Origin of the sequence: Phyllobacterium lublinensis (assembly GCF_020164435.1) — a bacterium.
Taxonomy (GTDB): Bacteria; Pseudomonadota; Alphaproteobacteria; order Rhizobiales; family Rhizobiaceae; genus Phyllobacterium; species Phyllobacterium lublinensis.
Genome location: NZ_JAIUDQ010000015.1, coordinates 55,848 through 110,803, shown reverse-complemented (window position 1 = coordinate 110,803; position 54,956 = coordinate 55,848). Strand labels below are relative to the sequence as shown.

Below are 54,956 nucleotides of genomic sequence, written 5' to 3'. Positions count from 1 at the left end.
TGGACCGGCGGCAGGCGATCGCCCGCATCGCGGAGAACTACCGCGTCATGATCATCGAGGACGATCCCTATGCAGAGCTACTCGACGAACCATTGCCGGCGATTGCGACGCTGGCGCCGGCCATCACCTGGCATATGGCCACGCTGTCCAAATGCGTGACACCCGCACTCCGGATCGCCTACGTCGCCTGCCCCACGCCGCTTGACGTCCTGAAGCTTGCCTCCCGCCTGCGCGCCAGCAATCCAGTCGCTTCGCCGCTGCTGGCGGCGTTGGCCACACGCTGGGTCGAAGCCGGCACCCTGCAGGAGATCGCCGTCGCGATCCGGTCCGAAAGCCAGGCGCGCCAATCCCTGGCTTCCGCGATTCTGAGAAACTGGAACTATGCGGCCGAACCCGGCGGACACCATCTCTGGCTCACGCTGCCCCCGCAATGGCAGGCAGCCGAATTTTCCGGCCTGGCACGGCGCTCGGGCCTCGGCATTGTTCCGTCATCAGTCTTCAGTATTGGCACTCCACCTGGCTCGGCTGTCCGGGTGTCCCTGGGCGCAGCACCGGACCGGGAAACGCTCGAACAGGGACTGCTCCTGCTCGACCGCCTGCTGCACGAACAGCAGTTCTCGACACGCCTGATTGTCTAGTCGCACGGATTGGAAAAACTACTCTAGAACAGGCTTCCCTGCGCGGTAATCGGATGAAACACCGGACGTTTTGCCATTCCAGCGAAAACCCGGTGCTCAAGATCGAGCAGGAAACGTTTCCGACGCTGACCGCCACCATAGCCGGTCAGCGAGCCATCCGCACCTATGACCCGGTGACACGGAACCATGATCGCCACCCGGTTCTGTCCGTTGGCCGCACCGACTGCGCGGGTGGCGGCGGGTTTGCCGATGGCCCTTGCCAACGCGCCGTAGGTAGACGTAGCGCCATAGGCAATTTGCTGCAACCTTGACCAGATCTCCCGCTGAAACGCCATTCCCGGCAAAACCAGCGGGGTTTCGAACTGCGTCAGGCTTCCGGCGAAGTATTGATTCAGCTCGTCCTGCAACTGATCGATAATGGCATTGCGACCGGAAACGATCGTATAACCATAGCGCCTTTCCAATTCCTCGATTTCGGACGGCAGGGCGGGGCGGTCTTCGAACTCAAGCAAGGACAGGCCTTCGTCACCGGCCAAGGCAACCATCTGGCCGATAGGTGTCCGGATTATTCCGTGCAGCAACAGTTTGGACAAAGTCATCTCCCGTTTGAATCGGGTGATCCTACCAGTTTGATCCTGGGGGCCAATCCGTTTCTGTCAGGAGTGTACAGGCCGCCGGGACGCGACAGTTACTCTGGTGCCGGCGGCCTGCAGCGCCTGGAGAATATCATCCGGGGGTTCCTGGTCAGTCACAAGTTCACCGATGCCTCCGAAATCGCAGACCTTCACCAGACCGCGCTTCCCAAATTTCGTCGCATCGGTGATCGCGATGGTCCGGGCACCGCGCGACAGCACTGTCCGCGCAAATTCCGCCTCCTCCAGGTCAAAGTCCGTGATACCGCCTGCGGCATCAATCGCGCCAACGGAAATCACGGCATGCGAAACGCTGAAGCGACTGACAAAATCATTCGCTGAAACACCAAAGGCAGCGCCGCTGTCGCTGCGCAATTCACCACCGGCCATGAAAACCTTGTTGCCGTTGACAGTCGCCAGCGTGCGGGCGATGTCCGATGAATTGGTCACGACGGTAAGGTTGCGATGATGCAGGAGTTCGCGAGCCAGGAAGCTTGTCGTCGTACCCGTATCCAGCATTATGGATTCTCCATTCTGGATCGTCCGCGCGACAAATTCGGCAATCGTGCGCTTGGCGCCTGCATTCTCGCGCATACGCAACTCGAACGGCGCCTCACCCAGGTGCTGCGGTACACCGATGGCGCCGTGCACACGCGTGATGACGCCTGCATCCGTCATTGGCTTGACGTCACGCCGGATTGTTTCGAGTGATACTCCCAGCTTCTGCGCCAGCTCGGCGATCGAAATCGTGCCCTCTTCCTGCAGGAGCCGGCGGATTTCGCCGCGCCGCTTGGAACTCATGCCCGAAACTCCATGATAAATGCGCTAATATACTAGATATATCACAGAACTTTCAAAAATCAGACATCAAAACCACAAATTACCACAAAATCCTGTTGACAGGTGGCCGGCAATAAGGGACCCTCAGCATCGGAATTGATGGTAGTGCGTGGTTCGACAGGCTCACCATGAGGGGGCGTTTCCTTGCAGGTACCAACATACCTATGCGGGGATCCTAGAGTGAAAGTCTTTGCCATAGACGCATTTCCTGCAGATGGAGAGCCCACAACCCTCTTGATGCAGGCTATCCGCCTCATGGTGAGTCTATCGAACCGCGCACGGGTTTGCCCATGACCCTTTCTGAATCCACCCGGATGGATATCGCTGCATTGCCGCTCTGGCGCGGCGAGATCAAGGTTACCCTGCTCAAGGGCGGCATCAGCAATGAAAGCTATGTGGTCGAAGATGAGCAACGCAAATATGTGGTGCGCTTCGGCAAGGATTATCCGTTCCACCATGTCTTCCGCGATCGGGAGGCGATGACCGCACAGGCTGCGCATCGCGCCGGTTTCGCTCCAGAACTGTTCCATGCCGGCGACGGCGTGATGGTCACGGCCTTTCTTGGTGCGAAGACGTTTAACGCCGCTGATGTGCGCGCCAATATTCGCCGAATCGCTGAACTCATCCGGCAATTCCACACGACGATGCCCGAGCATATCCTCGGGCCGGGCTTCATGTTCTGGGTCTTCCACGTTATCCGCGACTATGCCCGCACCCTTCAGAAGGGCAGGAGCCGCCTGGCTTCAGAGCTGGACAGCTACCTTGCTATCGCTGCTGAAATGGAAGCTGTTCAACGGCCCCTGCCGATCATCTTCAGCCATAACGACCTTCTCCCTGCCAACATACTCGATGACGGCGACCGGTTGTGGCTGATCGACTTCGAATATGCCGGCTTCTCCACCGCCATGTTCGATCTGGCCGGCCTTGCTTCCAATGCCGGGCTTGATGCCGCGGAATCCGACGCATTGCTCGCAGCCTATTTCAAGGGCGCGCCTGACATTGAGCTCAAGCGCGCCCACGCCGCCATGCAATGCGCTTCGCTCCTGCGGGAAGCCATGTGGAGTATGGTTTCCGAGCTCTACCTGGACGCGCCCGGTGTCGACTACGTCGCCTACACCAATGAAAACCTGCAGCGCCTGGATCAGGCGCTCGACCGCTACCGAAGCACTTATGCATGAATTGTGAGACACTGATGCCGCGATCAACTGGAAGAATTGCAATATGACCATTCCTTCGAATGCCCAGGTCGTCGTCATTGGAGGTGGGATCATCGGCTGTTCGACAGCCTATCATCTCGCCAGGGACCACAAGGCCGATGTGGTTCTCCTGGAGATGGGGCAGTTGACCTCTGGGTCCACCTGGCACGCGGCCGGACTTGTCGGCCAACTGCGTTCATCCGCTTCGATTACCCGTGTGCTCAAATATTCCGTCGATCTCTACAAGCGTCTCGATGAGGAAACCGGCCTCGCAACGGGCTGGAAGATGACCGGATGCCTTCGCCTCGCGACCACGCAGGACCGCTGGACCGAGTTTCGTCGACTGGCGACAACTGCCGGGAGCTTCGGCATGGAGATGCATCTCCTGTCCCCAGCGGAGGTCAAGGCCATGTTCCCGCTGATGCAGGTAAGCGACCTCGTCGGTGCAAGCTGGCTGCCGACCGACGGACAGGCCAGCCCATCCGACATTACCCAGTCGCTGGCGCGCGGCGCCCGGATGAATGGCGCGACACTGATTGAAAATATCCGTGTCATCGGATTCGAGAAGAACGGCGACCGCATCGTAAAGGTCAAGACTGACCAGGGCGACATCAGCTGTGAGAAGGTGGTCAATTGTGCTGGCCAGTGGGCACGGCAGGTCGGCGAGATGGCGGGCATCAACGTGCCGTTGCAGCCTGTGAAGCATCAATACATCATCACGGAAAAGATCGACGGCCTTGCATCCGACGCACCGACCATCCGCGACCCGGATCGCCGCACCTATTTCAAGGAAGAGGTCGGCGGTCTGGTCATGGGCGGCTACGAGCCCAATCCGCAAAGCTGGATGACGGGCGATGTCCCGAATGACTGGCAGTTTCGCCTGTTTGACGACGATTTCGATCATTTCGAACAGCATATGCTGCAGGCCATCGAGCGAATCCCGGCGCTCGAAACCGTCGGCGTCAAGCAGATGATCAACGGGCCGGAAAGCTTTACGCCCGACGGAAACTTCATCCTCGGCGTCGCGCCGGAATGTTCCAACATGTTCGTCGGTGCCGGTTTTAATGCATTCGGCATAGCCTCGGGCGGCGGCGCGGGCTGGGTACTGGCGCAATGGGTCGTCGATGGCGAAGCGCCACTCGACCTGTGGACCGTCGACATCAGGCGGTTCTCCAACCTGCACCGAAGCCGCGACTGGGTCCGCGACAGGACGCTCGAGGCCTACGGCAAGCATTACACGGTCGGTTTCCCGCACGAGGAATATACGTCCGGACGTCCGGCCATTGTCTCGCCGCTCTATGAGCGCTTGACGAAACATCGCGCCGTGTTCGGTTCGAAACTGGGCTGGGAGCGCCCGAACTGGTTTGCACCGGAAGGCATGGCTGCCGAAGATGTCTACTCGATGGGACGCCAGAACTGGTTCGAGGCCGTGGGAGCCGAGCATCGTCAAGTGCGCGAGCATGTGGGAATTTTCGATCAATCCTCCTTCGCCAAGTTCGAACTCACAGGCAAGGATGCGGCCAGGGCTCTGGGCTATATTTGTGCCAATGACGTATCGAAAGCTCCCGGCCGCCTCACCTATACGCAACTGCTCAATACGCGGGGCGGCGTCGAATGTGACCTCACAGTCGCCCGCCTTGCCGACGACCGGTTCTATATTGTCACCGGCACCGGCTTTCGCACGCACGACTTCGCCTGGATCAGGGATCATCTCGGCAAGGGGCTCGACACGGAGCTGGCAGACGTTACCGAGGATTTCGGCACGCTCTCGTTGATGGGACCGCAGGCCCGCTCCGTTCTGGCTCGCGTCACTGGCGCCGATGTCAGCAATGGTGCCTTCCCCTTCGCACATGTTCGCGAAATCGAGATCGCCGGGACCGTGGTCCGGGCCTTGCGCATCACCTATGTCGGAGAACTCGGCTGGGAGTTGCATGTTCCAATAGGAGCAACCGGAGATGTCTTCGATGCGCTCATGCAGGCCGGCGAGGAATTCGGCATCCGACCGACTGGCTACCGCGCCATCGAGTCGCTACGGCTCGAGAAAGGGTACCGGGCATGGGGGTCCGACATCACGCCCAATGACTCGCCGATTGAGGCCGGACTTGGCTGGGCGGTCAAGCTCGGCAAGGATATCGACTTCATTGGTCGCAAGGCAATTGAAGCCCTTTGCGCTGCCCCACTGAAAAAGCGCCTCGCCTGCTTCACCGTAGCAGACAGGGACGTCGTTCTCCTCGGCCGCGAGACCATACTTCGCAATGGCGAGCCGGTCGGATATCTGACCAGCGGCGGATTTGGCTATACGGTCGACCGACCGATCGGTCTCGGTTATGTCCGTAAGGCCGAAGGCGTCAGCGACGCATTCCTGACCGACGGCAGCTACGAACTCGTGGTGGCCAATGAACGCTTCGCTGCCCGCTTTCATCCGGAGCCGCTTCATGACCCCGGCAACGGCCGGGTGCGAGGCTGACAATCTTTGCGACAAAACCACCCTGCCTGACTCCTGCCGGAAACGGGTTTGGGATGGTTTGAGCCCGGAGCCGGACAAGTTTTGCACGATCTCGTCGAATCCTGTCCGTGAATCACGGAAATCCACCCAAGATTTCTCGATTCTGGCCCAGAATTTTCAACCATGACGTGAAATATTGATGTGCCAAGTTGCCTTCGCCCGATATCCGCCGGGGTTGACTTTGGCATCTGACAGGACCAAATGACGCTATGCAGGAACGCGTGGCGCGCCCGCATATTTTCAACCGGAGTTAACCTCTAATGCCCAACGACGACAGTCATAGTCGATTGTTTGCGCCGTCGCACGGCGATCGTGGCCTGATTTAGAGATCAGCTCGCCTCGATCCCCTGTGACGGCGGATCGACGGAAAGGCGAGCTAAAATGAACGACCTTCACTTCGTAAGGGATGCGGTCCATGGCGGACCGGTCCCTGCACTGACCCTGCCCGAACAGCTTGCAACCATGCAGGCTGCCGATGCCGTCGAGCTCCTCAGCGAGCTCGAACTTGCTGATTCCATTGACATTATTGCCGGCATGTCGCGAGATCACGCCGTATTGATCCTCGATCAGCCGGAACTGCATTCAGCTGCCGCTATCATAAAGGCACTGCCCATCGCTGCCGCCCAGGAACTGCTCGACGCCATGTCGGCGGACCGCGTCACCGACATCTTCCAAGACCTCGATCCTGAGACCCGTGGCCGCATCATCCCCGGTCTTGCCAACGAAACGAAACTGGCGCTGAGCAAACTCCTGCGCTACCCGCCGCACACCGCAGGCAGCCTGATGACGACTGAATTCGTCAGCGTTCCGGCCGATTGGAGCGTTGCCCGCACGCTACAGCACATTCGCGACGTAGAGCGTTCGCGCGAAACCGTTTATGCGATCTATGTCATTGATCTTGCTACAAAAATCTTGCTGCGGGCGGTCACCTTGCGTAGGCTGATCACCGCCGATCCCGAGGCCTCGATCATGTGCGTCGGCCGCGATGTCGCCCCCGTGACAGTCGCACCTTCGACCGATCAGGAAGATGTTGCCAGGCTCTTCCGCAAGCATGACCTGCTCGCTGTTCCCGTGGTCAATGACGGCAACCAAATCATCGGCATTGTGACAGTCGATGATGTGATCGACGCCATGACCCAGGAAATGACCGAAGATACATTGAAGTTCGGCGGTATGGAAGCTTTGCACAAGCCCTACATGCAGATCGGATTCCTGCACATGCTCCGCAAGCGTGCCGGCTGGCTCGGTATCCTGTTCCTGAGCGAGATGCTGACCGCCAGCGCCATGCAGCACTTTGAAGGCGAACTGGAAAAGGCTGTCGTGCTGACACTGTTCATTCCGCTGATCATGAGTTCAGGCGGCAACTCCGGTTCGCAGGCCACCTCCCTGCTCATCCGTGCGCTCGCGCTCCAGGAATTGCGTTTGAAGGACTGGTGGCGTGTCGCCATGCGCGAAATACCGACGGGCCTGGTGCTTGGCTCATTCCTCGGGCTGATCGGCGTCATTCGCATCACCGCATGGCAAATGCTGGGACTCTACGACTACGGCGAGCATTGGGCGCTTGTCGCTGCTACCGTTGGTACGGCGCTTATAGGAATTGTGACCTTCGGGTCGCTCGCGGGTTCCATGCTGCCGTTCATATTGCAGAAGACAGGCTTCGATCCTGCGAGCGCGTCCGCGCCTTTTGTCGCCACCTTGGTCGATGTCACCGGATTGGTTATCTACTTCAGCATTGCGCTGGTGATCCTGTCTGGAACCTTGCTCTAGTGCCATTTCGACCGGGCTAGTAGGTGCTGCCGGCACTGGCCTGCATGGCTGCCATGCAGGCCATAACGCTTTGCCCCCTTTCGCAAATGCGAAAAAACATGTATGGAGCGCGCAAATGTAAAGCGGCGCATCATACGTGGCGTCCACAATCCTCCAAAAGAGATACTCATGAAACTGCGCAACATCGCGATCATCGCACACGTTGACCATGGCAAGACCACCCTTGTTGACGAACTATTGAAACAGTCCGGCAATTTCCGCGACAACCAGCGCGTTGCCGAGCGCATGATGGATTCCAACGACATCGAAAAGGAACGCGGGATCACCATTCTCGCGAAAGCCACATCAGTCGTCTGGAAAGACACACGCATCAATATTGTCGACACCCCCGGCCACGCCGACTTTGGTGGCGAAGTTGAGCGCATCCTCAGCATGGTTGACGGCGCGATCGTTCTCGTCGATGCCGCCGAGGGCCCGATGCCGCAGACCAAGTTCGTGGTCGGCAAGGCGCTCAAGGTGGGACTGCGTCCCATCGTCGCCATCAACAAGATCGATCGTCCTGATGCGCGCCACGAAGAAGTGGTGAACGAGGTCTTCGACCTTTTTGCAGCCCTTGACGCAACCGACGAGCAGCTTGATTTTCCCATCCTCTACGGTTCGGGCCGCAATGGCTGGATGGCGACGAACCCGGAAGGTCCTCAGGACCAGGGTCTTTCGGCGCTGTTCGACATGGTGACAGAACATGTGCCGGCCCCGACTGTCGGCGATGGCGCTTTCCGCATGATCGGCACGATCCTTGAAGCTGATCCGTTCCTCGGCCGTATCATCACCGGCCGTATTCATTCCGGCACGGTCAAGTCGAACCAGCAGGTAAAGGTCCTGCATGGCGATGGTACCCAACTCGAAACCGGCCGTATTTCCAAGATTCTCGCATTCCGCGGCTTGGAGCGTCAGCCGATCGAAGAAGCCCATGCCGGTGACATCGTCGCTATTGCCGGTCTGCAGAAGGGCACGGTTGCCGACACCTTCTGCGCGACTGAAGTGACAGAACCGCTGCATGCCCAGCCTATCGATCCGCCGACCGTCACCATGTCGTTCATCGTCAATGATTCCCCGCTGGCCGGTACCGAAGGCGACAAGGTTACAAGCCGCGTCATCCGTGACCGCCTGTTCAAGGAAGCCGAAGGTAATGTCGCGCTGAAGGTCGAAGAGTCCGGCGACAAGGACTCGTTCTTCGTTTCGGGCCGCGGCGAATTGCAGCTTGCCGTGCTCATCGAGAACATGCGCCGCGAAGGCTTCGAGCTCGGCGTATCGCGCCCGCGTGTCGTCATGCAGAAAGACGACGACGGCAACATGCTTGAGCCGATCGAGGAAGTGCTTATCGACGTCGATGAGGAGTATTCGGGCACCGTTGTGCAGAAGATGTCCGAACGCAAGGCCGAAATGGTCGAACTGCGTCCGTCCGGCGGCAATCGCGTGCGCATGGTGTTCTATGCGCCGACGCGCGGTTTGATCGGCTACCAGTCAGAACTGCTGACCGACACACGCGGCACGGCGATCATGAACCGTCTGTTCCGCGCGTACGAGCCCTACAAGGGCGAAATTGCCGGCCGCAATAACGGTGTCCTGATCTCGAATGACCAGGGTGAATCCGTAGCTTTCGCGATGTGGAACCTTGAGGATCGCGGTCCAATGGTCATTGATGCGGGCGTCAAGGTCTATGCCGGTATGATCATCGGTATCCACTCGCGTGACAATGATCTTGAGGTGAATGTCCTGAAGGGCAAGAAGCTGACAAACATTCGTGCTGCCGGCAAGGATGAAGCGGTCAAGCTGACGCCCCCGATCCGAATGACCCTCGAACGCGCACTGTCCTGGATTCAGGATGACGAGCTTGTGGAAGTCACGCCCAAATCAATCCGGCTGCGCAAACTCTATCTGGATTCGAACGAACGCAAGCGTTTCGAAAAGAGCAGCAAGACTGCTGGCGCTGCATAAGGCTCGCGCCTACACGGGAACTGGAAAAAGCGGCGATTTCGCCGCTTTTCTTTTTCGTGCACGAGACGAAGATTCATTTTCAGGCATAGTTGCGGAACCTCGGGCTGCGGGTTTATGGTTAAGGGACCATGAACACCCATGTGATTGAGATTAGACGGGCAGATATGGCCGACGCCGAGGCGATTTCGGCCATTCACTTTGCCGCATGGAAGGGTGCCTATGCCGGAATTATTCCGCACCGCGCCCTCAATACAATGCTGGAACGCCGTGGGGCAGCGTGGTGGACCCGCGCCATCCAGCGCTCGACGCAAGTCCTTGTGGCCGATGTGGGCGGTGTCGTCGCCGGTTACGCCACCCTCGGCCCCAATCGTGCGCGCCAGCTTTCGCAAAGGGGCGAAGTCTATGAACTCTACATCCGCCCTGAATACCAAGGCCTGGGACTTGGCACCCGGCTCCTGGGTGCGGCCCGTCGCAGCCTGGTCGACCAAGGCTTGAAGGGCCTGGTCGTTTGGGCGCTTGACGACAACGACATCGCGCTTTCCTTCTATCGAAATGCCGGTGGCCGTGATGTCGCCGAGGGTGTCGAGTGCTTTGAAGGCAAGACGCTCAAGAAGATTGCCTTCGTCTGGGACTGACCGCCAAAGCCAGTGCTATAGTTGCCTTTGACGCGGCCTTTTCTGCCGCGATTGTCGTCGATCCCCACCTCAAACCCCATCAAACGGCCTCTGAACGTCTAATAGGCACGCCAATTGTTGCGCTGCCTCGTAAAAATCAGTACAGCACTCCCAAACCAACAAGGACTCTTAAAACATGCGCATCGATGCCATTCCTGTCGGCAACAATCCTCCCGAAGATGTCAACGTAATCATCGAAGTTCCGGTTGGCGGTCAGCCAATCAAATACGAGCTCGACAAGGACTCCGGTGCCTTGTTCGTCGATCGCTTCCTGCACACGCCGATGACCTATCCGGGCAATTACGGCTTCGTACCGCATACGCTCTCCGATGACGGTGATCCCATCGATGTTCTGATCTGCAACACGCGCGCTCTTATGCCTACAAGCGTGATCAACGTGCGCCCGATTGGTGTCCTGGTCATGGAAGACAACAAGGGCCAGGATGAGAAGATCATTGCCGTCCCCTCGCCGCATCTGACCCTTCGTTATGAAAAAGTGCACAACTACACGGATCTTCCGGAAATCACCCTCAAGCAGATCCAGCATTTCTTTGAGCACTACAAGGATCTGGAACCCGGCAAATGGGTAAAGATCGGCGATTGGGGTGATGAAGATGCTGCGCGCCAGCTGATCACCGAGGCCATCGAGCGCCACAAGGCCAAGAACGGCTGATCAATTAACGATCGGGCGAGACGAGAGCGGAAAGCTTGATGGCCAAAGCTTCCGGATCGCCCGAAACTCTTATTTGCTTGAGCCGCGATGCCGCGCCGGCGGCTATTGTTACATCTCGCGCCGCCAATTCCAGCCACTTCGCCACCAGCTTCTCCAGCGCCGCATTGGCCTTTCCGTCTTCGGGAACCGCACGTACACGTGCCTTCAAATAAACCCGACCGTCGTCCATTGTTTCCTCACCCTCAATCGCATCCCGCGAAGATTTCGGCGTCAGCCGAACGAAGAGCGTGACGCCGAGATCGTCCGCGCGAAAGAAACCGGGGCGGTTCAAACCAGCATCGGGGCGATCGTGGTCCAAAGAAGCTGTCGAATGAAGAAGATGATCAGCAAGAGGACAATCGGTGAAATATCGATCCCGCCAAGATCGGGCAGAAAGCGGCGGATGGGCCGCAAGGCCGGTTCGGTCACACGGTAGAGGAAATCTCCAACTGAAGCGACGAAACGGTTGCTGGAATTGATCACGTTGAAAGCGAAAAGCCACGAAAAGATCGCACTGGCGATAATGATCCAGGTATAGATATCAAGTGCCAGATCGATGGTGCGGATAAGGGCGAGCATACATTTCTCCTAGAGCAATCACGCGACATGTAGCGATTGGCTGGTCTGCGAGCAAGGGGGCTCACGAATTCAGGCCGATATCGTCCATCTCGATCTTCACTGCGCAGTATTCATCACAAGTTGATCGGTGCAAGAGCGTTAGCCTAAGGTATTAAAGTTCGTTGCTATTGATTGATATTGTTGGATTCAAAAAACAATAATAACTTTGCGCTTGTGATGCGGGCTATACCAGCCTGTTCTCCATCCTTAGGGGGTTTCCATGCTCAATAAACTGTCGGCCGAATTCTTTGGCACGTTCTGGCTCGTCTTGGGCGGTTGTGGTAGCGCTGTAATTGCTGCTGCCTTTCCAGATGTCGGCATTGGTTTGCTTGGTGTTTCCTTAGCATTTGGTCTTACAGTACTGACAATGGCCTATGCTGTTGGCGGTATTTCCGGCGGACATTTCAACCCTGCTGTTTCCCTTGGTCTTGCGGTCGCGGGTCGATTTGACCCTAAAGATCTTGTTCCGTATTGGATTGCGCAGGTTGCAGGCGCAATGGTTGCAGCAGCCGTGCTCTATCTGATCGCTTCCGGTAAGGCTGACTTTGTGGCCGGCGGATTCGCGTCGAACGGCTACGGCGAGCTTTCACCCGGCAAATACGGGTTGACCTCGGCGCTTGTGGCAGAAATTGTGTTCACTGCCTTCTTCATCCTCATTATCCTTGGTGCTACTTCCGCCTCCGCTCCCGCCGGATTCGCACCCATGGCGATTGGACTTGGTCTGACGTTGATCCATCTGGTTTCAATTCCGGTAACGAACACGTCCGTCAATCCGGCCCGCTCCACAGGTGTTGCCCTGTTTGCTGAAACTGCCGCACTCAGCCAGCTCTGGCTTTTCTGGGTCGCCCCGCTCGTCGGAGCGGCACTTGGTGCTGTTATCTGGAAATCCCTGCTGGGCAAGGATACCGAAATGTCTGTGACCCAAGCCGTGGCCGCTTGACGATGGAAGGGGCCGGTCAAGCCGGCCCCTTTTGTCACCGAAACATTATTTCTGATTTTTCTTATCCCCATTCGTCATAAACTGGTCTAGAAGAATGGCTCCAGATTCCGGAGCCTTTCAACGAAATGTCAGTTCCCGAAATGAATGCGGCTCACGATCGCTACGCCGCCTTTCGCCATTCGTCGTTCACCCTTTATTGGTTTGCCCGCTTCTTTGGCTCCTTTGCCATACAGATCATCAGCGTATCTGTCGGCTGGCAAATCTACGATCTGACTCGGGATCCATTCTATCTGTGCATCGTCGGGCTGGTTCAGTTTGCTCCCTCATTGCTGCTGGTCCTCGTCACTGGCGCAGCATCCGACAGATTTGGGCGACGGCTTATCATGGGCCTGTCATTGTGCGCGGAAGTGCTTTGCGCCGCGCTGCTTCTTTTGCTGACTCTCACCCACCAGTTCACGCCTGGGCTCGTTTTCATCATTCTCGCCGGTTTTGGTATCGGACGCGCGTTCCTTGGGCCCGCCTCGGCATCCCTTGTGATCAATCTCGTGCCCACCGAAAGTTTCGCAAACGCCGTATCGTGGAATTCATCGGCATGGCAGATTGCAACGATCGTCGGTCCGGTCGTGGGCGGTCTGCTTTACGGCATCTCGCCTGTCGCCGCCTACGGTATTGCCAGTGTCATGCTGGTAATTGCGACCATCTGCACGTTCATCATCCCCAAGCCCACGCAGCACACTCTCTCCGAAAAGCGGTCGCTTCAGACGTTGCTCGCCGGTTTCCACTACATCTGGAAAGAGAAGGTCGTGCTGGGCGCCATCTCGCTCGATCTCTTTGCGGTATTGCTGGGCGGCGCAGTCGCGCTGCTTCCTGTCTATGCACGCGACATTCTTCAACTCGGCCCATGGGGCCTCGGCATGCTCCGGGCCGCCCCTGGCATCGGTGCTCTCCTGACGGCCGTCTGGCTGACCGGTCATCCGATCCGGGATCATGCGGGATTGATGATGTTTGGGTTTGTTGCCCTTTTCGGGTTGCTCACCATCATGTTTGGCGTATCGGACATTGCGTGGTTGTCCATTGTTGTGCTTGCACTGATGGGCGCTGCCGATATGGTCAGCGTCTATATTCGCGAGACGCTGCTGCAGCTTTGGACACCAGATCATGTGCGCGGCCGGGTCAATGCCGTCAACATGGTCTTTGTCGGCGCGTCCAACGAACTGGGAGAGTTCCGCGCCGGCATCATGGCCTCGCTGATCGGCACGATACCGGCCGTAGTATTCGGTGGAGTCGGAACCATGGCAGTGGCCTCTCTTTGGGCCTACTGGTTCCCGCAGTTGCGCAAGGCGCGCAACCTGCAGGGTAGAACCTGACGATACGCCGTCAGGCGAGGACGGCAGTCCCGAAAATCGTGCCAAGAAACTGGTGCAGCCACGCCTTGAGCACAGCATCATGGATCATCCTGCCCTCCAGATGATCCCTGCCGTGCTGTGCGCCGCAAAGCGCAAAGCGCTCAGAACCGCGCACAACCCAGCGCTGCATCATCGCTCGCGTTAATTCCGCGTGGAACTGCACGCCCCAGGCATTCCTGCCATATCGAAACGCCTGGTTGGGATAGTTTGCACCAGTCGCAAGCAGGGTTGCCGACCGGGGCAGCTCGAAACCCTCACGATGGAAATGATAGACCATGGAGGGCCAATCCATCAGTGCCTTCCCGGCTGCGGTCGCTTCCAGGGGATACCAGCCGATCTCGACGAGCCCATCGGGGTGCGGCGCGACCCTACCGCCGATATGGTTGGCAAGCATCTGCGCTCCAAGGCAGATACCGAGGAATGGCTTGTCTTCTTTTAAGGGAACCTCGAGCCATTCGGTTTCGCTGCGGACGAAATCCTCCGGATCATTGGCGCTCATGGGGCCGCCAAAAATGACAGCGCCCGCGTGATCTTCCAGTGTATCCGGGAGCGGATCGCCGAGAGGAGGCCGCCGGATATCGAGGGCAAAACCGGCTTCGACCAGCAGGTGCCCTACTCTCCCGGGACTGGACCTTTCCTGATGCAACACCGTCAGGATTTTCGGACGTCTCGGTTGGCGGCTTTCCATCCAGTCGGTCTGGAACATCCCTCTCGGTCCTATTCCTCTTGTACCGCTTGCTTGGCGCGAAGCGCGGCCTGCTGTTTCATTGTCACGCGATCACGCGTAGAGACACCAATCAATTCGGCGACTCGCCAGACGATGTTGTCCTCCAGTTCGTGCGCACTTCCATCGGCGTAAACGACATCCCACATGAGCTCGATGAATCGGATGCGTGCCGCCTCGTCAAGGTTGCGCTTGATGATGCTGGTGAAACTATAAAGGTCTACCGCCTCCTGATCTGCCTGCTCGCTATCGTCAAGCAGGCGTTTCAACGCTTCGCCCTTCAGGCCGTAAGCTTCCGAAATAAGCTTCGAAACGCGCTCGCGCTCAATCCCGAGGCGCTCGCCGTCCGCATCCATGACGTGGAACAGCAGTGCCGCCGCTGCAAGACGCGGATCATTTCTGGAAAAATGCCCCTTGTCGTTTTCTCCGGACGGCAGGGATTTGAAAAACGTCACAAGGCGGTCGAGCATATGGGAATGTCTTTCAGGTTTTACCACAGGCGGTGTTGATCAACAGATATCGCGACTGCACAGTTCCCGCCACTGTTCATCTTGCCGCAAAGCACCGTTGAACATCTCCGCAATCAGAACAGCCGGAATTTCTTGACCGATCGCTCCGCTTCGTCCTCGGGTCTGACGCCCGGATCGTCAGGTACGGGAAAGGCGAGGTCTTCGTCTTTTTCCAGTGAATCGCCTTTCTTTTCGGGCAATGGTGGCAAAACCGATGCGATTCTCTCGCCCCCGTCCGGTTCCGCAGGCGTCAAGCCGCTCTGCTTCCCCGCCTTCGCGCGCGGCTCGAGCAACACGACTTCGGCATCCACAATATCGTCCTTGTCGATGCGTACTTCCGAACGGGCCGGGTTGACCTCCGTTGCGATTGATTTTGCCGGGAACAGCGGTTTCAAATCTTCGCGTGGGTGTGCTGGCCGGACAGGCTCGGCAGCAAGGGCCTCGTCAAAGTCCTCGCGATAATCAATTACCGGCCCGAGATGTTCGACCGGAACTCTCCATTCAAACGCGTCAAGCTTGCCAGTAACCGGAGACGCGGGTGCCCAGCGATCGGATACGTAACCATCTGCTGTCCAGGCCGGGTCGCGTGGTGCCTTCACTGCGCGCGACAACCACTGGCGCACGCGGCCCTCATCGCCGGTCTGGGCTTCCTCGATATCGGCCAGCAACAGATAGGCGCTTTCTCGTGGCGCAGAGCGCAGCACAGCCTCCGCCGCTTCGCGGGCCTCCTTCAGTTCGCCCGCCCCGAGCGCCGCCTGCGCTATGGCAAGACTGGACTCCGGGTGATGCGGGTAAAGCGCAGCCAAATGCCGCGCCCGCTTCAAACGGTCGATCGCTGAATCGCCGAGCCGGGCATGAACATAGGTTTCCGCTACTTCCGGGTGCGGCTGCTTCTTCCAGGTATATTCAAGGATCTTCGATCCCTTGCGCAGGTCGCCCTGCTGGAACAGCGCCTTGGCAGCGATGATAGCGGCCGGCACCAGATCCGGAGCGAGCTTGTTTGCTTCGACAGCAATCGTCTTGGCGCTTAGCGGATCAGCCTCGAACATTTCCATTGCCTTGGCCGTCAGCAGCACGGCACGCTCGCGCTTGGCTTTGTCCTTGTCGATCTGCTTGGTGGCCTTTTGCTTCTCCAGAAGCAGCAGCGCCCCATCCCAGTCACCATGCGTCGTTTTCTGGCCGAGGGCAGCCGAGGCCGCCCATTCGACATTGGGCGCCAGCAATGCTGCTTCCTCGGCATAGTGACGGGAGGCGTCCCGTGCTCCGAGCCGCTGGGCTTCCAGATAAAGTCCGCGCAGGCCAAGAAGCTTTGTTTCCGGATCGTCAAGCATGGCCTCGAATTTGGCGCGGGCATCGTCCGCTCGGCCCTCCAGCATGGCCGCCTGCGCATCGAGCAGCTTGATCAGTGGCTCCTGATCGACATTCAACAATTTCTCCGCCTGACCGATCATGCGCCGGGCAGTCTGTCCATCGCCCGCGCCTGCGGCGATCAGACCCGTGGACAGCGACTGGTAGCCGCGGTCCCGCTTGCGTGCGCGAAAATGCCTGCGCAGTGCATAGGGCGATGCAACGACGCTCTTGATGATCCACCAGGTGAGCATGACCGCAGCCACGATGGCGACAATCGCCGATGCGGCCACCATCAGTGTAACCTTGTATTGCATGCCGCCGAAGGTGATCACGAGATCACCGGGGCGGTCGGCGAGCCATGCAAAGCCAATACCCAGCAAGAGAACAACAAGGAAGAAGCATAGAATTCGGATCATGATTTGCTCGCTCCTAATTGGCCACTGGTGCTTTGATACCGGCCAGCGCGTCAGACAGAGCCTTTGAAACGAGCTGTCCCGCGGACTGGCGCGCCTTCATGGCATTGGCGAAATCCACGGATACGGCCTTGGCGTTTTCGGGCAGCTTTTCCCACTCCGCGATGGCGGCATCGAGGTCGCCTGCGTTCAGATGCGCCTCGATGCGGGCGGTGATTGCATCGACTCCCTCACCCTCAATCATCCCGACCGGACGGGCCTGGACCAGGCTCTCAGCGCTCGCCCACAACCTGTCCAACACACCGGAATTAGGGTCCGCATGGTGGGTGGTAGCAATGATTTTCGGGGCTACGTCGTCAAACTGCGTCGCCAGCATGCTGACTGTCGGCACACCCTTGGCGGCGGCCGCACGAAGACCTTCAACGGCGGCGGGATCCTGGGCTACCGCGGCGTAGGTGTCCAGTTCCGCTCCGAACGGCTCACCACGTTCAATGGCTGCCTTCAGACCGGTCGCGGCCATGGCAAGCGCCATATTGGTCTGGCCGGATGTGTCATTGACCTTGGCCTCCAATGCATTGAGTCTTTCCGTCGCGCCGGAAACAGCACCGTCTGCATGTTCCGCAGTCTGTTGGCTGGCACTCAGCCGTGTTTCGAGTGCTGCGATACGCTCATCGATGGCGCTGGTGTCGACACCTGTGCCGGCGGTGGCATACTTTTGAATGTCGGCAATGCTTTGTTTGATCGAACTGATCTGGTCCGAAAGGCCAGTCATTTGACCGAGCGCCTGCCTGGCGTTTTCCACCGCGCCATTCAGCGCCACCTGCGCGCCTTCGTCGAGTGTCTGACCTACCGGCGGGGCGTTTCGCAATTCGGCGACCTGCTGCTCCAGAGCCGAAATATCCACCCCGGGAGAAGGTAATATTCCGGTCCACTGCAAAGCAGCGGCACCGAGCAGAGCAACAAGGCCGCCAATGACACCAGATGCCAGACGACCGATCAAATCATTCGATGCTTGCCTTGATGCCTCCACCGGGCGCTCCTTGCTGGCAGCGGCAGAAAATTGCTCGTACTGCTGTTCAGCCGGCGAGTCTGACATTTCGGGTTGCGTGTCAACCTGATTGATCGGGCTATCGCCGGCCGACTCCGGCGTCGCTAGTTTCATGCCAATCTCCGGATCGAAGCCGACTGGCTCTGGCCGGGGCACGCTATCGGGGGCAGCCTTGGTCCCGGGGACGGGCGAGGGTTCCAATTCGATGGTCACCGGCTTGCGGGCAGATTTCGAATGACGAGGAACGGAGGGTCGGGCCATGCTATGATTCTCTCGGTCTTGCTCTGATCTAAAGGAGGCTAGCAAGGAAGTATCGCCAACGAAACGGTACAATTTTGCGATGGTCGGGACAGTGAGAACTATACGCGTGATATCAGCTCAAGGAGGGCGCTCTCGTCTGGCCTGTCCGAGACATGGATCAGGCTTCTGTCGAGGCCAGCAAGTGCCTCCGCTATTCGTGACGAAAGGCAGAAAACAGGTGTTCTATCAAAGTGATGAGCAATTTCTTCCCGCCTCATCAGGCGCATGAACTCTTCCGCGCCCCAGTGGGAATAGACCAGACAGCAATCAATTCTTCCTGCGCTGAAAAATTTCACCAAAAACTCAGTTGTATAACTGACTGAAACGGTATCATAGGTCTTCAACGTTCGGTAATGGACACCGGCTTTGCGCAATGTCGCTTCGAAAGCCGGCGCTCGGACACGGCCCGTCAGATAGAGGATGCGATGTTTCGTGCAAAGCTCCTCGATCACGGTCTGCGCCAGCGATGAGCCGTCCCCGTCCCCGGTCGTGACGGTTTCGAAGCCCCGCGCGCGCGCCGCCGCCGCCGTCGCTTCGCCAACGACGAAGCAGGGCAGCTTGAGCAGAGGCTCCAGCGTCTGGTCCGGAGCCTGTCGCAATGCGCTTGCGCTCGTCACGGCAACGGCGTGGAATGTGCCGTCCGGATGTTTCGCAGGCAGCGAAACGATCTCTGTCAACGGCAAGACCATTGGCAGGAAGCCGCCGCACAGCAAGCGTTCGGCGGTTTTGGTCGCGCCAGGCTGGGGGCGTGTGACCAAAACCGTACGCATTTCTAGAGCCAATCCGTGAAGAAATGTGCCCCCGCCTGTTTCCTGATGCGCAAAGCTGCATCCCGGCCAATGCCCATGGCATCGGAGAGCGTTCCCTCTCCCGTCACTTCATGAACTTCGCTGCCGTCCGGCAAAAGGATCATTCCATGGAACTGCAATCGATCGCCCGACACGGTAGCAAGACCGGCTATTGGCGTCCGGCATGACCCGTCGAGGCCGGCAAGGAAGGCGCGTTCGCAGACGAGAGCAGTTGATGTGGGCCGGTGATTGAGTGGCCCAAGCAGCGCATCTATCCGCTGATCACCGATGCGGCTTTCCACTGTAATCGCCCCCTGTCCGGGCGCTGGCGGAAAGGTTTTGACATCCATCAATTCTGTAGCAGCTTCCCCAAGACCCAGACGGCGCAACCCGGCATAGGCGAGAAAAGTCGCGTCAACGTCGCCAGCGTCAAGTTTACGCAGGCGCGTCTCGACGTTGCCGCGAAAATTGACCACTTTGAGGTCAGGGCGGGCACGCCGGATCAGTGCCTGGCGTCGCAAGGAAGCAGACCCGACAACCGCTCCATGCGGCAGATCAAGCAATCGCTTGACGTCCCGGCCGATGAACGCATCGCGCGGGTCTTCACGCTCCAAAAAGATTGAAAGGTGCAGGCCTTCGGGCAGGAATGTCGGCATATCCTTGGATGAATGAACAGCAAGATCGATACGACCATCGGCCAGCTGCTCTTCGATCTCAAGCGTAAACAGACCCTTGCCGCCAACTTCCGCCAATGGACGGTCCTGAATACGATCGCCACTCGTGGAAATGACGACGATGTCGATTTCGTCCTCGCGCAGCCCATGCGCTCTAATTAGTCTGTCACGCGTCTCACGGGCTTGTGCAAGCGCAAGCGCACTCCCACGTGTACCGATCTTGAGCGTTTTTGTTTGCATTGGCCGCTGTCCGTGTTACGCGAGTTCAGTTTGGAACGTCTAATAACGGGCTTCCCCTCGACGGGCAATGCGTCGAAGGATATCAGGTTTTATCGATGCGTGTTCTAGGTATTGAGACAAGTTGTGACGAAACAGCTGCCGCGATTGTCGAACGTGACGACGAGGGCAACGGACGCATCTTGTCGAGCATCGTTTTGAGCCAGATTGCCGATCACGCGCCCTATGGTGGCGTTGTACCGGAAATCGCTGCGCGCGCCCATGTCGAAGTGCTCGACCGGCTGATCGACCAGGCATTGCACGAGGCACACATCACGCTGAACGAGGTGGACGCGGTGGCAGCGACCGCAGGTCCCGGCCTGGTAGGCGGGTTGATCGTGGGACTGATGACCGGGAAAGCGATCGCCATGGCGGCGCAAAAGCCGTTCTATGCGGTCAATCACCTTGAAGGCCACGCACTTACGCCGCGCCTTACAGACCGGATTGATTTTCCCTATCTGCTTCTGCTGGTCTCCGGCGGCCACACGCAGATGGTGCTGGTCAAGGGACTTGGCAATTATGAGCGGCTTGGCACAACCATCGATGACGCACTGGGGGAGGCATTCGACAAGACCGCCAAACTGCTCGGACTTCCCTATCCCGGCGGACCAGAAGTTGAGAGGGCGGCACTTCGGGGCGACCCCTCCCGTTTCACACTGCCGCGCCCACTGAAGGGTGAGGAGCGTCTTGATTTCTCGTTCTCTGGCCTGAAAACAGCTGTCCGCCAGTTGGCGACGTCGCTCGAGCCGCTATCGGCAGTCGACGTCGACGATATTTGTGCAGCATTCCAGACCGCCGTCGCCGAAACTCTCGAAGATCGCGTGTCCCGGTCTCTGCTGCGATTCCGGCAAACGTTCCCAGACGTCGAGAAGCCCGCACTGGTCGTCGCAGGCGGCGTCGCCGCAAACAATGTTTTGCGCACTGGTTTGCAAAAGCTATGCTCGGAGCGTGGCTTCCGTTTTATCGCGCCACCGCTGGCGCTGTGCACCGATAATGCGGCAATGATTGCCTGGGCAGGCGCGGAGCGGGCCAACGAGAATGCACCTGCCGATTCACTTGATATTGCGCCCCGCTCGCGATGGCCTCTAGATATGCAGTCGGCGCCCTTGATTGGCGCCGGCAGAAGGGGTGCAAAGGCATGAGCAGCCAGCCCACGATCGCAGTACTCGGCGGCGGTGCCTGGGGCACGGCCCTCGGTAGCATGGCAGCATCGAACGGCAATGCGGTGCGTCTTTACGCGCGCGATGCTTCAACCGTTGACTCGATCAACCGAAATCACCGCAACAACACTTACCTGCCCGACATCGATCTCCATCCGATGTTGAAGGCCAGCACCAATGCCGAGGAGGTCATGAGCAACAGTGACCTGATCCTTTGTGTCGTACCAGCCCAATCCCTGGCCGAGGCGATGGATGAATGGAAAGACGTGATTCCGGTCGCAACGCCGCTTGTCGTCTGCGCCAAGGGCATTGAGCGCAAGAGCGGACTGCTTATGTCGGAGCTCGTCGCGCGAATTTTGCCCGGCCATTCGCTTGGAGCCCTGTCGGGGCCAAGTTTTGCTACCGATGTGGCTAAAGGATTGCCAACAGCGGTTACCGTGGCTGCCAACAGCCGAGCTCTTGCCGACCGTATTGCACTGATGTTGTCCGGCCCGACATTCCGCTGTTATTCGACCGATGATCTGACCGGTGTGGAGGTTGGTGGAGCGCTGAAGAACGTGCTTGCCATCGCTGCTGGTGCGGCAGTCGGACGGGGATTCGGAGCAAGTGCCCAGGCAGCTCTTGTTACGCGCGGATTTGTCGAGTTGCGGCGCATCGGGAACGCGCTCGGCGCCAAACCGGAAACGATCATGGGTCTCTCCGGCCTCGGTGACCTGATGCTGACCTGCTCGACCCCGCAATCGCGCAATTATTCCTACGGTCTTGCCCTCGGCCGCGGCGAAGATCTGGCCGGCCGGCCACTGGCGGAGGGTGTTGCCACAGCCGCTGTGGCTGTTGAACTCGCCGCCCGCAACAATATTGAGGCGCCGATCATCGCGGCCGTGGCGGAAATCCTGGACCGCCGCATCACCATTGATGAAGCCATGGAAGCTTTGCTTGCGCGTCCGCTCAAGAATGAAGACTGAACCCGGAGACGACGAATGCTCTATGCCCTCCTTTGCACCGACAGGCCCGACCACCTCCAGGTGCGCCTTGACACACGCACGGCTCATCTGAACTATTTGAATGGCTTAGGTGATCGATTGAAATTTGCCGGACCGTTCCTGGACGATGATGGGAAACCCAATGGCAGTCTTGTCGTGATCGATGCGAGCGATGTCGCAGCGGCAAGGTCAATTGCCGCTGGCGATCCCTACGCCAAGGCTGGTCTTTTCGCATCAGTTGATATCCGCCCATGGAACTGGGCAATCAAGAATCCGGACAGCAAATAGGGCTCCAAGATGGCATTCTGGCTTTTCAAATCCGAACCGGACGCATGGTCGTGGGACAAGCAAAAGGCGGCTGGCGCCAAGGGCACCGAATGGACCGGCGTGCGCAACTACCAAGCGCGCAACAATATGCGTGCCATGCAAATCGGGGACAAGGGCTTCTTCTACCATTCCAATGATGGGTTGGAGGTGGTTGGCATTGTCGAAGTCTGTGCCTTGGTGCATCATGATTCGACGACGGACGATCCTCGCTGGGAGTGTGTCGATATCCGCGCCGTCAAGGACGTGCCTGTGCCGGTGACCCTCAAAGACGTCAAGGCCAATCCAAAACTGGAAAAGATGGCTCTGGTTACGTCGATGCGTCTTTCCGTACAGCCGGTTACAGCCGACGAATGGAAAGAAGTCTGCCGTATGGGCGGACTGGTTCCGGCGCCGGAATGACTTTTGCCGATGGATGAGCTTGTTCTCGACCCTGCCTCCGATCGTTTTCGCCGGTTCGTCCTGGCCAACACGGTTCTCCAAACCCCGCCGCACGTCCCGGAAATAAAGCTCCACCTTGCCGATGAAGCCCATGATCTTTGGCACCGGACAGAAGAAGAGCTCGCAACGCTCGGACTGCCACCGCCATTCTGGGCTTTCGCCTGGGCAGGCGGGCAAGGCGTGGCGCGTTATGTGCTCGACCATCCCGCGTCGGTTTCGGATGCGATGGTGCTTGATTTTGCATCAGGCTCCGGACTTGTCGGCATTGCGGCGTATAAGGCGGGGGCGGCTGACACGGTCGCCTGTGATATCGATCAGTTTGCCCGGCAGGCAATAGCACTCAATGCGGAGGCGAATCGGGCAGTCCTTAACATCAGAATCGAGGATCTGATTGGCACGGATGGCGGCTGGGATGTGATCCTCGCAGGTGACGTCTTCTACGACAAGATGATGGCAGACCAGCTGACACCCTGGTTTGCGCGCCTTGCAAGGCGCGGCGCCCGTATCATCATCGGTGATCCCGGCCGATCCTATCTTCCCAAGGACATGCTCGAGCCGCTTGCAGTCTATTCGGTTGCAGTGACCCGGGCTCTTGAAGACTCCGAGGTCAAGCGAACGACCGTCTGGCGCCTCAAGGGCTAGCGCAACACGCGAATAACGGTTTTGCCGGAAAGATGTGGCAGGAGCCGGTCCATATCGGCCCGGCTCAGAGCAATGCAACCTTCCGTTGGCGTATAACCCTGCCGTGCAAGATGGAAGAAGATGGCGCTGCCTTTGGTACGGCGTCGCGGCTTTATGTTCCAGTCCATGACGATGCAAACATCGTACAGATTGTCCTTGCGCCACATCGTCTCGTGGCTCGCCGCATATGGTATGCGGACCCTGCGGTTGTAGTTCCGATCACTGCTGACCTCGCACCAGCCATCATTGCTCCGCAGTTGACGCAACTGCAGGGAACTGGGGCCGGTGACGTTCTTGTCAGGGCGCTTGAATCCATAGAGAAGGCGCATCCGCGCCAGGGGTGTCCCGCCGTCACCCTCACGCTTGAACGCTGTGATTCCGCCCTTGCCCAGCGCGCAACGCAGAATCACATTGCCAGCGATCATCTGACCCTGGCTTGGATGACCGGGCCGCGGGCGAACGTCAATCAATTTCAATGACCTGCGACTCATGCGTGCCTCATAAAAAGCATTTTTGTATCAGACTGATGCGCTGCATAACCAATATCAAGTCGATGCTCTATCTTTCCTGTCTAATTCGACTTAAATTCCAACCACTTCTTTCCAGTTGCGGGAGATCTGATGACAGCGCGTACCATTCTTATCGTCGACGACGATTCGGACCTGCGGGCAATTCTGGTTGAGCAGTTGAGCCTTTATGAAGAATTCCAGATCATAGAGGAAGATAACGCCACCAAGGGTGTCCAGGCAGCACGAAACGGGGTTGTCGATCTATTGATCATGGATGTCGGCCTTCCCGACATGGATGGACGCGAGGCGGTAAAACTGCTTCGCAAGGGCGGGTTCAAGGCTCCAGTCATCATGCTGACCGGGCACGATACCGATTCGGATACCATTCTGGGTCTGGAGTCGGGGGCAAACGACTACGTAACGAAACCGTTCCGGTTTGCAGTGCTGCTGGCGCGAATTCGTGCACAGCTACGTCAGCACGAACAGAGTGAAGACGCCACTTTCGTCGTTGGGCCCTACACGTTCAAGCCCGGACAGAAGATGCTGATCGACGCCAAGGGTGGCAAGATCAGGCTTACCGAGAAGGAAGTCGCCATTATAAAATATCTTTACCGTGCGGGTGGTAAGGTCATCACCCGTGACGTTCTACTGGAGGAAGTTTGGGGTTACAATTCGGGGGTGACCACGCACACGCTGGAAACCCACGTCTATAGGTTGCGGCAGAAAATTGAGCACGATCCGTCGAATTCGACCATACTTGTCACCGAAAGCGGGGGATACAAGCTCATTCCTTGATGCCGATGGGGCCAATCTAGGTATATGTCTGTAATTGCATGGCAATTGAAGATGATATTCGCATTCTGGAGACTGTGGGGCTGTTCGAGACGTTTACGCGCGACCAGTTGCGATTGCTTGCCTTCGGAACCGAGCGGCTCGTCCTGAGGGAGGGCCGGGAGCTTTACCGCGAAGGCCAATCCGCCGATTGCGCCTATGTCATTGATCGCGGTGAGATTTCTCTGTTTCGCGAAGGGCCTTCCGGCCGCGTCGTGTTGAAGAATGTCGGGCCGGGCGCCGTCCTCGGCGAGATGGCGATCATCGCCCAGACAAAGCGGTTGACCAGCGCCATGGCCGAAACCGAGACGGAGGTCATCCGGCTCAACCGTTCGCTTTTCAGGCGTATCCTTGAGGAATACCCCGATATTGCCGCCGCCTTGCATGATCAGATCGCCGCTGATCTCAGTGAAATGATCGAGGCGATCACCCGATACGAACATCTGTTCGGCGAACGCTAGCACACGCTGCCACCTCATTGTTTCGAGCTGCGGTCGAAATTCTCGGACGAATTCTGCGATTTATTGATTCAGATTGGCGATTTCTTCGCTCAAGCGCGGCTTGTCCCGATTATCAATCCATATTGAATCGGGCGATGACCGGCACGTGGTCCGAAGGACGGTCCCAACCTCGCGCCTCACGCAAGACCGTGATGTCGGTCAGATCATGTTCGAGGTCCGGCGACCCCCAGATGTGATCAAGTCGGCGGCCGCGATCTGCCGCCGCCCAATCGGCAGCACGGTAGCTCCACCAGGTATAGATTTTCTCGGTCGGCGGAATGTGATGGCGCATCAAATCGCTCCACCCGCCATTCGTGCGCAGCGCTTCGAGCCCTTCGGTCTCGATCGGTGTATGACTGACAACCTTCAACAACTGTTTGTGCGACCAGACATCGGTTTCCAGCGGCGCGATGTTGAGATCGCCGACCAGCAGGGACGCGTGTCCATCGCCGTGTACCGCATTCATGGCCTTCATCTCGTCGAGGAAACCAAGTTTGTGAGCGAATTTTGGATTGATCTCCGGGTCGGGCTCATCACCACCCGCGGGAACGTAGAAATTGTGGATGCGCAGCCGTTTTGATCCGGCAGTCACCACCGTGCTCAAGTGCCGGCAATCGGCAATGTTGCAGAACCCCACCCGAGCCGCTTCCTCCAGAGGACGGCGTGATAGCGTTGCAACGCCGTGGTAGCCCTTTTGACCACTGATTTCGACATGTTCATATCCGGCTTCGCGAAAGGCATCGCGCGGAAAGAGATCGTCCGGGCATTTCGTTTCCTGCAGGCAAAGGACGTCCGGCCGATGATCAGCCAGGAATTTCAGGACCAGCGGCAAGCGCAGGCGCACCGAATTGATGTTCCAGGTAGCGACGGAAAAAGGCATGGGATCTCGCGGCGTGAATGGGCTGCTCTAGGCTATTGCGTGGTTCGACAAGCTCACATGAGGGACGGCGATCGTCGCAATCGATAGCCGCCTGTATCGGCGGCTTAACGACACAAAGCCCGCTTCACTCATGTAGAGCTTGGTGAACCACGCATGCGCGTCATGCCAAAAGATTTCGACAGGCGCAAGGCTGCGCTACTTCTTCATGGCAATGCGGGTGTAATCGATCTTGAACATGTCGTCGGCAAAGCGAACACCGGTGCGAACATTTGTTATCATGACCGTCGTATCCAGTCCCTGGGCATCCGTGATTGTCCACTGGCGCAGATCGTACGACTTCGGGTCGAACATCATCGTTATGGTGGAATTGCCAAATACCGACTTGTCACCAAGAACGATCGTGGTCATGTCCGATTCCTGCTTGACCGATTTGACCCGCCCACCGGAAAGGTCGATCTGGTTGCCAAGCAGCAGTTTCAGCGGCGTTTTAGAAAGCGGATAGAGATCCCATGTATCCAGTTTTCGGTTGTTGATCACCACGGAATTGCCGTCCGAGATGACACGTATCGGCGATGGCTTGTTGTAGTTGAAGCGGATCTTGCCGGGCCGTTCGATATAGAACGTGCCCTCGGTCTGCTCGCCGCGCGGGCCGAACTGAACGAAGTCCCCGGTCAGGGTTTTAACACCTGAAAATTTGTTGGCTATCTCTTGCGCCGCGCCTATACCGGCGGGGGCCGCTTGTGCAAGCGCCGGAGCTACCAATGCGGCGCTTGCACCGGCAAGCATCCCCATTCCGACCATGGACGCAACCGCTGAGGCTCTGGCAAGCGAGCCAATGGCGCGAAACGGTGCTCTTGTCTTTTTCATGGTCGTGTCTCCTGTCGTCATGACCTGCTTGTATTCAGCCAGTTTGGCTTCAGTATGGCTAAGAAACGGCAGGCGCCCGTTTCTTGTTCCACATTCTGTTACGTAACCGCACTATTTGAACGTTATGTAATCACCCCGCACTCATCATACCATAACTGCGCGCAAATTCGTTACGTTACGGCACGGTTTCTCAGAAATCCTCATCCTGTGTCGGCACAAGAATTTCCCGCTTGCCCGCATGGTTGGCAGGTCCGACGAGCCCTTCCTGTTCCATGCGTTCGATGATCGACGCAGCTCGATTGTAACCGATACCAAGCCGACGCTGGATGTAACTGGTCGAGGCCTTCTTGTCGCGAAGGACCACTGCCACCGCCTGATCGTAAGGGTCGTCTGAATCCTCAAGGTTGGAGGTGCCGGTTGGTCCGCCGTCCTCATCGTCCTCATCCTCTTCGGTGATCGAATCGAGATACTCCGGGACACCCTGCAACTTCAGGTGCTGCACGATTTTTTCCACCTCGTCGTCGCCAACAAATGGTCCGTGTACGCGTTGAATCCGCCCACCACCTGCCATGTAGAGCATGTCGCCCATGCCCAGCAGCTGTTCGCCGCCCTGCTCGCCGAGAATCGTCCGGGAATCGATCTTCGACGTAACCTGAAACGATATACGGGTGGGGAAGTTGGCCTTGATCGTGCCGGTGATCACGTCAACAGACGGACGCTGCGTTGCCATGATCACGTGGATGCCGGCCGCGCGCGCCATCTGTGCCAGGCGCTGAACCGCGCCTTCGATGTCCTTGCCGGCAACCATCATCAGGTCCGCCATCTCGTCGATGATGACGACGATATAGGGCATCGGCTTCAGGTCGAGCTCTTCCGTTTCATAAACCGCTTCCCCCGTGGCCCGGTCAAACCCGGTTTGAACCGTGCGGGCGATACGTTCTCCCTTTTTGTGAGCCTGTTCGACACGCTGGTTGAAACCGTCAATGTTACGCACGCCCACCTTCGACATCTTCCGGTAGCGGTCTTCCATTTCCTTGACCGTCCACTTGAGCGCAACGACGGCTTTCTTCGGGTCTGTAACCACAGGCGTCAACAGATGTGGAATTCCATCATAAATCGACAGTTCCAGCATCTTTGGGTCGATCATGATCAGGCGGCACTGCTCCGGCGTCATCCGGTAGAGCAATGAAAGGATCATGGTATTGATGGCCACCGACTTACCCGAGCCGGTGGTGCCGGCAACCAGGAGATGGGGCATCTTGGCAAGATCGGCGATGACTGCCTCGCCATTGATGGTCTTGCCGAGCGCCAGTGCCAGCTTGGTCTTGGTCTGTTCAAAATCCCGGCTTGCCAGAAGCTCGCGCAGGTAGACCATCTCGCGCGTCAGGTTTGGCAACTCGATGCCGATGGCGTTGCGCCCGGGGACCACGGCAACACGTGCTGCGATGGCACTCATCGATCTGGCGATGTCGTCGGCGAGGGTAATGACGCGCGACGATTTGATACCGGGGGCCGGTTCCAGTTCGTAGAGCGTAACGACCGGGCCGGGCCGAACGTGGATGATCTCGCCGCGCACACCGAAATCTTCGAGTACCCCCTCAAGCAGCCGCGCATTCTGTTCCAGGGCTTCCTTCGACAGGCTCGGATTGCGGATAACATTCTTGGGTTCGCTGAGAAAGTGCAGCGAGGGCATTTCGAATTCGTCGGATTTGATCAGGGATGCCTGGGCCTCGCGCTGGACACGCGCACCGGCGCGTGGGGCCGGAGCTGGCGTATCGATCCGTGCCGTCACGGTCCGGGCGGGTTGCCCAGCTGCCTGTCGTGCGGGGGCTCTTTGCGGCGCCCAATCATCAACATCCGCATCGTCATCGCTGAATGCGACGGGATCGAAGCGATCGGACCTATCATCAAAGTCCTCGCCTATATCAATCAAAGGTGCCTCGACCCGAGGTGCGGCGTCATGGAAGCCGGGTTCGCGCCGCTCGCTGGTGCCGCGTTGACGCGGAGCCGGAACATCGTCGAGGAATTCGTCTTCACTCCGGCGCACAGCGCGGGTGCCGTGGCCAAAAATACGGCGGAGCAGTGCCCGGGCGCTCAAGACCCAGTGGGTCAGCGCACCAAGAGCCAACAGGCCGCCGCCATCATCCTCTTCGTCTTCGTCATCTTCGTAATCATCATCCTCCGCCACGTGGCGTTTGGATTTCTTGAGCATGGCCGGCTCGCTGTCGCGGTAGGTAATGCCGCTCGCAAATCCGAATACCCAAAGGGTCGGCAATGCAAGGATTGCCACGAGTATCATAGCAAGACCACCGCGGGGAAATGTGCCGATGAAGATCCCTGGTAACTTGAGGACCATGTCACCGAATACGCCGCCAAGGCCGATCGGCATCGGCCAGCTCGCAGGGATTGAAAAACAACCGGCCATGGCTGCCGCCATCAGGGAGGCGCAGATCCAGGCAGCGATGCGGCGCGGGACGCGGTCAACCCCCCGCCCGGTCAACAACAGCCCGCCCCAGAACAGCGCAGGCATCAGCGCAGCGAGCATCGAAAGTCCAAAGAACTGCATGCCGAGATCGGAGAAGACCGCACCGGGATAACCGAGCGCGTTATGAACCGGATTGGAGGTTGCATGACTGAAACTGGGATCGGTGACGTTCCAGGTGGCAAGGCTGCCAATTGCAAAGGCGACAAAGCAAAACAGCGCCAGACCCCAGAGGATATGGATCTGCCGGCGGAAGATGCGGGTCAACCCCTGCCGCTCGTCCTCAATTGCATAAGACGCTGAGTAACCTTGACGCATGAAATCCGGCCCCACGTGACGCATACTGGCGGCTGTGACATGCCGCAGATTCGAGAGTCTTCAAATTAAGACGCCGATGGTTAAGGGGGCATTAACCATGGGAACAACCCGGGAGGAATTTAGCAGGATCGGATGTAGGTGCTGTGCGTGGTTCGACAAGATCACCATGAGGGACGTCGAGCAGACCCCATAGGAGCCAACGAGAATCGCGATTGTCGGCATGCCACAACCTCTCTCATGGTGAGCTTGTCGAACCACGCACTAAATTTCCCACGGCAAGAAAAGTAAGCCCCAAAACAAATGGGCCCGGAGAACCGGGCCCATCGGATTGCAGTCAAAGCAGCCCGTTACGAATGGTAGGCAGCTTCACCGTGCGAGGTCAGGTCGAGACCTTCGCGTTCGGCCTCTGGCGATGCACGCAGACCGACAATCAGATCGACGATCTTGTAGAGGATCGCACTGCCGATGCCGGACCAAAGGAGTGTGACCGCCACGCCCTTGAACTGCGCCCACAACTGGGTTGCAGTGCCCGCATAGCCCGCAGCAAAGTCGGCCGTCGAATAGTCGACGATACCAGCGCCTCCGAGGGCCGGGTTGACCAGAATGCCGGTGCCGAGAGCACCGACGATGCCGCCGACGCAATGGATGCCGAAGACATCGAGACTGTCATCATAGTCGAAGGTGTTCTTCACGACCGCCACGAAGAAGTAGCAGACTACTGTCACAACGGCGCCAAGAACAATGGCGCCCGTTGGACCGACAAAGCCCGCTGCCGGAGTAACCGCGACCAGACCCGCAACGGCACCCGAGACCGCACCCAGCATGGAAGCTTTTCCGCGCAGGATGGATTCCAGCAGGATCCACATGACCGTTGCCGCAGCGGTTGCCACGAAGGTATTGATCATTGCAAGGCCGGCATAGGCATTGGCTTCGAGGTTCGAGCCTGCGTTGAAGCCGAACCAGCCAACCCAAAGCAACGATGCACCAACCATGGTGAGCGTCATGGAGTGAGGTGCCATGATGTCTTTTTTGTAGCCGGCACGCTTGCCGATCATGAGGGCACCAACCAGGCCGGCGATACCCGCATTGATGTGGACAACCGTGCCGCCCGCGAAGTCAATCGCGCCAAAGCCCCAGATAAGGCCACCCGGATCGGAATAAGCGCTTGGACCGCCCCAGAACCAGACCATATGGGCGATAGGGAAATAGACGAACGTGACCCAGAGGATGACGAACAGCACGACCGCCGAGAACTTGATGCGTTCGGCGAAAGCACCGACGATCAGTGCAGGCGTGATGCAGGCGAAGGTCATCTGAAAGATGACAAAGACCAGCTCAGGAATGGCCACGCCCTTCGAGAAAGTTTCGGAAAGCGTTGTTACGTCCACGCCAGCGAGAAATGCCTTGGAGAACCCGCCGACGAAGGCGTTGCCCGGCGTGAATGCGAGGCTGTAGCCGTAGAATACCCAGATCAGCATCACCACAGCCGTGATCGTGAAGACCTGCATGAGCACCGACAGCATGTTTTTGGCGCGGACAAGCCCGCCATAGAAGAGGGCGAGACCCGGAATGGTCATCAACAGTACGAGTACGGTTGAGATCATCATCCAGGTGGTGTCACCCTTGTCGACCGTAAAGGCTGGCGCTGCAGCGGCGGGAGCAGCTGGCGCGGCTTCCTGAGCGAAGGCAGCCAGCGAACCGAATGCGATCAACGCCAGCGATCCCATAAGGGTGCTGCGCGCCGCAGATGTCAGACTGGTTGGAATTTTCATTATGCTCTCCTTGAACCCCAAATAACTCACAACGCGTCGGTGTCCGTTTCGCCTGTGCGAATACGGACGGCCTGCTCGATGCTTAGAACGAAGATTTTTCCGTCGCCGATCTGACCGGTCTTGGCGGCTGTCGTAATGGCCTCGACGGCGGTGTCTACGAGCTCGGAAGCGACCGCCACCTCGATTTTCAGTTTGGGCAGAAAGCTGACCGCATATTCTGCACCGCGATATATTTCGGTGTGCCCCTTCTGGCGCCCATAACCTTTCACCTCAGTGACGGTCAGGCCCTGGATGCCGACAGCGGTGAGTGCTTCCCGCACTTCGTCCAGCTTGAACGGCTTGATGATGGCCATCACAATTTTCATTGACTATACCCCTGCGCTAGCGCGGTACCTCCGGGTGGAATTACCCGAGAAGCAAGAATCCGCGTTGAACCCATCGCCTAAAGCCTTATTCGACCAGGTGACTGCTCAGGAGTATTCAAGTTCCGTGCCAGACTCGGAGGCGGCTTATAACTGATTGATTATGAATGAATATTTTTGTCGGTAGGTGCGCGCGTTACGTGATTCGCAGCAAGTTGATCAAAAAATAGGCAGATGCAGCGGATTCAGCAAAGCTCACTCCTGGGCGTGCACACGAATTAGGCCTTCCTGTGCCGTCGAGGCAATCAGAGTGCCATCACGACTGTAAATTGCACCACGATTAAAGCCACGCGCACCCGATGTGCTCGGACTGTCTGCCGCATAAAGTAGCCAGTCATCGAAACGACAGGGCCGATGGAACCACATTGCATGGTCAAGGCTGGCGACCTGCAGATCACGGTCGAAAATCGACCGGCCGTGGGCATAAAGGGACGTATCGAGGAGCGTCATATCCGACAGGTAGGACAGAACTGCAGCCTGGACCCCGCGATCATCCGGCACCGGTCCGGTTGCCCTGATCCAGACATTTTGCTGCGGCGGCAGCTTTTCACGCGAGAAATAATGGGCAAGCGACAGCGGCTTCAACTCGATCGGCCTGTCCTGCTCCCAATATCTGCGGATATTGGCGGGTGCATTCTGCAAATATTGTTCTTTCAGGTCCCGGTCGCTGATCAGCTGTTCGGGCGGGGTAATGTCGAGCGGGCGGGGCTTTTGGTGTTCCAGTCCCGCCTCGTCGATCTGGAACGACGCTTCCAGCGAGAAAATGGCCTGCCCATGCTGAATTCCGACCACGCGGCGGGTGGTAAAACTCGATCCGTCGCGAATCCGGTCGACTTCGTAAATGATGGGTACCTTCGGATCACCGGCACGCATGAAATAGCCGTGCAGCGAATGCACGTGACGCGTCGGATCAACCGTGCGCTGCGCCGCAACCAGGGCCTGACCGATAACCTGCCCGCCAAAGACCCGCTGCCAGCCGGACTGGGGACTGCGACCTCGAAACAGATTGTGTTCCAGCGCTTCAAGATCGAGTATGGACAAAAGCTCTTTCATGGCGTCAGACATGAACGCATCTCCTGTTCGCGTATCTTCAACGCTTGCAACAGGAACAGGCGAACAAGTCAAGCACCGCATTGGGTACAACCAGGAGGCAATCATGGTCGAACGAACCCGGACTGAGCAACCAGGCACAGATATCATCATCGCCGGCGCTGGTTATGTAGGACTAGCGACCGCCGTCGCGCTGAAATCCTCGGCGCCGCATTTGGGCGTAACCGTCATTGATGCGGCACCTGCGGGCGTCTGGCGCAACGACACGCGCGCATCGGCGATTGCCGCCGCGGCAAGCCGCATGCTCGACAGGCTCGGCTGCTGGGAGGCCATCCTTCCGCAAGCGCAACCCATCAATGAAATGACCGTCACCGACTCGCGTACCGCGGACCCGGTTCGGCCGGTATTCCTGACCTTCAATGGGGAGATCGAGCCAGGCGAGCCCTTCGCCCACATGGTTGAGAACCGCATACTCAATGCATCGCTGCGCTCCAAGGCCGAGGAACTCGGCATCGCCTTCATAGAAGGAGCTCCCGTCAGCGGCTTCGAGCACGGCGAAGCCTATCTGACGGTCCGCTATGCCGACGGCAAGAGTTTGCGCACGCGGCTGCTGATCGCTGCCGATGGCGTCAGGTCAAGGCTGCGTGACATGGCCGGGATAAAGACGGTGAACTGGGAATACGGCCAGTCAGGCATCGTCTGTACCGTCGCCCATGAGCGTCCCCATCATGGCCGCGCCGAGGAGCATTTCCTCCCGGCCGGTCCATTCGCCATCCTGCCGTTGAAGGGCAACCGCTCCTCACTGGTCTGGACCGAACGGACGGATGATGCGGAGCGGCTGATCAACGAAGACGATTTTGTGTTCGAGCATGAACTGGAACAGCGTTTCGGCCTGAAGCTTGGCGAACTGCACATCGAGGGCGGGCGCAAATCATTTCCGCTCGGCCTGACGCTGGCGCGCGATTTCGTCAAGCCGCGCTTTGCTCTTGCCGGAGACGCGGCTCACGGCATTCATCCGATCGCCGGACAGGGATTGAACCTCGGTTTCAAGGATGCGGCAGCGCTGGCCGAGACCATCGTTGATGCTGACCGGCTCGGGCTCGATATCGGCTCGGTGGCGGTTCTCGAACGCTACCAGACCTGGCGGCGCTTCGACACAGTCCAGATGGGCGTCACCACCGATGTCCTGAACCGGCTGTTTTCAAATGATAGCGTCCCTGTGCGGGCACTGCGCGACTTCGGCCTCGGCCTCGTCGAACGGATGCCGCGGCTCAAGGGATTCTTCATCCGCCAAGCCGCGGGTTTGTCGACGACAGCGCCCAAGCTGTTGCAAGGACAGCCGATCTAGAGCGGGCGCGGGTATTTCCGGTAGATCGCCTCGATCTCCTTGAGGATTTCGGGTGACAGCGTGATCGTGCTCGCCCAGATATCGCTCTTCAGTTGCTCCATCGTCGTTGCCCCGATAATGACGGAGGTCATGAACGGGCGCGTCAGGGCAAAGGCGATAGCCATCTGCGCCACGTCAAGACCATGCTTGCGTGCAAGGTCGATATAGGCCCGCACCGCCGGTGCCGAATGCTCATTGTTGCGCCAGAGACCACCCGGCTGGATAGCGCCGCGCGTTCCAGCCGGCACCTTGCCATCGAGATACTTGCCGGTCAGCACGCCCGAGGCCAGCGTGGAATAGGCCAGCAGCCCGACATCCTCATGATGGCTGACTTCGGCAAGATCAAGATCGAAAGCCCGCTGCAACAGGCTGTATTCGTTCTGTACGGAAGCCACGCGCGGCAGGTCGCTACGCTCGGCAAGTTTCAGCCACTGGCCGATGCCCCATGCCGTCTCGTTGGAGAGTCCAACATGCCGGACCTTGCCTTCCTTGACCATATCATCAAGACCGGCAAGCGCCTCTTCAATCTGCGCCGTGACCAGTGTGCTGTCCTGTGTCTGCGGCGCATATTGCCATGCCGATCCAAAGTGATAGTGGCCACGAGCCGGATAATGCACCTGATAGAGGTCGATATAATCGGTCTGCAGCCGCTTGAGGCTGCCTTCCACGGCCTCGCGCACAGATTTGCGGTCCGGGCGCGTTCCATTGCGGATCCAGCTATTGCCTCCGCCGGATATCTTGGTGGCGAGTACAAATTGATCGCGCTTGCCGGTCTTCTTGAACCAGGTACCGATGTAGGATTCGGTCTTGCCATAGGTCTCAGGGCTCGACGGAATGGCATATACTTCCGCCGTGTCCATGAAATTGACACCTGCCTCGAGCGCATAATCGATCTGCCGATGCGCATCTTCTTCCGTGTTCTGCACACCCCAGGTCATCGTGCCGAGGCAAATTTCCGTAACGTCGATATCCGTCCGGCCAAGTTTTTTCAGTTTCACGGGATTTTCCTGTTTTTGATCTCGGGTTGTCAGTCGACCTGGAGTCCAAGTCTCTGCTTTAGCGTTCTGACGCGCTGGCCGTAACGTTGGGAGACGGGGACGGCGCAAGCGGCATCATCCACCATATCAATCAATTCGCACTTTTCCAGTTCAGTAAGTTGTTGGCGTAGAAATGGTGCAACTTTTTCGATCATGATTGCTGTGTCGCCAATCTGGCCTAAAGCCCATTGTGCGTAGATCATTGCCTCATCCGCCTTTTTCGGACTGCTGGTATCAAGGATCACACTCCTTACAACATCAACGTGGCCGTCGGTTATCAGCACATCTTCGTCTATAATCGCAAGGTCGCGGCCGCAAGAACCGGGTCCTCGATCGCGGTGAGCGGCGAAGGCTCCGCCTGCAGTCGAATTTTCCTGCGCCGGAAATCTCCGCGCAGGCGCCCGTCGATTATATCGCCCGCTACCTCATTCAACACGTTCAACCTGTACCACCAGAAAGACCGAAGCCAAGGAGCGCGAAGACCGCCAAGACAATATGCATTATCAAATCCCTCTATGAAAAACTCAGTTTAGAGGGAGCGAAATCAGCCCGTAAATTAGGCGATGGAATAATGCGGTGCCATGGCTATGATGCGGAACCATGCTGGCATGGAACCGTTATCGCCAGGCCTGATCACGGCGCACCACACGTCTTGCAAACAACGTCAACGAGGGAGATTAAAATGGACAGACAAGCAACGGCAATCTGGAAAGGCGCTCTTACCGACGGGTCCGGCACACTCGACACGCAAAGCGGCGCACTCAAAGGTCTTCCCTACAACTTCAAGGCACGCTTTCAGGACGAAAGCGGAACATCCGGCACCAACCCAGAGGAACTTCTCGCCGCCGCCCATGCGGGATGCTTCGCCATGCAACTGTCGCATTTTCTGGCGGAGAATGGCACACCGGCCGCAAATATCGACGCCAAGGCAAAGGTAACAGTTAATCCTGCCGCCGGCGGCGGTTTTGAGATTACAAAAAGCGCGTTGACGCTTGTCGGTACCGTCCCGGGTATCGATGATGCCACGTTCCAGAAGCTTGCGGGACAGGCGAAGGCCAGTTGCCCGCTGTCGAAGGCACTTGGCGCCATCGAAGTCACGCTGGATGCAAGGTTAGGATAAGACCGGGCCAAGTCAGGATTCTAAAGCAGTTCCAGAGAACGTGCGCAGCGGTTCACGTCCGGAGTTGCTTAAGAAAAAAGAGATAGGGCTTTTTTCGGTGATCCCATTCTCACCGTCAATGCTCTAGTGCGGATATATGGAAGGTCAATGTCATGACCTTCCATTTGTGATATTCTTTTTCTGGCAGATGGTAGGGTGCTGCTCGGACAAGTGCCCGCCGAGGGCTTTCCAGCAAGTCAGCAGGATGAGCCCAGTTTGATTCGATTGCTTGCTTGACCCGGTCTGCATCCTCTTTCGATAGGTTTTCTGCATGGCTTGGTAAAATTATCAAAATCAATGCGATAAGAGCAATGAGGGCCCGGGTAACCCGGGCGCACAGGGCATCAACTCCCGATCTTGTCATGTCAATGCCCCATCGAAACCAAACCATGATTGGTCCCTACGCCACAATGTCGTTACGGGCAATCGCTACCTTAGTCTGATGGCATTTGCTCAATCGTTCGCGTCAGATCAAACCCGCCGCTCCACCATCATCTTCTTGATTTCTGCAATCGCCTTGGCTGGATTCAAACCCTTAGGGCACGTCTGCGCGCAGTTCATGATCGTATGGCAGCGATATAGCCGGAACGGATCTTCGAGATTGTCGAGCCGCTCGCCCGTCGCTTCATCGCGACTGTCGATCAGCCAGCGATAGGCCTGGAGGAGCACGGCCGGTCCAAGATAGCGGTCGCCATTCCACCAATAGCTCGGGCAGGATGTCGAGCAGCAGGCGCAAAGGATACATTCGTAAAGACCGTCCAGCTTGGCGCGGTCCTCATGGCTTTGAAGCCATTCCTTTGCCGGCTCGGGAGAAACCGTCTTCAGCCAAGGCTCGATCGAGCGGTGCTGGGCATAGAAATTGGAAAGATCCGGCACCAGGTCCTTGACCACAGGCAGGTGCGGCAATGGATAAATCTTCACCGCTCCCTTGATCTCGTCCATACCCTTGGTGCAGGCAAGCGTATTGGTGCCATCAATATTCATGGCACACGAACCGCAAATGCCCTCGCGGCACGAGCGGCGCAACGTCAGGGTCGGATCGATCTTGTTCTTGATCCATAGCAGACCATCGAGAACCATCGGGCCGCAGTCGTCGAGATCGACGTAATAGGTGTCGATGCGCGGATTTTCGCCATCGTCCGGCGACCAGCGATAGATGCGGTATTCACGCAGATTGTTGGCACCCTGCGGCCGGTCCCATGTCTTGCCGGGCCGCATCTGCGAATTCTTGGGAAGTGCAAGTTCAACCATAATGCTCTGATCCCTAAATCAATACACACGCGCTTTCGGCGCGATCTTGGCAAGGCTGATGCCGCCATCCTCTTCCCTGACCAGCGGATCAAGATGAACGGGACGGTAACCAAGCGTGACCTTGCCATCGGGAGCGAGCCAGGCGAGGCTGTGCTTGCGCCAGTTTACGTCGTCGCGACTCGGGAAATCCTCATGGGCATGCGCGCCCCGGCTTTCCTTGCGGGCTTCGGCGGCAACCACCGTCGTCAGGGCGTTGGCCATGAGGTTTTCCAGTTCCAGTGTCTCGACCAGATCGGAATTCCAGATCATCGATCGGTCGGTAACCTTCACATCCGGCAATTCGCTCCAGATCTTTTCCATTCGGTCTACGCCGGACTTCAGCGATTCCGACGTACGGAAAACAGCGGCATCTTCCTGCATTGTCCGCTGCATTTTCTCGCGCAGGACTGCCGTTGGCGTCCCGCCATTGGCATGCCGCAGGCGGTCGAAGCGGTCCATGATCTTTGTTACCGACGACTCATTGATCTCCGGAACCTTGGCGTTGCGATCGATGACCTGACCGGCGCGAATTGCAGCCGCGCGGCCAAACACCACAAGGTCGATGAGCGAGTTGGAGCCGAGGCGGTTTGCGCCATGTACCGAGGCGCACCCCGCTTCACCGACGGCCATCAGACCGGGCTGGATGCGGTCGGGATCTGCCTCTGTCGGGTTGAGCGCTTCACCCCAGTAGTTGGTTGGAATGCCGCCCATATTGTAGTGAACGGTCGGCAGGACCGGTATTGGTTCCTTTGTCAGGTCAACGCCTGCGAAAATCTTCGCCGATTCGGAGATGCCCGGAAGGCGTTCATGCAGGACCGCTGGATCGAGATGATCAAGATGCAGGAAAATATGGTCCTTGTTCTTGCCGACGCCTCGGCCTTCGCGGATTTCCAGCGTCATGCAACGCGAAACCACGTCCCGCGACGCCAGGTCCTTGGCGGAAGGCGCATAGCGCTCCATGAAGCGTTCGCCTTCGGAATTGACCAGGTAACCACCCTCGCCGCGCGCACCCTCGGTGATCAGGCATCCTGCGCCATAGATCCCGGTCGGGTGGAACTGGACGAACTCCATATCCTGTAGCGGCAATCCGGCACGGGCAACCATGCCGCCACCATCACCCGTGCAGGTGTGTGCGGACGTTGCAGAGAAGTAGGATCGACCGTAACCGCCGGTTGCCATCACGACCATCTTCGCCGCGAAGCGGTGGATCGTGCCATCGTCGAGGTTCCAGGCAACGACACCTGTGATCGTGCCTTCCTCATCCTGGATGAGGTCGAGCGCGAAATATTCGATGAAGAACTGCGCATTGTTACGCAGGGACTGGCCATAAAGAGTGTGCAGGATGGCGTGACCCGTGCGGTCTGCCGCGGCACAGGTGCGTTGCACGGGCGGACCGTCGCCATAGTTCATCATGTGGCCGCCGAAGGGACGCTGATAAATCTTGCCCTCTTCGGTACGTGAAAACGGTACGCCGTAATGTTCCAGTTCGTAGACGGCGGCCGGCGCCTCCCGGGCAAGATATTCCATTGCATCAGTATCACCGAGCCAGTCGGATCCCTTGACCGTGTCATACATATGCCATTGCCAGGAATCCGGGCCCATATTGCTGAGCGAGGCGGCAATGCCGCCCTGCGCCGCCACCGTATGCGAGCGGGTCGGGAATACCTTGGTAATACAGGCCGTTTTCAGGCCCTGCTCTGCCATGCCGAGCGTTGCACGCAAGCCCGCGCCGCCAGCCCCAACCACAACCACGTCAAACTTGTGGTCGACGAATGTATAGGCCTTCGCGGCCTTGCTATCTGTTGGTGCCATGATGTGGCTCAGCCTCCGAAGCTCAGCTTGAGGATCGCAAAAACGCTGGCAACACCAACCGCGACGGAAAAAAACGTGTTCAGCATGAGCAGCACGATCTTTGTGCCTTCGCCATGAACATAGTCTTCAATGATTGTCTGCATGCCGAGGCGCATGTGATAGAGGCCGGAGATAAGCACCAGCGACAGAACCAGCGCCGTCAGCGGATGGGACAGGGCCGCTCTGGTTTCGGCATAGCCCGCGCCATGCAGCGACAGGATAAACCCGATGAAGAACAGCATGAGCGGGATATTGGCCACGGCCGTCAGCCGCTGGCGCCAGAAATGGTCCGTACCTTCTTTCGCAGAACCCAGACCGCGAACCTTGCCAAGCGGCGTGCGCATGTCGCCCATCGTTCGGCCTCCTTTAAACGATTGTGAATGCGACGATCCAGACGAGGATCGTCAACGTGATGGAAAGAACGAGCGAGGCCCAAGCCATCTTCGTGGTGGTCTCTTTTTCCAGGCCGCGCCCCGTATCCCAGATCAGGTGGCGGATGCCGCCAATCATGTGATGGAGAAGCGCCCACGTATATCCGAGGAGGACAAGGAGGCCGATCCATGAGCCGTAGATCGCGTTGACGAAATTGAAATAGTCTTCATTCGTCGCTGCCGCGATCAGCCACCAGGCAACCAGCAATGTGCCGAAATAGAGCGCTCCTCCGGTGATGCGGTGGACGATGGACATGACCATGGTTGGAATCGGCTTGTAGATTTGCAAATGCGGCGACAGTGGCCGGTTTGCATGGAGTGTTGTCTTGCTCATAGCGTCCCCAAGAGTAGCGCCGCGCCTGAACTGGCGGGCAGGGCCGAAAAGGCTGGATAGAGGCAATTTAGAAGGGTTTTAATCCGGTTTTTGCACTGCGTCAAAGCCCCATTCGACCCCCTCATGCGGCGAATTGGCACCAATAGCAAGTCAATAAGGTTTTTGCTTAAAATTCAATCGTTTAAAGCTCTCAAAACAGTCTCGAAAGTGTCTTTTTCTGACACGGTGTGATGCAAAAAATAATTGCGTGAGTCAACCCGGAATATGCTCCGATCGTCCAATTCGAGGTCGCTCCGGTCGTGTTTGTATGCGACAGGGCGGGTCGCTTGCAGGATGCCGCCAGCACGGCGGCACCCTTCATCGGAACTTTGCCTATTGATTTCCGAAGCGAATGATGAAGCTGGTCCAGTCGGCGGGAGCCGCGACCTGTTCATAAAGCTTGCGCCCATCTTCCGGAACGCGCGGTGCATTGAGCGAGAGCTTTGTCCAACCCCGCTCTTCTGCCTTGTCGGCAAGCACGTCGATCAGCGCCTTGGCGATGCCCTTGCCGCGGTGGTCATGATGGACATAGATGTGATCCACCTGGCCCGCCCGCATCCCGGAAACCGGCTCGGGCAGATCGTAGAAAATGACAAAACCGACGAGTTGACCATCGAGTCGTGCCCCGGCGATCTCCGCAGCCCGGTCACGCAAGAGATTTTCCGCGTAGTAATCATCCGGACGGCGTGGAGCTCCACGCTTCAGCGCCTGCGCATAACTGGCGAGCAGCGGCGCGAATTCATGGGCATCGCTCAGGTGCAACAGGGAAATGTCGATGGCGTGTTCATCTGCAGTCTTTTTGCTCATGATTGCTTCCGTCCCTTCATGCCTGCTCGTTTGCCCTGAGGATTGGTTGATTGCATCGCGCCCGTCAACCTGCACCCGGGATGAAAATCGATTTGATTAGACTTTGGGCAGATGACAATTGTTAATAAAGGGTTAATCTGGCCAGTAGACAAATTCGACGATCGAGGGTCGCCATGTTCCAGAAGAAGAATCTAACCTGCTCGGTGCTGGCGTCACTGGCGCTTGTGACCAGTTCGCAGCTTGCGGCGGCAGATGGTTTCAATCCCGGCAATAGCTACGGCGACGAATATGGCAATGTCATCCTGCACGAGCCCGGCGGCCCCAAGATTGTGTTTGTCGGTGCCGCAGCAGCGCGATCCGACAAGCTCGGCCGTGATATCCGGCGGCAGGTACCGGTCTACAAGCGCGGCAAGGGACCGGCGGTCATTTCGCCAGTGAGTGACCCACTCGTCGTAGGTGTCGTCCCCGCTCCCAATACTGGTGGATGCAACAGCCCGTTTGTGATTCAGGGCCGGGGTTACATGTATGGTCTTGACCGGAATGAAACACCGGTGCTTGGCCATCCCGGCTGCGACTAGGTTCCATAGCAAGATTTGATTTGCCTCGGTTGGCTGCGCCCTGTATTGGGGCCGCTTTCAACGAGGTAGCAATATGGCTCGCAATCTAGACGGCGCGCTCGTCCTGTTTTCCGGGGGACAGGATTCCGCCACATGTCTCGCTTGGGCATTGTCCAATTTCGACCGCGTCGAGACCGTCGGCTTCGATTATGGCCAGCGCCACAGGATCGAGCTCGAGGTACGCCGTGAATTTCGCACCGCGATCGCCGAGGGATTTCCGCAATGGGCGCAGCGGCTGGGCGACGATCACATGCTCGATGCGAACATTGTGGGCCAACTTGGCGCATCGGCCATGCTGGACGACATCGCTATCGAAATGGCGGAGAATGGCCTGCCCAATACCTTTGTACCCGGCCGCAATCTCCTGTTCTTTACACTTGCCGGAGCACTCGCCTACCGGCGCCGGTTGCGGGTTATCGTCGGCGGCATGTGCGAGACCGACTATTCCGGCTATCCCGACTGCCGTGACGACACGCTGAAAGCGCTACAGGCAGCGCTTTCGCTTGGCCTCGACCGTCGCGTCACCATTGAGACGCCCTTGATGTGGCTGGACAAGGCCGAGACCTTTGCGCTGGCACAAAATATTGGCGGCCAGAACCTCCTCGATCTCATCGTCGAGAAAACCCATACGTGTTATCTCGGCGACCGCTCCAGGCGGCACGCGTGGGGATATGGCTGCGGCAACTGCCCGGCGTGCGAATTGCGCGCGGCAGGGTGGCAGAAGTTCAAGGCGGAAGCCGCATGACCTACGCCGTCAAGGAGATCTACCTGACACTGCAGGGCGAGGGTAATCATACTGGCCGGGCCGCGGTATTCATGCGCTTTGCCGGCTGCAATTTGTGGTCGGGCCTGGAGCGCGACCGGACGGAAGCGGTCTGCCAGTTCTGCGATACGGACTTCGTCGGCGTGAATGGGCCGGGCGGCGGCAAATTCAAGACCGCCAATGCCCTTGCCGATGCCGTTGCGGCGCATTGGCCAGCCACACGAAATTCGGGCGCGAAGCCCTATGTCATCTGCACGGGCGGGGAACCGCTGCTCCAGCTCGACACGCCCTTGATCGAGGCTTTCCATGCACGCGGCCTCGAAGTGGGCGTCGAGACCAATGGAACCATCGCCGCGCCGGAAGGGATCGACTGGATCTGCGTCTCGCCCAAGGCCGATGCGCCATTGGTGCAGACCCGCGGCAACGAGCTCAAGCTTGTTTTTCCACAAGCGCAAGCCGAGACTCATCCATCGCGTTTCGAGCACCTTTCCTTCCAGCATTTCTATTTGCAACCTCTTGACGTCATCGGTGATCCGGCGCAAACCGCCTCGCATGTGGCATCTGCAGCGGCCTATTGCCTCGCTCACCCGCTTTGGCGGCTGAGCACGCAGACACATAAATTGATCGGCTTGCCCTGATGGCAGGCTCTTTATTGACCGCAGTTCCCGTTGCTGGAATTGCTTTGGCGGGCGCCTGTATTGCGCCAGAGCTGACGGAGCATCCATGAGAATCTTCAACGAATTCACGTTCGAAGCGGCCCATCATTTGCCGCATATTTTTCCCGACGGACATGTCAACACGCGCCTGCATGGCCACAGTTTCCGCGTTCGCGTGACGCTGGACGGCAAGCCGGATGCGCAGACTGGCCTCATTTCCGACCTCGGGGCGGTGAAAGACGCCTTCGACAGTGCCCTCGAAATACTCGATCACCGCTATCTCAACGAGATCAGCGGGCTTGAGACGCCGACGCTCGAGAACATCGCCATCTGGTTGTGGCGGCATTTTGCCCGTGTCCTGCCCGGTCTGGCGCAGGTCGGCGTCTATCGCGATACGTGCGGCGAAGGCTGCGAATACCAGGGCGAATTCGAGATGGAAAGGACAGCAGCATGAGTCACTATGCAGAACAGGCGACGATGCTTGGCAAGGACGTGAGAATCCCGCAGCATCCTGACGAGGCGGTGCTTGACGCCGTGCCCAATCCACAGGCCGGCACGCTTTTCCTCGCACGATTTGCCTGCCCGGAATTTACTTCGCTTTGCCCGGTGACCGGCCAGCCGGATTTCGGTCACCTTGTCATCGATTATGCGCCGGACCAAACCCTTGTCGAATCCAAGTCGTTGAAGTTGTTTCTTGGCAGCTTCCGCAACCACGGCGCGTTCCATGAGGATTGCACTGTCAACATCGGCAAGCGTATCGTGGAAGCGGTCAAGCCCTTGTGGCTGCGCATCGGCGGCTACTGGTATCCGCGCGGCGGCATTCCGATCGACGTATTCTGGCAAACCGGGCCGGTGCCGGATGGCCTGTGGCTGCCCGATCAGGGTGTGCCGAGTTATCGGGGGCGTTGAATATCTCGCCTCTCCCCTGTTCACCCCCATCGAGTAGGCTCGGAGTTAACCGGGGGTGCAGTTAAGAGATGGTTCCTCGGGTCAAGCCCGAGGATGACGGAGCGGTGGGTGTGTAGCCGCGAATCAATTCGCGACAATAAGCAGACGTTACTTCCACTCGCGGATATCGACGAAGTGACCGGCAATCGCCGCCGCTGCGGCCATGGCTGGCGAAACGAGATGCGTGCGGCCCTTGAAACCCTGGCGGCCTTCGAAGTTGCGATTGGACGTCGACGCACAGCGCTCGCCCGGCTTCAGCCGGTCATCATTCATGGCAAGGCACATGGAGCATCCCGGTTCGCGCCAGTCAAATCCGGCTGCCTTGAAAATCTTGTCGAGGCCCTCGGCTTCCGCCTGTTCCTTGACGAGGCCCGAGCCCGGAACGATCATGGCAGCAACCGTCTCGCTGACCTTGCGGCCCTCGACAACCTTGGCGACTTCACGCAGATCCTCGATGCGGCCATTGGTACAGGAACCGATGAACACGCGGTCGAGCTTGATATCGGTGATGGGCGTGCCCGGCTTCAGGCCCATATAGTCGAGCGCACGCCATTTCGACGAGCGCTTCGTTTCGTCGGCAATCTCATCGGGATTGGGTACCGCGCCAGTGACGGAGATGACATCTTCCGGTGATGAGCCCCAGGAAACGATCGGCGGCAGATCAGCCGCATTCAGCACGACCACCTTGTCGAAATGGGCGCCCTCATCGCTCTTCAGCGTTTTCCAGTATTCGACCGCCTGTTCGAAGGCGGCACCCTTTGGCGCCCGCGGCTTGCCTTTGACGTAGGCGAATGTGGTTTCGTCTGGTGCGATCAAGCCGGCACGGGCACCACCTTCGATCGACATGTTGCAGATCGTCATGCGGCCCTCCATCGACAGTGCGCGAATGGCTTCGCCAGCATATTCGATGACATAGCCGGTGCCGCCAGCGGTCCCGATCTCGCCGATGATGGCAAGGATGATGTCCTTGGCGGTAACCCCGGCCGGCAGAACGCCATCGACACGCACCAGCATGTTCTTGGCTTTCGACTGGATCAGCGTCTGGGTGGCGAGAACATGCTCGACTTCGGATGTGCCGATGCCATGCGCCAGCGCGCCGAAGGCGCCGTGGGTGGAGGTGTGGCTGTCGCCGCAGACAATCGTCATGCCTGGCAGTGTGAAGCCCTGCTCGGGTCCGATAATATGAACGATACCCTGGCGGATATCCTTCTCGGAGTAATATTCGACGCCGAAATCCGCGGCATTCCTGGCGAGCGCCTCGACCTGAATGCGGCTTTCCTCGTTCTTGATTCCGTGGATGCGGTCCGGTGAGGTCGGCACGTTGTGGTCGACCACTGCCAGCGTCTTCTCAGGATGGCGAACCTTGCGACCCGCTACACGCAGGCCTTCGAAAGCCTGCGGGCTGGTCACCTCATGCACAAGATGGCGATCGATATAGAGGAGGCACGTGCCGTCATCCTGCTGATCAACCAGATGGTCATCCCATATCTTGTCATAAAGTGTACGTGGCGCAGTCATGGCGATATCCTCGGCACGGTTTCGTGCTTTACAATTATTTCGTGGACATATGCACTCGAGGTCCACTTACGTCAAGAAACAAGCGAAAAAAGTAATATTCCGGCGACAATGCGCCGCTCTTCAAGGACGGGTCAAAGCCTGATTACAGCACTCTCCATGTCACCCACGCGCGGCCCGGCCCAACCGGCGCTCCACCCAGCGCAACCCGAGCGACAGGCTTATCGTCAGGATCAGGTAGACATAGGCAACGACAGAATAGGTTTCGAAGAAGCGGAAGGATCCGGAGGCATAGACCTTGCCCATCTGCGTGACGTCGACGACACCCAGCACCGATACCAGCGAGGAATCCTTGACCATCGAAATGAAATCATTGCCATAGGGCGGGAGGATGATGCGGATGGCCTGTGGCATGATGATGAGGCGAAAGCGTTGAAATCGTTTGAGGCCGACAGCCTTTGCCGCCTCGATCTGTCCGTGGTCCACGGCCTGGATTCCGGCACGGAAGATCTCGGCAAGAAAGGCCGCATAGGCGAGCATGAGCGCAATGATGGCGCGCCAAAGCAGCGAAAAATCACGAACCTGCATGGGGTCGATGAAACCGGCGCTCTGCAGGGGCAGGGTAACGAGATTCCACAGTGCGACAACGGCCGGCGCACCGACGAAGGCAATGTAGAACAAGAGCACCAGCAGCGGAATTCCACGCATGATCTCGACATAAAACCTTGCGATCTGCCTCACGGCGATATGGTTGGACAAGCTCATCACGGCCAGAAGCAGACCGAGCAGCGAAGCGAGGACGAAGGCAAGCAGCGAAACCCAGACGGTGATCCAGATGCCTTGGGATACCGTCGAGAAGACCTGCCCGTAGATCGGGCTGACCAGGATGGCTATGCCCAGCGCTATGGCAATTGCCACCGCTGCCAACAACCACCATGGGAAATCCATCCGTTCGGAAGAATTCCTATTCTGCGTGCTATCGGCCACTATTCAGCTTACTGGCCAAGCTTGTAGTCAAGGAACCATTTCTTGTTGAGCGCGTCGAATGTGCCATCGGCCTTCAGAGCGGCAATGGCCGCATTGACCGGCGCAACAAGATCCGAACCCTTGGGAAAAATGAAGCCGAAATCCTCGGCCCCAAGCGGTCCTCCAACAAGCTTCAAGGCGCCGCCCGACGCGTCGACATAGCCCTTGCCGGCGGTACTGTCGGTCAGAACAAGGTCGACATCCCCGGTCTTGAGAGCCTGGATGGTCGCGCCGAATGTTTCGAACAGCTTGATACGCGGATTTTGCTCGTTGCCATCCAGGACGTTGTAGACGGCTACGTAGAAATTGGTCGTGCCTGGCTGCGCTCCAACGAGCGTATCCTTGGTTTCGGCAAAGCTTTTGGCGTCAGAGAAGCGATTGTCATCGCTGCGCACCAGCATGAACTGCTCAGAGCGCATGTAGGGGTCCGAGAAGTCGACCTTCTGCTTGCGTTCGTCATTGATGGTAATGCCGGTCATGCCAATTTGATACTGGTTGTCCGAAACAGCCTGGATCATCGCGTCCCAGCTCGTGTTCAGATATTCGATCTTGAGATTGAGCCGCTTGGCGATCTCGTTCATCGCATCATACTCCCATCCGACCGGCTTGCTGGTCTTCGGGTCGACGAATTGCAGAGGTGGGTAGGCGTTCTCCGTTACAACGGTAACCTGTTTGCCACCAAGATCGGGCAGATCGGCAGCTACGGCGGAGAATGGCGTTACGGCGAGCATCAGCCCTGCCAAAAGAACGGATCGCAAGTTCATCTCAAACCCCTGTCACGTGTTCGCGTGCGCAACAGATTTCACCTTGTCACCGGCGCGTCAATCCCTTGGCTTGCCGTCGGTCTTGCGGGAAGGGTGAGTGAGCCGAGCGCGAAATAAAAAAGGCGGCCCGAAGACCGCCTTTTTCGAATTCCATGCAGGCCGCACTTATTCGGCAGCAGGTGCCTTGGCAACCGTGGCTTCGGTAACCGTCTCGGCAGTGCCGGTGGCCGGAACGACCGTCTTACCCTTGCGGTTGTCCTTCTTCTCGGCAATACGGGCAGCCTTACCCGTCAGGCCGCGCAGGTAGTACAGCTTGGCGCGGCGAACCTTGCCGCGGCGAACAACTTCAACGCCTTCGACGAGCGGCGAAATGACCGGGAACACGCGCTCAACGCCTTCGCCATAGGAAATCTTGCGAACAGTGAAGTTCTCGTTGATGCCGGCACCGTTGCGGGCAATGCAAACGCCTTCATAGGCCTGAACGCGGGTACGGGTACCTTCCGTCACGCGGACATTGACACGAACCGTGTCGCCTGGGCGGAAATCCGGAAGCGTGCGCTTTGCTTCGATCTTTGCTCTCTGCTCCAGATCGAGCTGACGAATAATTTCGACGGTCATCGTCTTCATCCTTTTCTTGTCTTCTCGAACAGTCAGAGCGCTCAACACTTGGCACGCAGCAATTACAGCCGCATATCTATGCCTCCGGAGGAAGCAGGAGCGAATTCACCATTCATTGATTAATGGACCGGGTTTTCCCGAGTTGGCGGGCTGATACACCATAAAAGCCGGTTTGTCACCTCTGGCGGCGATTCTTTTTGGCCGGCTATTTTTTTGAGGGCGCGTTCTGGGCCGCCCAAAGGTCCGGACGCCTCTCCCGCGTCAGGCGCTCCGCTTCCGCTCGCCGCCATTTTTCGATGGCGCCGTGATTGCCTGACAGAAGCACATCGGGGATGCGCCTGCCCTCCCATTCCTGGGGTCTGGTGTAGTGCGGATGTTCGAGCAAACCCGTCTCGAAACTCTCGGTCTCTCCGGAAAGGGCATTGCCCATGACGCCGGGCAACAGCCGGACGATCGCATCGAGGACAACCAGCGCCGCAGTCTCGCCTCCAGAGAGGATATAATCCCCGATGGAGACTTCTTCGAAATCCCGGGCTTCGATCAGCCGTTCGTCGACCCCCTCGAAGCGCCCGCAAAGCACAATAGCGCCCGGACCGGCAGCAAGCTCGCGAACGCGTGCCTGGCTGAGCGGCTTGCCGCGCGGGCTCATAAAAAGCTTCGGCCGACCATCGGCGACATGATCCACGGCTCGCGCCAGCACATCCGGCTTCATCACCATGCCTGCACCGCCGCCAGCCGGCGTATCGTCAACCATGCGATGCCTGTCAAAAGCAAAGTCGCGGATTTGTACGGTCTCCAGCGACCATGCGCCGTCCTGCAGCGCCTTGCCGGCAAGCGAGACACCGAGCGCTCCGGGAAACATTTCCGGATAGAGCGTCAGCACCGTGGCGCGAAAGCCGCCTGTCATGGCTTCTCGTTCCCGCTGCCCTCGCCGCCGAGCTGACGCCGGCGTTCCTCGTCCTCATTTTCGTCGGAAACAAGACCGGCTGCGACGGGGTCGATGACGATGTGCCCCGCCTTCACGTCGACATGAGGTACGGCAACCTGCGTGAATGGTATCAGCATGGGCCTCCTGCCTGGCATTGTCAGTTCGATGAGATCACCACCACCAAAGTCGAACATCGCAGATACCTTGCCGTACTGGTTTCCTGCCGCATCGACGGCCTCAAGGCCGATGAGGTCGGAATGGTAATATTCATCCTCGTCCAGATCCTGCGGCAGTTGCGAACGGTCGATGAACAGGGTCGTGCCGTTCAGCGCCTCCGCCATATTGCGATCGTTCACCCCGCGAAATCGCACGACCACAACCGTCTTGGCCGGACGGATATCCAGAACTTCGAAGGGCCTGCCTGTGACATCGTAAAGCATGCCATAGTCGCCGAGTGCCATCGGGTCACCGGTAAAGGTCTTTACCCGCAGTTCTCCTCGTGTTCCATGCGCTGCACCAATTACCGCCAGCTGTACCGGATCATTCAACTTCGCCATGGGCTCTTCCAGTTTCTCGTCTGGCGCCCGGATTAAAACAAACTTGGCGCAAAACCAAGGCTGAAACGTTCTCGTAACGAGTCCTGTGCCAGGGTTGCCGCATATAATCGAGGAATGATGCCATGGGCGTCCAGCCGCAAACCGAGCAATTTCTGGTTTCCGCCAAAGCCGATCTGATCGATGCGCGCCAGGATTGGCTGAAATCGCTGAAGAATACGAGGCGGCTGGCCGCGAAAACCCTCGAAGCCTATGAGCGGGATACGCGCCAGTTCTTCCAGTTTCTGACCGGTCATCTGGGCGAGCCTCCGGCTTTGACCGACGTTGCCACATTGCGCATCGCCGACCTGCGTTCCTTTCTGGCCCGCAGGCGCAATGATGGCGCCGGTGCTCGCACACTTGGCCGCGGACTTGCAGGCATCCGTTCATTCCTCCGCCATCTGGAAAAGCAGGGCATGGCGAATGCTGCGGCATCAATTGCCATGCGTGCCCCGCGTCAGCCAAAGTCATTGCCCAAGCCACTGACGCTGGTAGATGCCAGACGCGTAGTTGAAACCGGCGAACAATTGAATGAGGAGCCGTGGATTGCCGCGCGCAATGCGGCCGTTCTCACCTTGCTCTATGGTTGCGGACTGCGCATCTCCGAAGCGCTCGACCTCGACGGCAGCGCATTGACCGATCCCGGAGCACGCTCGATCGCCATCACCGGCAAGGGTGGCAAAACCCGCATGGTGCCGCTGCTGCCCGTGGTGCACAGGGCGATAACCGAATATCGCAGGCTCTGCCCATACGCGCTTGAGGAGGGCAAGCCACTGTTCCGCGGCGCGCGTGGCGGCGGGCTGCATTCGGCCATTATCCAGCGCGACATGCAACGGATGCGCGGGGCACTTGGCCTTCCGGAAACGGCAACCCCCCATGCGTTGCGGCATTCCTTTGCAACACATCTGCTTGGCCGCGGCGGCGACCTGCGCACGATCCAGGAACTTCTGGGCCACGCAAGTCTCTCCACAACCCAGGTATATACTGGCGTCGACACCGAACGGTTGATGGAAATTTACGACAAGGCGCATCCCCGCGCCTGAACCCGCATGAAATTCATACTGCAGACAATTTGCGGGTAGAGATTAACCCTTTCTCCGCAGCCGCACGGATAGAAGCTCACCATGAACGACAACGACATGCTTCCTTCGCTCGATCGTCTCGCCGACAATATCCTGCGGCTTTGCCTGCTTGCCAGCTGGCTGTTGCTTGCTTCTTTTGTCGCGGTCACATTCAGCGCCACACGCGCACACGCGGAATTCGGCTGCGGCGGTCACGACCTGATCGCCGACATGGCCAAGACCGATCCGGCCAAGCTCGATGCACTGCGAAAGGAGGCGGCGGGGACCAGCAACGGCAAGGGCCTGCTCTGGAAGGTTGAAAAGCCGGGCGTAAGTCCGTCATTCCTGTTTGGAACGATGCATTTGACCGATCCGCGAGTGCTCAAACTCTCTGATGCAGCCGAGCAGGCCTATGACGGCGCCGGTACGATCGTCATCGAGACTGACGAGGTGCTGGACCCCAAGGCGCCGATGAAGGTGATGGCGGAGACGCCCGATCTCATGATGTTCACGGATGGCACGACGCTGGACAAGCTCATCCCAAGGGACAAGCTCGATACCGTCAAGGCCGCACTCTCCGAGCGCGGTATCTCCCTTGCGGCGGTCAACCGCATGCAACCCTGGATGTTGACCAGCATGCTTGCTATGCCGGCCTGCGAGTTGGCGCGCAAGCAGGAAGGTACCAATTTTCTTGATATCAAGCTGGCCGAGGAGGCAAGAAACCGCGGCAAGCAGATCGCCGGTCTTGAAACCATCAAGGACCAGCTCAGCGCCATGGCATCGCTCCCGACGCAGTTCCATATCGATGGGTTGATCGAAACGCTTGCTTTGGGGCCGAAGCTGCCAGACGTCTTTGAGACCATGACTGTTCTTTATACCCAGGGAGACGTCGGCATGATCTTTCCGCTGATGCGCTCGGTTTCGCCTGAAGGAACCGAAAGCGGCGAAAATTATGCGCAATTCGAGGAGAAGATGATCCTCGCGCGCAACCGAACGATGGCCGAACGCGCCGCTCCGATTATCGATCGGGGCAACGCCTTCGTCGCAGTCGGCGCCTTACATCTTCCCGGAGAGCAAGGTCTCGTTGAGCTGCTGAAAAACAAGGGATATAAAATCACCGCCCAATGAGCGGTCGTGCAAGTATTGACCTGTGAGTTAGCCGTAAAACCGCGTGGCGCCCGCAGACATAGCTATAGCGTTGCTGAATGCTCCGGAACAAAAAGGCGAAACATCCGTTGTTCCTTTATCCTTATGCAAAGGATTGTTACGGAGGACACGAAATGACCTATGATCCAAACTTGCAGCAGCGGCCGATGGAGTCCGATCCGGTAAGTCCAAGAACAACCGTGGTCAAGTCAGGCGGCGGCAGCGGTTTTCTGATCGCTGGCATTCTTATCGCCGCGTTGGTCGTGGGAGGTTACTACTTCCTCAACAGGGGCGGCAGCGAGATGACTGCGCCGACGCCGCCTGCTCCGACGAGTGAGGCACCGGCTCCGGCAACCCCTGAACCGCCTGCAGCAATGTCACCTGCGCCGACGGCTCCGGCTCCAGCCGAACCTGCTCCGGCTCCGTCTACGACACCTGCACCTACAACCCCGGCTCCGGCACAGTAATCAGTAACGCCTGAGCCAAAAAAAGGCCCGGAATACTTCCGGGCCTTTTTCGTGCGCTGCGTGCGGGCAGTTAAAGGTGGATCGGCTTGGCGAAGGTTGCCAGCGCCGCCTCGCGGACCGCCTCCGACATAGTCGGATGAGCATGGGTCGTGCGCGCCAGGTCTTCGGACGATCCGCCGAATTCCATCAATACAGTGGCCTCGTGGATCATTTCACCTGCACCATAACCGAGAATGTGGACGCCAAGCACACGATCGGTCGTTTTATCTGCCAGAATCTTGACGAAACCGTCGGTGTGCAACATCGCTCGCGCCCGGCCGTTCGCGGTGAATGGAAATTTGCCGGCTTTGTATTCGATGCCAGCCGCCTTCAACTCCTCCTCGGTCTTGCCGACCGAGGCCACTTCCGGCTGGGTATAGACGACATTGGGGATGGCGTCGTAATTGACGTGCCCGGCCTGTCCGGCGAGGATTTCGGCAACGGCAATACCCTCATCTTCCGCCTTGTGCGCCAGCATCGGACCGTCGACCACATCGCCGATGGCGTATATTCCCGGGACATTGGTTTGCCAGTGATCATTGATGGCAACGCGCCCGCGATCATCCATGGAAACACCGGCTTCCGTGAGGCCAAGCGCATCCGTATAGGGTTTGCGCCCCGTGGAGACCAGTACCGCATCAGCCTCGATCGTCTGGGCCTCGCCGCCCTTCACCGGTTCGAAGGTGACTTTGGCACCCTTGCCGGCTTTTTCGACCCCGGTGACCTTCGCGCCGGTCTTGACCTCAATTCCCTGCTTTTCCAGCATGCGCTGGAACTGCCGCGACACTTCACCGTCCATCGTTCCAAGGATCTTGTCCAGATATTCGACCACAGTCACTTTGGAACCAAGGCGGCTCCAGACAGAGCCGAGCTCAAGCCCGATGACACCGCCGCCCACGACGACGAGGCGTTCCGGCACCTTCTGGAATTCGAGCGCGCCGGTCGAGGAAACAATGACCTTTTCATCGAAGTCAACCTTGACGCCCGGGATACCTGCGACGTCAGAACCCGTCGCGATGACAATGTTCTTCGCCTCGATCTCTTGCACGGACCCGTCATCGGCGGTCACGGAGACCTTGCCGGCACTCAGCACCTTGCCGGTACCGATAAACGCGTCAATCTTGTTCTTCTTGAACAGGAATGCGACGCCATTGACGTTGGCCTCCACCGTCGCATCCTTGTGCGCCAGCATCGCTTTAAGGTTGAGCTTGGGCGTGCCGACGTCGACGCCGAGCGTGGCGTGGGAGTGGCCCGCCTCATGAAACACCTCCGAGGCATGCAGCAAAGCCTTTGAGGGAATGCAGCCGATGTTCAGGCATGTCCCGCCGAATGTTGCGCGCTTCTCGACGACCGCAGTCTTCAACCCAAGTTGCGCCGCCTTGATCGCACACACATAGCCACCCGGACCTGTTCCGATGACGACGACATCATAAGCCATGATTCAATCCTTCTTTTGGGAGCTCACGCGAATTGAGGGTAGGAACTTGCATCCTACTGTTCGGGAACACATTCTTTGAAACGGAAGACTTCCCAGGGGAAAGTCTCGATGGGTTTTTCAAATTTGAAATTGAACTCGCCCATGGCGCTCGCAAAGCCCGGCAAGAGCAGAGCTTGCGCAGCGGGCTCCTTGGCCTTGGGCAAGAGATCAGCGTCGGCGCCTTCCGTCAGGGCATAAATGACGCCGCGCCAGACAGTGCATTGGTCCAGTTCGTCTCCGGTGACATCACCGGTCGGGCACCGGAACATGACGATGCCATTCGGCCGGGGTACACCCTCGCTCCACATTACCACGCCGTCCATTTTCAGATCGCTGTCATTCATCTGGAGCGCGAATTCATTGGATGTCATGACCGGGAGATTTTCGGGGACAGTGTGGAAGGTAAGGGTATAGGCGTCATCCCGATCCGTATAGATGGCCCGGTCCTGGGTGCAGGCAGCGGATGCCGGCGCCGTCGCCAATGAAACCGAGGCCAGCAGGGCGGCGGCGGCAGTGGCGAATTGGAAGCGATCAGTTAAATGAGCCATCCGGTTCCTAGCCCGCCTGTTGGGTGGCAAGTTTGACACCAAGGCCGATGAACACGATACCCGTAACGCGATTGAACCAGCGCCCCCAGGCCACAAAGCGGTCGCGTACGGATTGCATCGTGAAGAAGATGGAAACGGCGATGAACCAGGATATGAGAGCCGTCGACATGACCGCGCCATAGCCGGCCTGTACCAGGATCGGCGTCTCGTGACTGACCAGTGCCGA

60 protein-coding genes (2 of these 60 cut by a window edge) are annotated in these 54,956 nt (G+C 58.3%); 26 read left to right on the top strand and 34 right to left on the bottom strand.

Features of this window, described 5'->3' with window-relative positions; translation table 11 throughout:
- A protein-coding gene (locus K9U38_RS17585; protein WP_370631980.1) for an aminotransferase-like domain-containing protein crosses the window boundary here: on the top strand, positions 1-638 show its end. The gene continues 745 nt to the left of window position 1, outside the view; the window shows 638 of its 1,383 coding nt (coding positions 746-1,383); its start codon lies off the left edge, out of view; the stop codon is at positions 636-638.
- Positions 639-661: 23 nt separating this feature from the next.
- On the opposite strand, the gene K9U38_RS17580 is transcribed toward K9U38_RS17585, so the two are convergent.
- Both K9U38_RS17580 and K9U38_RS17575 read right to left on the bottom strand, forming a co-directional pair.
- The gene (locus K9U38_RS17580; RefSeq protein WP_304622563.1) at positions 662-1,237 is read right to left on the bottom strand and encodes a methylated-DNA--[protein]-cysteine S-methyltransferase; all 576 of its coding nucleotides are present in this window, start codon (positions 1,235-1,237) and stop codon (positions 662-664) included.
- 57 nt (positions 1,238-1,294) lie between these two features.
- Positions 1,295-2,071 (bottom strand): DeoR/GlpR family DNA-binding transcription regulator, encoded by a 777-nt coding sequence (locus K9U38_RS17575; protein ID WP_224495649.1) that lies wholly within the window; start codon positions 2,069-2,071, stop codon positions 1,295-1,297.
- 329 nt (positions 2,072-2,400) lie between these two features.
- Here K9U38_RS17575 and K9U38_RS17570 point away from each other — a divergent pair, with 329 nt between their 5' ends.
- From K9U38_RS17570 to ppa, 6 genes are all read left to right on the top strand, one after another.
- Positions 2,401-3,288, top strand: coding sequence for a phosphotransferase (locus K9U38_RS17570; RefSeq protein ID WP_224495648.1), 888 nt, complete (start codon positions 2,401-2,403; stop codon positions 3,286-3,288).
- Positions 3,289-3,331: 43 nt separating this feature from the next.
- Positions 3,332-5,773: a GcvT family protein gene (locus K9U38_RS17565; RefSeq protein ID WP_224495647.1), complete on the top strand. Its 2,442-nt coding sequence runs from the start codon at positions 3,332-3,334 to the stop codon at positions 5,771-5,773.
- A 420-nt stretch (positions 5,774-6,193) separates the two neighbouring features.
- Positions 6,194-7,579 carry a magnesium transporter gene (mgtE, locus tag K9U38_RS17560; protein ID WP_224495646.1) on the top strand — a complete coding sequence of 462 codons (1,386 nt, stop codon included), beginning with the start codon at positions 6,194-6,196 and terminating at the stop codon, positions 7,577-7,579.
- 168 nt (positions 7,580-7,747) lie between these two features.
- Positions 7,748-9,577 carry a translational GTPase TypA gene (gene typA, locus K9U38_RS17555; RefSeq protein WP_224495645.1) on the top strand — a complete coding sequence of 610 codons (1,830 nt, stop codon included), beginning with the start codon at positions 7,748-7,750 and terminating at the stop codon, positions 9,575-9,577.
- Between the two features lie 128 nt (positions 9,578-9,705).
- The gene (locus tag K9U38_RS17550; RefSeq protein WP_224495644.1) at positions 9,706-10,212 is read left to right on the top strand and encodes a GNAT family N-acetyltransferase; all 507 of its coding nucleotides are present in this window, start codon (positions 9,706-9,708) and stop codon (positions 10,210-10,212) included.
- A gap of 175 nt (positions 10,213-10,387) precedes the next feature.
- Positions 10,388-10,924, top strand: coding sequence for an inorganic diphosphatase (ppa, locus tag K9U38_RS17545; RefSeq protein ID WP_224495643.1), 537 nt, complete (start codon positions 10,388-10,390; stop codon positions 10,922-10,924).
- Between the two features lie 4 nt (positions 10,925-10,928).
- Here the strand turns inward: ppa and K9U38_RS17540 are convergent, their stop codons facing one another.
- Entirely contained in the window at positions 10,929-11,255 is a 327-nt protein-coding gene (locus K9U38_RS17540; RefSeq protein ID WP_224495642.1) for a DUF167 family protein, read from the bottom strand.
- Complete coding sequence (locus tag K9U38_RS17535; protein ID WP_106712648.1) at positions 11,252-11,542, bottom strand: YggT family protein; 291 nt, start codon at positions 11,540-11,542, stop codon at positions 11,252-11,254. The genes K9U38_RS17540 and K9U38_RS17535 overlap by 4 nt, the downstream gene beginning before the upstream one ends.
- 259 nt (positions 11,543-11,801) lie before the next feature.
- On the opposite strand from K9U38_RS17535, the gene aqpZ reads away from it, so the two are divergent.
- Positions 11,802-12,521, top strand: a complete 720-nt coding sequence (gene aqpZ / locus K9U38_RS17530) for an aquaporin Z (RefSeq protein ID WP_224495641.1) — start codon at positions 11,802-11,804, stop codon at positions 12,519-12,521.
- Positions 12,522-12,646: 125 nt separating this feature from the next.
- On the top strand, positions 12,647-13,888 hold the full coding sequence (locus K9U38_RS17525; protein ID WP_224495640.1) for an MFS transporter: 1,242 nt from the start codon (positions 12,647-12,649) through the stop codon (positions 13,886-13,888).
- 10 nt (positions 13,889-13,898) lie between these two features.
- Here K9U38_RS17525 and K9U38_RS17520 read toward each other — a convergent pair whose 3' ends face one another.
- The 6 genes from K9U38_RS17520 to hemC form a co-directional block, all read right to left on the bottom strand.
- Entirely contained in the window at positions 13,899-14,633 is a 735-nt protein-coding gene (locus K9U38_RS17520) for a glutamine amidotransferase (RefSeq protein WP_224495639.1), read from the bottom strand.
- Between the two features lie 11 nt (positions 14,634-14,644).
- Positions 14,645-15,121: a tellurite resistance TerB family protein gene (locus K9U38_RS17515; RefSeq protein WP_224495638.1), complete on the bottom strand. Its 477-nt coding sequence runs from the start codon at positions 15,119-15,121 to the stop codon at positions 14,645-14,647.
- 113 nt (positions 15,122-15,234) lie between these two features.
- Complete coding sequence (locus K9U38_RS17510) at positions 15,235-16,926, bottom strand: heme biosynthesis protein HemY (protein ID WP_224495637.1); 1,692 nt, start codon at positions 16,924-16,926, stop codon at positions 15,235-15,237.
- 13 nt (positions 16,927-16,939) lie between these two features.
- Positions 16,940-18,232: a COG4223 family protein gene (locus tag K9U38_RS17505; protein WP_224495636.1), complete on the bottom strand. Its 1,293-nt coding sequence runs from the start codon at positions 18,230-18,232 to the stop codon at positions 16,940-16,942.
- Positions 18,233-18,330: 98 nt separating this feature from the next.
- Positions 18,331-19,041 carry a uroporphyrinogen-III synthase gene (locus K9U38_RS17500; RefSeq protein ID WP_224495635.1) on the bottom strand — a complete coding sequence of 237 codons (711 nt, stop codon included), beginning with the start codon at positions 19,039-19,041 and terminating at the stop codon, positions 18,331-18,333.
- A 2-nt stretch (positions 19,042-19,043) separates the two neighbouring features.
- Positions 19,044-19,973 carry a hydroxymethylbilane synthase gene (hemC, locus tag K9U38_RS17495; RefSeq protein ID WP_224495634.1) on the bottom strand — a complete coding sequence of 310 codons (930 nt, stop codon included), beginning with the start codon at positions 19,971-19,973 and terminating at the stop codon, positions 19,044-19,046.
- Between the two features lie 95 nt (positions 19,974-20,068).
- On the opposite strand from hemC, the gene tsaD reads away from it, so the two are divergent.
- Genes tsaD through K9U38_RS17470 form a run of 5 tightly spaced genes read left to right on the top strand, consistent with a single transcriptional unit; the run spans position 20,069 to position 23,559 of the window.
- Entirely contained in the window at positions 20,069-21,151 is a 1,083-nt protein-coding gene (gene tsaD, locus K9U38_RS17490) for a tRNA (adenosine(37)-N6)-threonylcarbamoyltransferase complex transferase subunit TsaD (protein WP_224495633.1), read from the top strand.
- Positions 21,148-22,134, top strand: a complete 987-nt coding sequence (locus tag K9U38_RS17485; RefSeq protein WP_224495632.1) for an NAD(P)H-dependent glycerol-3-phosphate dehydrogenase — start codon at positions 21,148-21,150, stop codon at positions 22,132-22,134. The genes tsaD and K9U38_RS17485 overlap by 4 nt, the downstream gene beginning before the upstream one ends.
- Positions 22,135-22,149: 15 nt before the next feature.
- Positions 22,150-22,440 (top strand): YciI-like protein, encoded by a 291-nt coding sequence (locus K9U38_RS17480; protein WP_224495631.1) that lies wholly within the window; start codon positions 22,150-22,152, stop codon positions 22,438-22,440.
- A gap of 9 nt (positions 22,441-22,449) precedes the next feature.
- The gene (locus K9U38_RS17475; protein WP_224495630.1) at positions 22,450-22,878 is read left to right on the top strand and encodes an EVE domain-containing protein; all 429 of its coding nucleotides are present in this window, start codon (positions 22,450-22,452) and stop codon (positions 22,876-22,878) included.
- A 9-nt stretch (positions 22,879-22,887) separates the two neighbouring features.
- Positions 22,888-23,559, top strand: a complete 672-nt coding sequence (locus K9U38_RS17470; protein ID WP_224495629.1) for a class I SAM-dependent methyltransferase — start codon at positions 22,888-22,890, stop codon at positions 23,557-23,559.
- On the opposite strand, the gene K9U38_RS17465 is transcribed toward K9U38_RS17470, so the two are convergent.
- On the bottom strand, positions 23,556-24,089 hold the full coding sequence (locus tag K9U38_RS17465; RefSeq protein WP_224495628.1) for a L,D-transpeptidase family protein: 534 nt from the start codon (positions 24,087-24,089) through the stop codon (positions 23,556-23,558). The genes K9U38_RS17470 and K9U38_RS17465 overlap by 4 nt on opposite strands.
- A gap of 129 nt (positions 24,090-24,218) precedes the next feature.
- On the opposite strand from K9U38_RS17465, the gene K9U38_RS17460 reads away from it, so the two are divergent.
- Together K9U38_RS17460 and K9U38_RS17455 are read left to right on the top strand one after the other, a co-directional pair.
- Positions 24,219-24,902 (top strand): response regulator transcription factor, encoded by a 684-nt coding sequence (locus K9U38_RS17460; protein WP_106712663.1) that lies wholly within the window; start codon positions 24,219-24,221, stop codon positions 24,900-24,902.
- Between the two features lie 38 nt (positions 24,903-24,940).
- Positions 24,941-25,399: a cyclic nucleotide-binding domain-containing protein gene (locus tag K9U38_RS17455; RefSeq protein WP_224495627.1), complete on the top strand. Its 459-nt coding sequence runs from the start codon at positions 24,941-24,943 to the stop codon at positions 25,397-25,399.
- A gap of 112 nt (positions 25,400-25,511) precedes the next feature.
- Here K9U38_RS17455 and K9U38_RS17450 read toward each other — a convergent pair whose 3' ends face one another.
- The 6 genes from K9U38_RS17450 to tesB form a co-directional block, all read right to left on the bottom strand.
- Positions 25,512-26,318: an exodeoxyribonuclease III gene (locus K9U38_RS17450; RefSeq protein WP_224495626.1), complete on the bottom strand. Its 807-nt coding sequence runs from the start codon at positions 26,316-26,318 to the stop codon at positions 25,512-25,514.
- Positions 26,319-26,513: 195 nt separating this feature from the next.
- The gene (locus K9U38_RS17445; RefSeq protein ID WP_224495625.1) at positions 26,514-27,185 is read right to left on the bottom strand and encodes an outer membrane lipoprotein carrier protein LolA; all 672 of its coding nucleotides are present in this window, start codon (positions 27,183-27,185) and stop codon (positions 26,514-26,516) included.
- 190 nt (positions 27,186-27,375) lie between these two features.
- Positions 27,376-29,985, bottom strand: a complete 2,610-nt coding sequence (locus K9U38_RS17440; RefSeq protein WP_224495624.1) for a DNA translocase FtsK — start codon at positions 29,983-29,985, stop codon at positions 27,376-27,378.
- Between the two features lie 347 nt (positions 29,986-30,332).
- Positions 30,333-31,757, bottom strand: a complete 1,425-nt coding sequence (locus K9U38_RS17435) for an ammonium transporter (RefSeq protein WP_370631978.1) — start codon at positions 31,755-31,757, stop codon at positions 30,333-30,335.
- 26 nt (positions 31,758-31,783) lie between these two features.
- Complete coding sequence (locus tag K9U38_RS17430) at positions 31,784-32,122, bottom strand: P-II family nitrogen regulator (protein ID WP_106712667.1); 339 nt, start codon at positions 32,120-32,122, stop codon at positions 31,784-31,786.
- 252 nt (positions 32,123-32,374) lie between these two features.
- Positions 32,375-33,244 carry an acyl-CoA thioesterase II gene (tesB, locus tag K9U38_RS17425; RefSeq protein ID WP_224495623.1) on the bottom strand — a complete coding sequence of 290 codons (870 nt, stop codon included), beginning with the start codon at positions 33,242-33,244 and terminating at the stop codon, positions 32,375-32,377.
- A 91-nt stretch (positions 33,245-33,335) separates the two neighbouring features.
- Here tesB and K9U38_RS17420 point away from each other — a divergent pair, with 91 nt between their 5' ends.
- Positions 33,336-34,577, top strand: a complete 1,242-nt coding sequence (locus tag K9U38_RS17420) for a ubiquinone biosynthesis hydroxylase (RefSeq protein ID WP_224495622.1) — start codon at positions 33,336-33,338, stop codon at positions 34,575-34,577.
- On the opposite strand, the gene K9U38_RS17415 is transcribed toward K9U38_RS17420, so the two are convergent.
- Together K9U38_RS17415 and K9U38_RS17410 are read right to left on the bottom strand one after the other, a co-directional pair.
- Positions 34,574-35,614: an aldo/keto reductase gene (locus K9U38_RS17415; RefSeq protein WP_224495621.1), complete on the bottom strand. Its 1,041-nt coding sequence runs from the start codon at positions 35,612-35,614 to the stop codon at positions 34,574-34,576. The two genes, K9U38_RS17420 and K9U38_RS17415, sit on opposite strands and share 4 nt — an antisense overlap.
- Positions 35,615-35,643: 29 nt before the next feature.
- Entirely contained in the window at positions 35,644-35,937 is a 294-nt protein-coding gene (locus K9U38_RS17410; RefSeq protein ID WP_224495620.1) for a hypothetical protein, read from the bottom strand.
- A 398-nt stretch (positions 35,938-36,335) separates the two neighbouring features.
- Here K9U38_RS17410 and K9U38_RS17405 point away from each other — a divergent pair, with 398 nt between their 5' ends.
- Positions 36,336-36,773 carry an OsmC family protein gene (locus K9U38_RS17405; RefSeq protein ID WP_224495619.1) on the top strand — a complete coding sequence of 146 codons (438 nt, stop codon included), beginning with the start codon at positions 36,336-36,338 and terminating at the stop codon, positions 36,771-36,773.
- 115 nt (positions 36,774-36,888) lie between these two features.
- Here K9U38_RS17405 and K9U38_RS17400 read toward each other — a convergent pair whose 3' ends face one another.
- The 6 genes from K9U38_RS17400 to K9U38_RS17375 form a co-directional block, all read right to left on the bottom strand.
- On the bottom strand, positions 36,889-37,176 hold the full coding sequence (locus tag K9U38_RS17400; protein ID WP_224495618.1) for a hypothetical protein: 288 nt from the start codon (positions 37,174-37,176) through the stop codon (positions 36,889-36,891).
- A gap of 107 nt (positions 37,177-37,283) precedes the next feature.
- The gene (locus K9U38_RS17395) at positions 37,284-38,063 is read right to left on the bottom strand and encodes a succinate dehydrogenase iron-sulfur subunit (protein WP_224495617.1); all 780 of its coding nucleotides are present in this window, start codon (positions 38,061-38,063) and stop codon (positions 37,284-37,286) included.
- Positions 38,064-38,081: 18 nt separating this feature from the next.
- Positions 38,082-39,914, bottom strand: a complete 1,833-nt coding sequence (gene sdhA, locus K9U38_RS17390; protein ID WP_224495616.1) for a succinate dehydrogenase flavoprotein subunit — start codon at positions 39,912-39,914, stop codon at positions 38,082-38,084.
- Between the two features lie 8 nt (positions 39,915-39,922).
- Positions 39,923-40,306 carry a succinate dehydrogenase, hydrophobic membrane anchor protein gene (gene sdhD / locus K9U38_RS17385; RefSeq protein WP_224495615.1) on the bottom strand — a complete coding sequence of 128 codons (384 nt, stop codon included), beginning with the start codon at positions 40,304-40,306 and terminating at the stop codon, positions 39,923-39,925.
- 13 nt (positions 40,307-40,319) lie between these two features.
- On the bottom strand, positions 40,320-40,718 hold the full coding sequence (gene sdhC, locus K9U38_RS17380) for a succinate dehydrogenase, cytochrome b556 subunit (protein WP_224495614.1): 399 nt from the start codon (positions 40,716-40,718) through the stop codon (positions 40,320-40,322).
- 372 nt (positions 40,719-41,090) lie between these two features.
- Positions 41,091-41,564, bottom strand: a complete 474-nt coding sequence (locus tag K9U38_RS17375) for a GNAT family N-acetyltransferase (protein WP_224495613.1) — start codon at positions 41,562-41,564, stop codon at positions 41,091-41,093.
- 173 nt (positions 41,565-41,737) lie between these two features.
- Between K9U38_RS17375 and K9U38_RS17370 the strand changes: the two genes are divergently transcribed.
- From K9U38_RS17370 to queF, 5 genes are all read left to right on the top strand, one after another.
- Positions 41,738-42,142, top strand: coding sequence for a hypothetical protein (locus K9U38_RS17370; protein ID WP_224495612.1), 405 nt, complete (start codon positions 41,738-41,740; stop codon positions 42,140-42,142).
- A 73-nt stretch (positions 42,143-42,215) separates the two neighbouring features.
- Positions 42,216-42,926 (top strand): 7-cyano-7-deazaguanine synthase QueC, encoded by a 711-nt coding sequence (queC, locus tag K9U38_RS17365; protein ID WP_224495611.1) that lies wholly within the window; start codon positions 42,216-42,218, stop codon positions 42,924-42,926.
- Complete coding sequence (gene queE / locus K9U38_RS17360; protein ID WP_224495610.1) at positions 42,923-43,582, top strand: 7-carboxy-7-deazaguanine synthase; 660 nt, start codon at positions 42,923-42,925, stop codon at positions 43,580-43,582. The genes queC and queE overlap by 4 nt, the downstream gene beginning before the upstream one ends.
- Positions 43,583-43,667: 85 nt before the next feature.
- Positions 43,668-44,054, top strand: a complete 387-nt coding sequence (locus tag K9U38_RS17355) for a 6-pyruvoyl trahydropterin synthase family protein (RefSeq protein ID WP_224495609.1) — start codon at positions 43,668-43,670, stop codon at positions 44,052-44,054.
- The gene (queF, locus tag K9U38_RS17350) at positions 44,051-44,509 is read left to right on the top strand and encodes a preQ(1) synthase (RefSeq protein WP_224495608.1); all 459 of its coding nucleotides are present in this window, start codon (positions 44,051-44,053) and stop codon (positions 44,507-44,509) included. The genes K9U38_RS17355 and queF overlap by 4 nt, the downstream gene beginning before the upstream one ends.
- A gap of 147 nt (positions 44,510-44,656) precedes the next feature.
- On the opposite strand, the gene leuC is transcribed toward queF, so the two are convergent.
- From leuC to rimM, 6 genes are all read right to left on the bottom strand, one after another.
- The gene (gene leuC / locus K9U38_RS17345) at positions 44,657-46,066 is read right to left on the bottom strand and encodes a 3-isopropylmalate dehydratase large subunit (RefSeq protein WP_224495607.1); all 1,410 of its coding nucleotides are present in this window, start codon (positions 46,064-46,066) and stop codon (positions 44,657-44,659) included.
- Positions 46,067-46,225: 159 nt separating this feature from the next.
- Entirely contained in the window at positions 46,226-47,011 is a 786-nt protein-coding gene (locus K9U38_RS17340) for an amino acid ABC transporter permease (RefSeq protein WP_224495671.1), read from the bottom strand.
- A gap of 47 nt (positions 47,012-47,058) precedes the next feature.
- A complete protein-coding gene (locus tag K9U38_RS17335) occupies positions 47,059-47,853 on the bottom strand; it encodes a basic amino acid ABC transporter substrate-binding protein (RefSeq protein WP_224495606.1) in 795 nt (264 codons plus the stop codon).
- 165 nt (positions 47,854-48,018) lie between these two features.
- On the bottom strand, positions 48,019-48,471 hold the full coding sequence (rplS, locus tag K9U38_RS17330) for a 50S ribosomal protein L19 (protein ID WP_224495605.1): 453 nt from the start codon (positions 48,469-48,471) through the stop codon (positions 48,019-48,021).
- Positions 48,472-48,676: 205 nt separating this feature from the next.
- Positions 48,677-49,378, bottom strand: coding sequence for a tRNA (guanosine(37)-N1)-methyltransferase TrmD (gene trmD / locus K9U38_RS17325; protein ID WP_224495604.1), 702 nt, complete (start codon positions 49,376-49,378; stop codon positions 48,677-48,679).
- Positions 49,375-49,956, bottom strand: a complete 582-nt coding sequence (rimM, locus tag K9U38_RS17320) for a ribosome maturation factor RimM (protein ID WP_224495603.1) — start codon at positions 49,954-49,956, stop codon at positions 49,375-49,377. Before rimM ends, trmD begins: the two co-directional genes overlap by 4 nt.
- Before the next feature lie 122 nt (positions 49,957-50,078).
- Between rimM and K9U38_RS17315 the strand changes: the two genes are divergently transcribed.
- From K9U38_RS17315 to K9U38_RS17305, 3 genes are all read left to right on the top strand, one after another.
- Complete coding sequence (locus K9U38_RS17315) at positions 50,079-51,035, top strand: tyrosine recombinase XerC (protein WP_224495602.1); 957 nt, start codon at positions 50,079-50,081, stop codon at positions 51,033-51,035.
- An 81-nt stretch (positions 51,036-51,116) separates the two neighbouring features.
- Positions 51,117-52,181, top strand: coding sequence for a TraB/GumN family protein (locus K9U38_RS17310; RefSeq protein ID WP_224495601.1), 1,065 nt, complete (start codon positions 51,117-51,119; stop codon positions 52,179-52,181).
- Between the two features lie 152 nt (positions 52,182-52,333).
- Positions 52,334-52,666 carry a hypothetical protein gene (locus K9U38_RS17305; protein ID WP_224495600.1) on the top strand — a complete coding sequence of 111 codons (333 nt, stop codon included), beginning with the start codon at positions 52,334-52,336 and terminating at the stop codon, positions 52,664-52,666.
- 70 nt (positions 52,667-52,736) lie between these two features.
- On the opposite strand, the gene lpdA is transcribed toward K9U38_RS17305, so the two are convergent.
- The 3 genes in view from lpdA to K9U38_RS17290 are tightly spaced (at most 53 nt apart) and all read right to left on the bottom strand, a layout consistent with a single transcriptional unit that may run on beyond the window.
- Positions 52,737-54,143 carry a dihydrolipoyl dehydrogenase gene (gene lpdA, locus K9U38_RS17300; protein ID WP_224495599.1) on the bottom strand — a complete coding sequence of 469 codons (1,407 nt, stop codon included), beginning with the start codon at positions 54,141-54,143 and terminating at the stop codon, positions 52,737-52,739.
- Between the two features lie 53 nt (positions 54,144-54,196).
- Positions 54,197-54,730 carry a hypothetical protein gene (locus tag K9U38_RS17295; protein ID WP_224495598.1) on the bottom strand — a complete coding sequence of 178 codons (534 nt, stop codon included), beginning with the start codon at positions 54,728-54,730 and terminating at the stop codon, positions 54,197-54,199.
- 7 nt (positions 54,731-54,737) lie between these two features.
- Positions 54,738-54,956: the 3' end of a LysE family translocator gene (locus K9U38_RS17290; RefSeq protein WP_224495597.1), read on the bottom strand. 420 nt of this gene lie beyond the right edge of the window; the window shows 219 of its 639 coding nt (coding positions 421-639); its start codon lies beyond the right edge, outside the window; it ends in the stop codon at positions 54,738-54,740.

What these genes read in the sequence shown, in the direction of transcription:
- K9U38_RS17570 (WP_224495648.1), top strand. Translation starts at nt 2,401, where the DNA reads ATGACCCTTTCTGAATCCACCCGGATGGATATCGCTGCATTGCCGCTC.
- queC (WP_224495611.1), top strand. Translation starts at nt 42,216, where the DNA reads ATGGCTCGCAATCTAGACGGCGCGCTCGTCCTGTTTTCCGGGGGACAG.
- mgtE (WP_224495646.1), top strand. Translation starts at nt 6,194, where the DNA reads ATGAACGACCTTCACTTCGTAAGGGATGCGGTCCATGGCGGACCGGTC.
- ppa (WP_224495643.1), top strand. Translation starts at nt 10,388, where the DNA reads ATGCGCATCGATGCCATTCCTGTCGGCAACAATCCTCCCGAAGATGTC.
- K9U38_RS17375 (WP_224495613.1), bottom strand. Translation starts at nt 41,564, where the DNA reads ATGAGCAAAAAGACTGCAGATGAACACGCCATCGACATTTCCCTGTTG.
- K9U38_RS17455 (WP_224495627.1), top strand. Translation starts at nt 24,941, where the DNA reads ATGGCAATTGAAGATGATATTCGCATTCTGGAGACTGTGGGGCTGTTC.
- sdhC (WP_224495614.1), bottom strand. Translation starts at nt 40,718, where the DNA reads ATGAGCAAGACAACACTCCATGCAAACCGGCCACTGTCGCCGCATTTG.
- typA (WP_224495645.1), top strand. Translation starts at nt 7,748, where the DNA reads ATGAAACTGCGCAACATCGCGATCATCGCACACGTTGACCATGGCAAG.
- queE (WP_224495610.1), top strand. Translation starts at nt 42,923, where the DNA reads ATGACCTACGCCGTCAAGGAGATCTACCTGACACTGCAGGGCGAGGGT.
- hemC (WP_224495634.1), bottom strand. Translation starts at nt 19,973, where the DNA reads ATGCAAACAAAAACGCTCAAGATCGGTACACGTGGGAGTGCGCTTGCG.
- K9U38_RS17480 (WP_224495631.1), top strand. Translation starts at nt 22,150, where the DNA reads ATGCTCTATGCCCTCCTTTGCACCGACAGGCCCGACCACCTCCAGGTG.
- K9U38_RS17520 (WP_224495639.1), bottom strand. Translation starts at nt 14,633, where the DNA reads ATGTTCCAGACCGACTGGATGGAAAGCCGCCAACCGAGACGTCCGAAA.
- K9U38_RS17420 (WP_224495622.1), top strand. Translation starts at nt 33,336, where the DNA reads ATGGTCGAACGAACCCGGACTGAGCAACCAGGCACAGATATCATCATC.
- trmD (WP_224495604.1), bottom strand. Translation starts at nt 49,378, where the DNA reads ATGACAGGCGGCTTTCGCGCCACGGTGCTGACGCTCTATCCGGAAATG.
- K9U38_RS17395 (WP_224495617.1), bottom strand. Translation starts at nt 38,063, where the DNA reads ATGGTTGAACTTGCACTTCCCAAGAATTCGCAGATGCGGCCCGGCAAG.
- K9U38_RS17450 (WP_224495626.1), bottom strand. Translation starts at nt 26,318, where the DNA reads ATGCCTTTTTCCGTCGCTACCTGGAACATCAATTCGGTGCGCCTGCGC.
- K9U38_RS17400 (WP_224495618.1), bottom strand. Translation starts at nt 37,176, where the DNA reads ATGACAAGATCGGGAGTTGATGCCCTGTGCGCCCGGGTTACCCGGGCC.
- rimM (WP_224495603.1), bottom strand. Translation starts at nt 49,956, where the DNA reads ATGGCGAAGTTGAATGATCCGGTACAGCTGGCGGTAATTGGTGCAGCG.
- rplS (WP_224495605.1), bottom strand. Translation starts at nt 48,471, where the DNA reads ATGACCGTCGAAATTATTCGTCAGCTCGATCTGGAGCAGAGAGCAAAG.
- lpdA (WP_224495599.1), bottom strand. Translation starts at nt 54,143, where the DNA reads ATGGCTTATGATGTCGTCGTCATCGGAACAGGTCCGGGTGGCTATGTG.
- K9U38_RS17405 (WP_224495619.1), top strand. Translation starts at nt 36,336, where the DNA reads ATGGACAGACAAGCAACGGCAATCTGGAAAGGCGCTCTTACCGACGGG.
- K9U38_RS17510 (WP_224495637.1), bottom strand. Translation starts at nt 16,926, where the DNA reads ATGATCCGAATTCTATGCTTCTTCCTTGTTGTTCTCTTGCTGGGTATT.
- K9U38_RS17575 (WP_224495649.1), bottom strand. Translation starts at nt 2,071, where the DNA reads ATGAGTTCCAAGCGGCGCGGCGAAATCCGCCGGCTCCTGCAGGAAGAG.
- K9U38_RS17340 (WP_224495671.1), bottom strand. Translation starts at nt 47,011, where the DNA reads ATGGATTTCCCATGGTGGTTGTTGGCAGCGGTGGCAATTGCCATAGCG.
- K9U38_RS17355 (WP_224495609.1), top strand. Translation starts at nt 43,668, where the DNA reads ATGAGAATCTTCAACGAATTCACGTTCGAAGCGGCCCATCATTTGCCG.
- K9U38_RS17440 (WP_224495624.1), bottom strand. Translation starts at nt 29,985, where the DNA reads ATGCGTCAAGGTTACTCAGCGTCTTATGCAATTGAGGACGAGCGGCAG.
- aqpZ (WP_224495641.1), top strand. Translation starts at nt 11,802, where the DNA reads ATGCTCAATAAACTGTCGGCCGAATTCTTTGGCACGTTCTGGCTCGTC.
- K9U38_RS17535 (WP_106712648.1), bottom strand. Translation starts at nt 11,542, where the DNA reads ATGCTCGCCCTTATCCGCACCATCGATCTGGCACTTGATATCTATACC.
- K9U38_RS17295 (WP_224495598.1), bottom strand. Translation starts at nt 54,730, where the DNA reads ATGGCTCATTTAACTGATCGCTTCCAATTCGCCACTGCCGCCGCCGCC.
- K9U38_RS17505 (WP_224495636.1), bottom strand. Translation starts at nt 18,232, where the DNA reads ATGGCCCGACCCTCCGTTCCTCGTCATTCGAAATCTGCCCGCAAGCCG.
- K9U38_RS17565 (WP_224495647.1), top strand. Translation starts at nt 3,332, where the DNA reads ATGACCATTCCTTCGAATGCCCAGGTCGTCGTCATTGGAGGTGGGATC.
- K9U38_RS17370 (WP_224495612.1), top strand. Translation starts at nt 41,738, where the DNA reads ATGTTCCAGAAGAAGAATCTAACCTGCTCGGTGCTGGCGTCACTGGCG.
- K9U38_RS17525 (WP_224495640.1), top strand. Translation starts at nt 12,647, where the DNA reads ATGTCAGTTCCCGAAATGAATGCGGCTCACGATCGCTACGCCGCCTTT.
- tsaD (WP_224495633.1), top strand. Translation starts at nt 20,069, where the DNA reads ATGCGTGTTCTAGGTATTGAGACAAGTTGTGACGAAACAGCTGCCGCG.
- K9U38_RS17335 (WP_224495606.1), bottom strand. Translation starts at nt 47,853, where the DNA reads ATGAACTTGCGATCCGTTCTTTTGGCAGGGCTGATGCTCGCCGTAACG.
- K9U38_RS17580 (WP_304622563.1), bottom strand. Translation starts at nt 1,237, where the DNA reads ATGACTTTGTCCAAACTGTTGCTGCACGGAATAATCCGGACACCTATC.
- K9U38_RS17550 (WP_224495644.1), top strand. Translation starts at nt 9,706, where the DNA reads ATGAACACCCATGTGATTGAGATTAGACGGGCAGATATGGCCGACGCC.
- K9U38_RS17470 (WP_224495629.1), top strand. Translation starts at nt 22,888, where the DNA reads ATGGATGAGCTTGTTCTCGACCCTGCCTCCGATCGTTTTCGCCGGTTC.
- K9U38_RS17465 (WP_224495628.1), bottom strand. Translation starts at nt 24,089, where the DNA reads ATGAGTCGCAGGTCATTGAAATTGATTGACGTTCGCCCGCGGCCCGGT.
- K9U38_RS17460 (WP_106712663.1), top strand. Translation starts at nt 24,219, where the DNA reads ATGACAGCGCGTACCATTCTTATCGTCGACGACGATTCGGACCTGCGG.
- K9U38_RS17310 (WP_224495601.1), top strand. Translation starts at nt 51,117, where the DNA reads ATGAACGACAACGACATGCTTCCTTCGCTCGATCGTCTCGCCGACAAT.
- K9U38_RS17445 (WP_224495625.1), bottom strand. Translation starts at nt 27,185, where the DNA reads ATGAAAAAGACAAGAGCACCGTTTCGCGCCATTGGCTCGCTTGCCAGA.
- K9U38_RS17435 (WP_370631978.1), bottom strand. Translation starts at nt 31,757, where the DNA reads ATGAAAATTCCAACCAGTCTGACATCTGCGGCGCGCAGCACCCTTATG.
- K9U38_RS17485 (WP_224495632.1), top strand. Translation starts at nt 21,148, where the DNA reads ATGAGCAGCCAGCCCACGATCGCAGTACTCGGCGGCGGTGCCTGGGGC.
- K9U38_RS17430 (WP_106712667.1), bottom strand. Translation starts at nt 32,122, where the DNA reads ATGAAAATTGTGATGGCCATCATCAAGCCGTTCAAGCTGGACGAAGTG.
- K9U38_RS17315 (WP_224495602.1), top strand. Translation starts at nt 50,079, where the DNA reads ATGGGCGTCCAGCCGCAAACCGAGCAATTTCTGGTTTCCGCCAAAGCC.
- leuC (WP_224495607.1), bottom strand. Translation starts at nt 46,066, where the DNA reads ATGACTGCGCCACGTACACTTTATGACAAGATATGGGATGACCATCTG.
- K9U38_RS17500 (WP_224495635.1), bottom strand. Translation starts at nt 19,041, where the DNA reads ATGCGTACGGTTTTGGTCACACGCCCCCAGCCTGGCGCGACCAAAACC.
- K9U38_RS17475 (WP_224495630.1), top strand. Translation starts at nt 22,450, where the DNA reads ATGGCATTCTGGCTTTTCAAATCCGAACCGGACGCATGGTCGTGGGAC.
- K9U38_RS17515 (WP_224495638.1), bottom strand. Translation starts at nt 15,121, where the DNA reads ATGCTCGACCGCCTTGTGACGTTTTTCAAATCCCTGCCGTCCGGAGAA.
- tesB (WP_224495623.1), bottom strand. Translation starts at nt 33,244, where the DNA reads ATGTCTGACGCCATGAAAGAGCTTTTGTCCATACTCGATCTTGAAGCG.
- queF (WP_224495608.1), top strand. Translation starts at nt 44,051, where the DNA reads ATGAGTCACTATGCAGAACAGGCGACGATGCTTGGCAAGGACGTGAGA.
- sdhA (WP_224495616.1), bottom strand. Translation starts at nt 39,914, where the DNA reads ATGGCACCAACAGATAGCAAGGCCGCGAAGGCCTATACATTCGTCGAC.
- sdhD (WP_224495615.1), bottom strand. Translation starts at nt 40,306, where the DNA reads ATGGGCGACATGCGCACGCCGCTTGGCAAGGTTCGCGGTCTGGGTTCT.
- K9U38_RS17305 (WP_224495600.1), top strand. Translation starts at nt 52,334, where the DNA reads ATGACCTATGATCCAAACTTGCAGCAGCGGCCGATGGAGTCCGATCCG.